This is a genomic window from Rathayibacter sp. AY1E6, assembly GCF_002931115.1.
Classification (GTDB): Bacteria; Actinomycetota; Actinomycetes; order Actinomycetales; family Microbacteriaceae; genus Rathayibacter.
This window is the reverse complement of the sequence record NZ_PSVK01000015.1, coordinates 1-56,974: the sequence shown is the minus strand read 5'-3', so window position 1 is coordinate 56,974 and position 56,974 is coordinate 1. Positions and strand designations below refer to the sequence as shown.

Genomic DNA, 56,974 nt, shown 5'->3' with positions numbered 1-56,974 from the left:
CCTCCTTCGACGTGCTCGACCAGCAGTACGACCTGGGCGCCCGCCTGTTCACGCTCGGCATCACCGGTCCGGACATCGACCTCGCGCCCGTGCGCGACCTGCTCGGCTGGCGCGACGGCCGGAACAGCACCGCGCGCTGACCCGGCGGGGCGCCGTCAGGGCGGCGCCCCGCGTCGGAGTCAGGCCGCCGGCGCGTCCGTCGCCTTCTGGCCGGTCGGCACCGCCCGGGCGAGGCCGGACTTCTCGGCCGCCACCTCGAAGGCGTCGGCCAGGGCGCGCTGGCCCTCGACGGTGGGATGCACGCCGTCCTCGCCGAGCAGCCCGTCCTCGCGGAGGGGGTCCGGGTACTCCAGCGCACCGCCGCCGGCGGCCGTCACGGCCTCGACCAGCGCCGCGTCGTACTCGTCGAGATCGGAGGGGCGCGGGTCGGGGCCCCAGACCGAGTCGAGCGCGATGAGCCGGGCCGAGGGCGAGGCGGACACGATCGCGTCCACCGCCGGCCCGATCGCGGCGTCCACGTCCTCCGGATCCCAGCCCAGGTCGTTGCTGCTGGCGATCAGCACGATCGCGTCGGGCCGAGTGTCGGCGATCTCCTCCGCGCGGTCGCCGATCGCGACGCCGCAGTCGCCCGGCTCGATGAAGCCGCCGCCGTCGCAGCCCAGGTTCGTGACCTCCCAGCCGAGGTCGTCGCCGACGAGTGCGGGCCAGGCCTGCTCCGGGTCGACCGTCAGACCGCGCACGATGCTGTCGCCGACGATCGTCACCCGGGAGCCGACGGGAAGAGAGCCGCCGATCGAGAGCGGCAGCGGATCGGCGGTGACGGTCGGGAGGGGAGTGGCGGTGCCGGCGGGGGACGCGGTCGCCGGGCCGGTCGTCGTCGAGGACGAGCAGCCGGCGAGACCGAGGGCCAGCGCGCCGATCGCGGCTGCGGCGAGGAGGGCGGGACGTGTCATGAGCGGGGATCCCGGAGCCCGTCGCGCAGCTCGCCCGCGAGCGCCCGGACCACCGCCTTGAGGTCGCCGTCGTTCGCCGCGGCCGTCCGCAGCTGGCGCTGATAGCTCGCTCCCGCGACCAGGATCAGCTCGACGTCGCCGAGCTCCTTCACGCAGTCGAGGCGCTCGGCGACCGGTGCGAGGGTGACGAGCAGGTCGCGGATGTCGTCGGTGACCAGCCGCTCCGCTCCGGCGGCGTCGAGGATGATCTCGGCGTCGAGTCCGTAACGGGCCGCGCGCCACTTGTTCTCGCGCACGTACCAGGGCTGCATCGTCGGAAGGTCCTCGCCCGCGTCCAGCCGCGACGAGAGGTGCTCGACGAGGCACTGGATCAGCGCGGCGACCGCTCCGATCTCCTCCGCGGAGGAGAGGCCGTCGCACGCGCGCATCTCGAGAGTGCCCCACTGCGGCGAGGGGCGGATGTCCCAGCGGACCTCCGTGTGATCGTCGATGACGCCGGTGCGCATCATGTCGTCGACGTACTCCTCGTAGTTCGCCCAGGCGCCGAACTGCGGAGGCAGGCCCGCCGTCGGCAGCTGCTGGAACATCAGCGCGCGGTTCGAGGCGTAGCCCGTGTCGACTCCGCCCCAGAACGGGCTCGACGCCGAGAGCGCCTGCAGGTGCGGGTAGTAGTCGAGCAGGGAGTTGAGGATCGGCAGCACCTTGTCGCGGTGCTCGATGCCGACGTGCACGTGGATGCCCCAGATCATCATGTTCCGGCCCCACCACTGGGTCCGGTCGATGAGGCGGTGGTACCGCTCCTTGTCCGTGATGGCCTGGTCGAACCACTGCGCGAACGGGTGCGTGCCCGAGCACACGAGGTCGAGTCCCATGGGGTCGGTGATCTCGCGCACCTGCCGCAGCTGGTCCTGCAGATCGGCGACCGCGTCGCGGACGGAGGTGTGCACGCCGGAGACCAGCTCGACCGTGTTGCGCAGGAGCTCGCCGGTGATGTGCGGGTGCAGGGCGCCGTCGTCGCTGCGGAGCGCCTCCAGTACCACATCGGCGACGTTGGCGAGATCGCCCGTCTGCCGGTCGACGATCGCGACCTCCCACTCGATCCCGAGCGTGGAGCGGTCTGATGCGGCGAAGCTGATCTCCATGGCGTGGTCCTCATCGGATCCGGGCGTCCGCCGATCGGGACGCGCCTCGCCATCCTGCCACCTGCGGCCGGGGCGGACGCCGAGCCCCGGCGGAGGCCTTCCCGGTCCCGCGCGGCCCGCTCCCGCGAGGGTGCCGCTGGTCGGCGGCGTGCCGGGCCCGCACCGGGGCGGTTTTTCTGGCAGAATGATCCGTCGGGTCCGAGGCGGTCGACCCTCTACTCACCGCCGACGAAACCCCCTCGAGCTTCCGCCGGGTGTGCCCCCACGCTCACGGCTCAGTTCATCCATCATCGACCGGACACCGGTCAACGACCACACAGGAGAATTGTGGCTGTCAAGATTCGTCTGAAGCGCCTCGGCAAGATCCGGGCGCCCTACTACCGCATCGTCGTCGCCGACTCGCGCACCAAGCGCGACGGCCGCGTGATCGAGGAGATCGGCAAGTACCACCCGACCGAGCAGCCCTCGTTCATCCAGGTCGACTCGGAGCGCGCGCAGTACTGGCTCGGAGTCGGCGCGCAGCCGACCGAGCAGGTCGCCGCGATCCTCAAGCTGACCGGCGACTGGGGCCGCTTCAAGGGCGACGCCGACGCCGTCAGCACCGTCCAGGTGAAGGAGCCCAAGGCTCCGTTCGTCGTCGACGCGAAGAAGAAGCCCGTCCTCAAGCCGAAGTCCGAGGCTCCGGCCAAGGCCGCCCCGGTCGAGGACACCGCCGACGAGACCTCCACCGAGGCGTAGTCAGTGCTCGCTCCCGCCGTCGAACACCTCGTCAAGGGGATCGTCGAGAACCCCGATGAGGTCAGTGTCGTGGCCACGAGCTCCCCGCGCGGAGAGGTCCTCGAGGTGCGCGTGCACCCCGAGGACCTCGGCCGCGTGATCGGACGCTCCGGTCGCACCGCCAAGGCCGTCCGCACTCTCGTCGCCGCGCTCGCCGACGGGCGCGGCGTGCGCGTCGACGTCGTCGACACCGACAAGTAGAGGTGTCGGTCACCGGACCGGGCACGACGCAGCTCCGCGTCGCCCGACTCACCAAGGCACACGGGCTCAAGGGCGCCATCAAGCTCGAGCTCTACACGGACGAGCCCGACAAGCGCTTCACCCCCGGATCCACGTTCACGCTGCAGGTCCCGCGCACCTCCGAGTGGCACGGCAAGAAGCTCGAGCTCGTCGAGCTTCGCTGGTACAACAGCCACCCCGTCGCATTCTTCCGAGGCGTCGACGACCGCAACGCCGCTGAGACCCTCCTGAAGGCGATCCTCTGGATCGACGAGGAGGTGCAGACCCAGCCGGGCGAGGACGACTCCTGGTACGACTACCAGCTGGTCGGCATGAAGGTCGTCCGCGACGGCGTCGAGGTCGGCACCGTCCGCCGCGTCGACCACTTCCCCGCGCAGGACCTGCTCATCGTCGGCACCCCCTCCGGCGAGGTGATGGTGCCGTTCGTGAACGCGATCGTCCCCTCCGTCGACGCCGCGGCCGGGATCGTCACGGTCACGCCTCCGATCGGCCTGTTCGAGGAGGCCCCCGAGGAGGAGCCCGCCGCGGTCGACCTCAGCGGTGTCGACCTCGCGGACCCGGCGCTGAGCGCGCCTGCGGACGCCGACGCGACGGACGCCTCCGATGACGCGGACTCCGCTGACGCGGACGCCGCTCTCGAGGAGCCCGCCGACGACGAGCCCCCGGCCGCCTCCGAGGAGGAGCTCCGGTCGTGAGGATCGACATCGTCACGATCTTCCCGGAGTTCTTCGGCGTGCTCGACATCAGCCTGCTCGGCCGTGCTCGGCAGAGCGGGCTGATCGAGCTCGGCGTGCACGACCTGCGGGACTTCACCCACGACCGCCACCGCACCGTCGACGACACGCCCTACGGCGGCGGCGCCGGCATGGTGATGCGACCGGAGCCGTGGGGCGAGGCGCTCGACACGATCCTCGACGGCGCGGACGACCCCGTCGTGATCTTCCCGTCGCCCGCGGGCGAGCTGTTCACCCAGGCGACCGCCCGCGAGCTCGCGGAGGAGTCCACCCTCGTCTTCGGCTGCGGCCGCTACGAGGGCATCGACCAGCGCGTCGTGGACCACACCGCCGAGCGCGCGCGGGTCCGGCTGATCAGCCTCGGCGACTACGTCCTCAACGGAGGAGAGGTCGCCGTGATGGCGATGATCGAGGCCGTCGGACGCCTGGTCCCGGGCGTGGTCGGCAATCCGGCGAGCCTGGTCGAGGAGAGCCACTCCGACGGGCTGCTCGAGTACCCGAGCTACACCAAGCCGGCCTCCTGGCGCGGCCTCGACGTCCCTCCGGTGCTCCTCAGCGGCAACCACGGGGCGATCGCCGCCTGGCGCCACGAGCAGAGCGTCGAGCGCACGCGCCGCGTCCGCCCCGAACTGCTTCCCTAGCCCCTCGCCGCACGGTCACCGGGCCGCGAGGGCCAGGTGCCGGTCGCGGAGGGCGAGGAAGAGGGGGAACGCGAACGCGAGGGCGACCAGCGGCGCGAGCAGCACCAGGATCCACACGCGGCGCATCCCGATCCGGCGGCCCTCCACCACCATGAAGGCGACGGCCGCGATCGCGACGACCAGCAGGTCGGTCGAGAACGACGACACCCACGGCCCGCCTGCGGCGAGGCCGGCGAGCAGGTCCGCGCCCTCCTGCATAGCCCTCACGTTCCAGGTCCAGGTCCCGATCAGCCCGGCGAGGGCGAGGACGAGGTAGACGATCCCGAGCGGCGTCCAGCCGCGGTGCAGCCGGCTCATGCGCGGGCCTCCGTTCGTGCGAGGGTGAGGATCGTCCCTCCGGCGAGGGCGACCACGGCCACAGTAGCGACGGCGAGGGTCAGCGCGTCCGGTGCGGTCAGCGCCTGACCGCGCAGCGCCTGCCAGCAGGTGAGGGCGACCGCGGCCGCCCAGCCCGCCGAGGCCAGTGCGACGAGCCGCAGCCGGGTGGATCCGGGGCGCAGGACGGGGATCCGGGCTGCCAGCCGTCCGAGCAGCAGCGCGAGCAGCGGGAGCCCCTGCAGAGCGTGCATCCCGACGAAGTGCGGGATGCGCAGATCGCCCCCCGTGGTGCTCCAGCCCAGGAGGGGGAGGCCGGGTCCGCCGTCCGCGACTCCGACGGCGTGCGCGCCGACGACGCCCTGGTAGTCGCTGATCTGGCCGGGCGAGGGCCCCGTCATCAGGAACGCGAGGGCCATCCCGACGAGCCCGATCACGAGTCCGGCGCGGACGGCGAGCGTCAGCGCCGGGTCGCCGAGCGGCACCCGCGCCAGGAGGGCGGCGAGGACCAGAGTCGCCAGCCAGACCACCGCGATCGAGACGGCCATCGAGGCCCAGAGCGCGGCGTGCAGGGGAGTGGAGACGTCGAAGTGGCTGCGCTCGCCGACCAGGGCGGCGCCTCCGATCACGACCATCTCGACCGCCAGGCCGACCGCCGCGACCGTGCCCAGCGCTCGGGCGGGGCGGCGCCGGCGGGGCACGAGCCCGATCAGCCAGGCGAGCGTCACGGCGTACAGCGCGATCGAGAGGCAGAACTTCAGCGGCTTGCCCCAGAGCGGCTGCCCGCCGAGCTCGCGGGGATCGACGACCAGCGCGATCGCGCAGAGGAGGGCGCCGACCGCCATCGCGGCAGCGAGCACCAGGAGCGGCCGGTGCGGAGCAGCGGAGGCTGTGGGCGCGGGCGTCTCGGTCGCGGCGCTCATCGGGGCACCTCCGTCGAGCCGAAGCGGCTCTGCGTCTCGCGCGCCTGGGCGACGCGCCGGAGCGACTGCAGCACCACGTCTCCGAGCGCGGTGCCGACGGCGGCGACGGCAGCCTGCTCGCTCACGCTCTCGCGGGCCTGCAGTTCGTCGAGGTCGGCGGAGGCGACGAGGGCGGCGGCGCGGGCGTAGGTCTCGAGCCAGCCGGCGCTCATCGGTCCGGTGGAGAGCTCGAGCGCGTCGAGCGCCCGTGCCGCCGTCGCGACGGCAGGGTGGCCGCAGTGGTCGGAGCCCGCGGCCTCGGCGATCCGCCGCGTCGACGCCTCGGTGGCGGACGCGGTCGAGTCGGCGCTCACGGAGACCACGTCCTGCGCCACCTCGAACGCCGCTGTCGGACCGACGCCCGCGTCGAGCGCGGCCGTGATCCGCTTCGCGCCGGCGATACCGACGCCGCCGCTCTCGATGAGCGCCCGGAGCAGCGTCAGGCGGGCGACATGGGCGTCCCCGTACTCCGCCCGCTGGGGGCCGGCGGCGTCGCCCGGCGGCAGCAGCCCCTCCCGGATGTAGTACTTGATCGTAGGCAGGCTGACGCCGCTGCTGCGGCTGAGCTCCGAGATTCGCACGTGGACAGTATCGCTATCCGATAGCGGTACTGTCCATCTGCAGTCAGTCCCGCGCGGAGAGGACGATGTTCCCCGTCTCGGTGATGGCGATCGTGTGCTCCATGTGGGCGCCGCGCGAGCCGTCGCGGCTGCGGAGGGTCCAGCCGTCCTTGTCCGTGTAGATCTCGTCGGTCGTCTGCAGGAACCACGGCTCGATCGCGACGACGAGGCCCGGGCGGAGCGGGTAGCCGCGGCCGGCGCGTCCGTCGTTGGGGATGTGCGGATCGCCGTGCATCGTGCGGCCGACGCCGTGGCCGCCGAAGTCGGTGTTGATGGACAGGCCCTCGGCGTGTGCGACGGCCGCGATGGCCGCGGAGATGTCGCCGATCTTCTTCCCGGGCTGCGCGGCGGCGATGCCGGCCTCGAGCGCGCGGGTGGTGGTGTCGATGAGGGCGAGGTCCTCCTCGCGCGGCGTCCCGACCACGACGCTGATGGCCGAGTCGGCGACCCAGCCGTTCACGGAGGCGGCGAAGTCGAGGGTGAGCAGGTCGCCGTCCTTCAGCCGGTAGTCGAAGGGCAGGCCGTGCAGCACCGCGTCGTTGACGGAGGTGCAGATGACCTTGCCGAAGGGACTCGCGCCGAAGGAGGGGTGGTAGTCGATGTAGCAGGACTCGGCGCCGGCCGTGCGGATCATGTCGTGGGCGAGCCGGTCGAGCTCGAGCAGGTTCACGCCGACCGCGGCAGCGGCGGAGGTGGCCTTCAGTACCTCGCCGACGAAGCGGCCGGCGGGACGCATCTCCTCGATCTCGGCGGGGGTGCGTAGCTCGATCATCCTGATCCTCTCGGGGTCCGCTGAGCCGTCGCTCAGCGGTGGTGGGTACGGTCGGTGCATGCGCACGCGACGGGCATTCGGTTCCTGGCAGTTCCCGGCGGCGATCGTGCTGCCCTTGTGGATCCTCCTCGGCTACGGGGTCTTCGGAGGATCGAGCGGCTGGACCGTGCTCGGCCTGGTGATCGCCCTCCCCATTCTGGCGGTCGCGGTGGCGGCTGTGGCCGCGATCGTCGCATTCCGGGTGACCGTTCGGCCCACGCGCACTCCCGCGTGGGGCGACGTGGCCGTGGTCGGCGCCTGGCACCTCTCCCTGATCGCCTTCGGCTTCTTCCCGCCCGGCGCCTGGGCGCTGGGCCTGCTCTCGGTGGTCCTCGGAGTGGCGGCCTTCTGGCACTCGGCGTGGCGGTTCCTCGCCGACGCGAGGGCCACTCTCCTCGCCTTCTCGGAGGCGGCGTCCGTGCAGGCCGAGGGCGCTCACCGCCCCGTCGCCGGCGAGGGCTTCGACCCGGAGCGCCCGCAGGACGGGCAGACCATCGTCCTCTGAGGGTCGGGCGTCCCGAGAGGCGCTGTCTCCTGCGAGGCCCCGCCCTGCTCCACAGCTCGGCCCTCTCGACGGACCCGCCCTCTGCGCGGCTCTGGCCTCCGGGCGACTCTGCCCTCCTGACGACTCTGCCCTCCTGACGACTCTGCCCTCCTGACGACTCTGCCCTCCTCACGACCCTGCTTTGACTCGGATCGACGCGGCATGGCAGAATGAGCGCTTGTGCCTCGCGCAGGCTCTGCCACAGGGGAGCCGCGACGACGTGGGCACGACCGACTTCCATCAACGAAACGGTGTTCGACCTGTGGCGGGCACGGAGAGCGATACAGCATGCACATCCTCGATTCCGTCGATGCGGCGTCCCTCCGCAGCGATGTCCCGGACTTCCGCGCCGGCGACACCGTCAAGGTCCACGTCAACATCGTCGAGGGCTCCCGCTCGCGCATCCAGGTCTTCCAGGGCGTCGTCATCGGCCGCTCCAACGAGGGCGTCCGCGAGACCTTCACCGTCCGCAAGGTGAGCTTCCAGGTCGGCGTCGAGCGCACGTTCCCCGTGCACTCGCCGGTCATCGACCACATCGAGGTCGTCACCCGCGGTGACGTCCGTCGCGCGAAGCTCTACTACCTGCGCAACCTGCGCGGCAAGAAGGCCAAGATCAAGGAGAAGCGCGACGCCTGAGCGGCTTCCGCACGACTTCTCGGGAACCCCGGTCCACCTATGATGGACCGGGGTTCCTCCCTTTCTCGGGGCGATCCGTCCGGGGAGTCCACCCGGTGATGCACAGTAGGGGCGACGGCGAGCGATGACAGACAGCACGGCCCCGGTCCGCCTCCCCGGAGGCGAGGACCACGCCCGCCACTCGGCGGATCCGTCCGAGAAGCGCCCGCGCAAGCGCCGGGGAGTCCTGCTCTTCCTCCGCGACGTGCTGATCATCTTCGTGGTCGCGGTGCTCGTCTCCTTCCTCGTGAAGACCTTCCTGATCCGCTCCTTCTATATCCCCTCCTCCTCGATGGAGCAGACGCTCGTCGAGAACGACCGGATCCTCGTGAACGAGCTCGTACCCGGAGTGGTGAAGATCTCGCGCGGCGACGTCGTCGTCTTCCGCGATCCCGGCGGATGGCTCTCGCCGAGCTCCGAGCCCTCCGTGCCGCCGTTCCAGGCCGCGGTCGACTCCGCCCTCGCGCTCGTCGGCCTCACCGCTCCCGACAGCAACGACCACCTCATCAAGCGCGTCATCGGCCTGCCGGGCGACCACGTGACCTGCTGCACACCGCTCGGCCAGGTCGAGATCAACGGCAACCCGATCGACGAGCCCTACGTGAAGCTGCCGGACGGGGTGCAGGCGGTCTCGGCCACCCCCTTCGACGTCGTCGTGCCCGAGGGCTCGCTCTGGGTGATGGGCGACAACCGCTACAACTCCGCCGACTCCCGCTACAACACCGACAAGCCGGGCGGCGGCTTCGTGCCGATCGACAACGTCGTGGGGCGCGCGATCCTCGTCACCTGGCCCGTGCAGCAGTGGGCGTGGCTCGACGACTACCCGTCGGTGTTCCGCGGAGTCGACACCGAGGCCTCCGAGGAGGGCTCGGACGACGCGCAGAGCGGGCAGGGCTAGGTGGTCGTCGCCGAGCCGACGCTGACGCAGGAGCGGCGCCTCTTCCGGCAGGGCTACGAGACGGTCATCGGCTGCGACGAGGTCGGCCGCGGCGCGATCGCCGGCCCGGTGTCGGTCGGCGTCGTGTCGATAGGCAGCCGTTGCGGGCGCTTCCCCGAGGGGCTCCGCGACTCCAAGATGCTCGCTCCCGCCCGCCGCGAGGCGCTCCTGCCGGGAGTCGCGAAGTGGGTCTCGGCCTGGGCGATCGGCGAGTCCTCGGCGGACGAGATCGACGAGACCGGGATCATCGCCGGCCTCGGCCGCGCCGCGTCGAGGGGCATCGAGCGCCTCGCTGACCAGGGCGTCGACCTCGCCACCGCCGTCGTCCTCCTCGACGGTGCCCACGACTGGCTGACGCCCGCGCTGGGCGAGTGGGCGGCCGAGCTGACGATCGTCACCCGCGTGAAGGCCGACCGCGACTGCGCCGCCGTCTCCGCCGCCTCCGTGCTCGCGAAGGTGGGCCGGGACGGTCAGATGGTGCGCCACCACGACGACTTCGCCGACTACGCCTGGGACAGCAACAAGGGCTACGGCAGCGCCGCGCACTGGGCGGGGATCGAGCGGGTCGGCCCGTCCCCGCTCCACCGGGTGACCTGGCTGTCGAAGTCGCGGGAGAGCGTCGAGGAGCCGCTCCCGGCGCTCGGGCCCGTCGGCTCGGCGTAGGATTGTCCAACGATGGATGAGGACGAATTCGAGGACTACGACCGCGAGGTCGAGCTGGCACTGTACCGGGAGTACCGCGACGTCGTCTCGCAGTTCTCGTACGTCGTCGAGACCGAGCGCCGGTTCTACCTGGCGAACGAGGTCGACCTGGTCCGCCGCGACACCGAGCACGACTTCTACTTCGAGCTCACCATGCGCGACGTGTGGGTCTGGGACGTCTACCGCTCCGACCGCTTCGTGAAGTCGGTGCGCGTGCTGACCTTCAAGGACGTCAACGTCGAGGAGCTCTCCCGCAAGGAGTTCGAGCTCCCCAAGGAGCTCGCGCTCGACGAGTAGGGCGCTGTCGCGGCAGGCTCCGGACCCCTTGCTGGTCGCGTAGCCGCCTCCGCCGGCGCATCGAGACCCGGTGCCCGGAGCCCCACCCCGCTCCGGAGCTCTCTCGGATGCGCGGCTCCGCGGGTCTCGTCTTGAGGCAACGCGGATTCCTCCTGCTGGTCGCATAGCCGCCCCCGGCGGCGTCCGAAGACCCCGGAGCGACGTCCCTCCCCACCCGCCTCCTCGGCCCTCTTCTCCCCGGATCCCCTCCCGGCCGTCCGACGCTCCTCTCTGCTCCTGCACGCTTCCGGCAGGAGGACGCATGGACAAGGACGAACTGGGGCGGCGCGGCGAGGAGATCGCGGCGGCGCACCTGAGAGACAACGGATTCGAGATCCTCGACCGCAACTGGCGGGTCCGCGAGGGCGAGCTCGACATCGTGGCCCGCGACGGGTCGGCACTGGTCGTGGTGGAGGTGAAGACGCGCTCGTCGACGCGCTTCGGACTGCCGGTCGAGGCCATCACGCGGGCCAAGGCGCAGCGCCTGCGCCGACTCGCCTACGCCTGGGCCGACGAGCACCACGAGCGCTCCCGGCATCTGCGGATCGACGCGGTCGGCATCGTCGCTCCCGGGGGAGTCCCGTCGCAGATCCGGCACCTGCGGGCGGTGGCCTGATGGGCCTGGGGAGGACCTCCGCGGTCGGTCTCGTCGGTTTCGCGGGAGCCGTGGTCGGGGTGGAGGCCCACTCGGCCGACGGCACCCCGGGCATGGTGATCATCGGGCTGCCCGACGCCGCGCTCGCGCAGGCGAAGGAGCGGGTGCGCTCGGCGGCGATCAACTCCGGGAGCACCATCGCCGAGTACAAGATCACCGTGAACCTCTCGCCGGCCGCGATGCCCAAGCACGGCTCCGCCTTCGATCTCGCCATCGGGCTGGCCGCGCTCGCATCGCTCCGCGAGGTCGATGCGGAGTCGGTCGCCGCGGTCGTCCACATCGGGGAGCTCGGCCTGGACGGCCGGCTGCGCTCCGTCCCGGGCGTGCTGCCCGCGGTGCTCGCGGCCGCCCGCGAGGGCAGGCGCCGCGTGATGGTCCCCGTCGAGGACCGGCTCGAGGCGGAGCTGGTCGACGGCGTCGAGGTGATCGCGGTCTCCTCGCTGGCGGCGGCCGCCGTCTGGCACGGAGCCGAGTGGGAAGTGCCGGTGCTCCCCGAGGCCGCGCCGCCGTCTGCGACGGTGTCCGAGCCGGAGGCCCGCCTCGACCTCTCCGACGTGGTGGGGAACGAGGAGGCGGCCGAGGCGATGGTCGTCGCGGCGGCGGGCGGGCACCACGTGTTCCTGCTCGGGCCTCCCGGCGCCGGGAAGACGATGCTCGCCTCGCGCTTGCCGGGCATCCTCCCCGACCTCGACGACGATGCAGCGCTCGAGGCCACCTGCATGCGCTCGCTCGTCGGAGCGCCGACCGGTGGCGCGCTGGTGCGCAGGCCGCCGTTCGAGAGTCCGCACCATTCGGCCTCGTCGGCAGCGATCGTCGGCGGGGGCAGCGGCCGCATCCGTCCCGGCGCGGTCGCCCGCGCCACCAGGGGCGTGCTGTTCCTCGACGAGGCCCCCGAGTTCTCGTCCGTCGCCCTCGACGCCTTGCGCCAGCCGCTCGAATCCGGAGTGATCCGGATCCACCGCGCGAACGCCGTCGCCGAGTTCCCCGCGCGGGTGCAGCTCGTCCTCGCGGCGAACCCGTGCCCGTGCGGCCGCTTCGGCATCCCCGGAGAGACCTGTACCTGCGCTCCCTCGGTCCGCCGCCGCTACCTCGCGCGGCTCAGCGGACCGCTGCTCGACCGCGTCGACATCCGCCTGACGGTCCGCCGCATCAGCGCGGCTCAACTGGCCGCGCGCCGAGACACGTCCGGAATGTCGACGGCTGAGGCCCGCGACCGTGTCGCCGCGGCGCGGTCCCTCGCAGCGGCTCGCCTCGCCTCCACCCCGTGGACGCTCAACTCGGAGGTCTCCGGCGCCTGGCTGCGCTCGGACGCGGTGCGCCCGACCAGTGCCGAGTCCCGCACGCTCGACCGGGCTCTGGAGCGAGGTCTGGTGACCATGCGCGGCTACGACCGGGTCCTGCGCCTGGCCTGGACGCTCGCGGACCTCGACGCAGCCGACCGGCCGAGTGCCGCCCACCTCGCGCGCGCGCTCGTCCTCCGAGGAGGTGCCGCGTGATCCGGCCCGACGCACTCTTCGACGCCGCGGAGCTCGACGCCGTTCGCCGACTGCTGCCGAGCGGTGCAGCCGAGCCCCGGTCAGCTGCCGACGGCGAGGCGACCGATGAGTCTGACGGTGGTCGGGGGTCACTCGTCGACGCTGCAGCGCGGTGCGGCTGGAACTCTCTGACCGAGCCCGGCGACTCCGTCGCAGCCCTCCTCATCGAGAGGGTCGGCGCGGCCGAGGCCTTCGCCCACGTCGTGTCCTCGTCGTCCGCGGAGGAGATCCTCGCGCCCCCGCATCGCGCTCCCTCCGACGAAGGAGGCCCGGCACCCGCGCCCCTCGACTCCGAGGTCGCCGCGCTCCAGTCGGGGCTGGCGCGCTGGCGACCGCGCCTGGACCGCAGGCTCCTGTTCCGACGTCTCGAGATCGCCGAGCGACTCGGCGCCCGGCTGCTCCTGCCCGGGGCTCCCGTGTGGCCCGAGTCGCTCGACGACCTCGGGCCGCACGCGCCACTCCTGCTCTGGCTGCGCGGTGATCCCGCCGCCTTCGATCCGCCGCACCGCCTCGCCCTCGTCGGCGCCCGCGCTGCGACCGGTTACGGCGAGCACGTGGCCGCCGAGCTCGCCGCGGGCGTCGCGGCGCGAGGCGTCTCCGTCGTCTCGGGCGGTGCCTTCGGAATCGACGCGGTCGCCCACCGCGCCGCCCTCGGTTCCGGAGGCCGGACGGTCGCCTTCCTCGCCGGGGGAGCGGACCGCCTCTATCCGACGGCTCACGCCGACCTCCTCCACCGCATCATCGCCACCCCCGGCTGCGCCGTCGCGACGGAGGTCCCGCCGGGCACCACGCCCACCCGCTGGCGATTCCTGCAGCGCAACCGCCTCATCGCCGCCTCCACCGCGGGCACCGTCGTCGTCGAGGCCGGCGCCCGCTCCGGCTCCCTCAACACCGCCGGCCACGCGGCTGCCCTGGGCCGCCCCCTCGGCGCGGTCCCGGGCCCGGTCACCAGTGCCTCCTCCGCCGGCTGCCACCGGCTCCTCCGCGAGTTCGCGGCGACCTGCGTCACGTCGCCGGCGGATGTGCTCGAACTGCTCGCCGTCGGCGACGCCGACGGATCGTGCCGAGCGCTGACCGCGGCTGAGGCGCGAGTCCTGGCCGTCGTCGAATCCGAAGGAGGCTGTGACGCCGCAACCGTCGCCCGGCTCTCCGGGGAATCGCTCGATTCGGCACTGTCGGCGCTGGGTGCGCTCCTCGCAGACGGACGCGTCCACCGTTCCGAGGACGGGGACTGGGAGCGGGCGCCCGGGTGAGCGGCCCCGCCGCCGCGGCGCTGTCGGCGGTCCGCCCTACGCTGAAGGGGCATCGGCGAGGGGAGCGGCATGGACGCCACGGCAGCAGGACACGGCGGAGAGCGCCCGCAGCTCGGGCACTTCCGCGCCGCCGACAGGGTCATCGCGCATCTGAGCGACACGCACCTGCTGGCCGACGGCGCTCCGCTCTACGGGAAGGTCGACACGGTCGCCCGCCTCGCGCAGGCGGTCGGCCGGCTGGCCGAGCGCGGCGGACGCCTGGACGCGATCGTCGTCACCGGGGACGTCGCGGACCGCGGCGAGGAGGACGCCTACCGGCGCGTGCGCGAGCAGCTCGACCCCGTGGGCGAGCGGTTCGGCTGCCCGATCGTCTGGGTGATGGGCAACCACGACGAGCGCGGAGCCTTCCGGCGGGTGCTCCTCGAGCAGGACCCGGCGGGCGCGGGACCCGTGGACCAGGTCGTCGACCTCGGCGGGCTCCGGCTCATCGCGCTCGACAGCGCGGTGCCCGGCTTCCACCACGGCGACCTCGCCGACGCCCAGCTGGCCTGGCTGAAGGACGAGCTCGCTGCACCGGCCCCGCTGGGGACGATCCTCGCCCTGCACCACCCTCCGCTGCCCACGCCGCTCGGCGCGATGACCGTGCTCGAGCTGCGGGGGATCGACCGCCTCGAGGAGGTGGTGCGCGGAACCGACGTCCGCGCGATCCTCGGCGGCCACCTGCACTACCCCACGGCTGCGACCTTCGCGGGCGTGCCCGTGCTCGTCGCCGGCGCCACCAGCTACACGATGGACCTCGGAGCGCCCGAGCGGGAGCTCGCCGGCATCGACGGAGCGCAGAGCCTCTCGCTCGTCCACGTCCACCCGGAGACGGTGGCCGCCTCGTTCGTGCCGACGGCACCGGCCCCGATCGCGACGCGGTTCGGCACCGACCTGATCGAGCGGCTCGAGGGGCTCGACGAGCAGGGGCGCATCGACCTCTGGTCGCGGATGCCGGACGGATCATGACCGGCGAGACGCTCGCCGACTCGGTCGAGCACTTCCTCCGGTACGTCCTCGACGAGCGGTCCCTCTCGCCCGCCACCGCGAAGGGCTACCGCTCCGACCTGGCGCGCCTGATCGCCCACACGGAGGAGAAGGGGCGGCTCCTCACCGCCGAGCTCGACCTCGAGCTGCTGCGCGACTGGCTCTGGCGCGAGTCGGAGTCGGGCATCGCTCGCGCGACCCTCGCCCGGCGCACCGCGGCCGTCCGCTCCTTCTCCTCCTGGGCGCATCGGACCGAGCGGCTCCCCCTCGACGTCGCCGCACGCCTCAAGACGCCCAAGTCGGGACGGACACTGCCGCGGGTCCTCACGCTCCCGCAGGCGGAACAGGTGCTCGACACGGTCGCGGCGCGAGGCGCGACCGAGGACCCGGTGGCGCTGCGGGACCTCGCGATCGTCGAGCTGCTCTACGCCTCCGGCATCCGCGTCTCCGAGCTGGTCGCCGTCGACCTGGGCGACGTCGATCTCGGCAGGCTCACCGTGCTCGTCACCGGCAAGGGCGCCAAGCAGCGGGTCGTCCCGTTCGGCGTCCCCGCGAAGGAGGCGCTCGTCGACTACCTGGAGCGCGCCCGACCCTCTCTCGCCACCGGCGACGGGAGCGGGGCCCTGCTGCTGGGACGGCGGGGCGCGCGCCTCACCCCGCGCACCGTCTACGGCGTCGTGGCGAGGCTCCTCGACGGCGGGCAGGGCTCCGGACCGTCCGGTCCGCACACCCTCCGCCACACCGCGGCGACCCATCTGCTCGACGGCGGAGCCGACCTCCGCGCCGTCCAGGAGATGCTCGGCCACGCGAGCCTGGGCACCACGCAGATCTACACCCACGTCTCGACCGAGCGGATCCGCGACGCCTACCGCCTCGCCCACCCCCGCGCCTGACCGGACGCGCGAGTCGCTGGACGCACCCTTCCGCGCCACTCGCTGAACACCCTGCGCCACGTCGTCCATCGGCAGGAGCACCGCCCGGGGGATCCCGCCGAAGAACCGCATCGGCGAGACGTAGTCGCCACCCTCGCGGACGCCGAGGTGCACGCACCTCCCGTCGCAGTGGCCGCCCGCACCCACTGCTCCGACGGGCTGGCCCGCGGTGAGGACCTGCCCGGCCGTCACCGATCCGTCGACCGGCTCGACCGTCGAGACCAGACCGTCCGCGTGCACGATGCTCACCACGGACCGGTCGACCACCCTGCCCGAGAACGACACGGTGCCCGCCGCGACGGCGACCACGGGCTGCCCGGCCGCTGCCGCGAGGTCGATCCCGCGGTGCCCGGGGGCGTAGCGGTGGGCCGGCGCGCCCCACGGCTCCACGACGGAGAAGCCCGCGACGGGGGAGATCCACCGCGGGTCGGACCGGCCGGGGGACGAGGTGGCGGCGGGCGAGGCGCCGAGAGGCGCCCCGACGAGCAGAGCGGCGAGGGCGAACACGCCCGGGCGCAGGAGTCGGGATCGGAGCATGCGGCCACCCTCCTGGAGCCGGTCCGGGACCGGTGGTCGGCCGAGCGGATCAGGGGAGGAGAGCGCGACGGGCCCGGCTGTGGAGGGAGGACATCGGCCGGGGGAGAGCGCAACCCGTCCCGGCGGTGCCGCGGCGAGGAGTAACGTGCCGGTGATCCGGCTCGGGAGCGGCACCCCGCCCCCACCGGCGGCGAGAATCGGAGACGACCATGACCAGCGGACGATCTGACACGACCAGCGGGAGAGCGGACATCCCGAACCCCTCGGCGGCGAAGCTGAAGAGGAAGGTGATCGGCCTCGCGATCGCGGCGGCGGTCGGCGGCTTCCTCTTCGGCTTCGACTCGTCGGTGGTGAACGGTGCCGTGGAGGCGGTGCAGGGCGAGTTCCAGCTCTCGGCCGCGCTGATCGGCTTCGCCGTCGCCTCCGCGCTGCTCGGCTGCGCGCTCGGCGCGTACCTCGCGGGCCGCCTCGCCGACCGCTGGGGCCGCATCAAGGTCATGCTGCTCGGCGCCGGGCTCTTCTTCATCTCCTCCATCGGCGCCGGCGCGGCGTTCGCGGTCTGGGACCTCGTGCTCTGGCGCGTGGTCGGCGGCCTCGGCATCGGCATCGCCTCCGTGATCGCTCCGACCTACATCTCGGAGATCGCGCCCAAGGCCATCCGCGGAGCCCTCGCGTCGCTGCAGCAGCTGGCGATCACGCTCGGCATCTTCGCCGCCCTGCTCTCGGACACCCTCATCGCGAACGGCGCGGACGGCGCCTCCGAGCCCTTCTGGTTCGGCGTCGCCGCCTGGCGCTGGATGTTCATCGCCTGTGCCGTGCCTGCGGTCATCTACGGCCTCCTGGCCCTGACCCTGCCGGAGTCGCCCCGCTACCTCGCGACCCGCGGCCGCTCCGAGGACGCCCGCGCGGTGCTCGCGACGGTCACGCCGCGCGACGAGGTCGACGAGGCGCTCGCGGACATCCAGAAGAAGATCGACGAGGACTCCGAGAACGCGAAGCGCTCCAGCCTCCGCGGCCCCGCCCTCGGCCTGCTCCCGGTGGTCTGGGTCGGCATCCTGCTGTCGGTGTTCCAGCAGTTCGTGGGCATCAACGTGATCTTCTACTACTCCACCTCGCTCTGGAGCGCGGTCGGATTCGACGAGTCCAACTCCTTCGCGATCTCGGTCTTCACCTCGGTCGTGAACGTCGTCGTCACCTTCGTGGCGATCTTCCTGGTCGACAAGGTCGGCCGGAAGCCGCTGCTGCTGGTCGGCTCGGCCGGCATGGCCGTCTCGCTCGCGCTGATGGCCATCGCCTTCAGCCAGTCGACGATCAGCGGAGAGGACGTCTCGCTGCCCGGCGCGTGGGGGCCGATCGCCCTCGTCTCGGCGAACGCGTTCGTCGTCTTCTTCGGTGCGACCTGGGGCCCACTGGTGTGGGTCCTCCTCGGCGAGATCTTCCCGAACCGGATCCGGGCGGCCGCCCTCGGCCTGGCGGCCTCGGCCCAGTGGATCGCGAACTTCGCCATCACGGTGACCTTCCCGATCCTCTCGCAGGACGTGTCGCTCACCCTGGCCTACGGCCTCTACGCCGCCTTCGCGGCGATCTCGTTCGTCTTCGTCTTCATGTTCGTGCCCGAGACCAAGGGCCGCTCGCTGGAGGAGATGGACACCCTGCACATCCGCACCGTGATGAAGTCGGCGCGCAAGTAGCACCGGCCTCCCGCGCCCCGACGGCCGCCCTCCCGCAGCAGCGGGGGAGGCGGCCGTCCTGGTGCTAGACTCCACGGAGCACCTCGCTCGTCGGGGTGACTACGCGCGCCCATTCGGCCTCCGCTCCCCACGGTCCCTCTCCGCTCACGCGGCCGGGGCGGGAGTGCGCCGGGCGCCAGGGCGACGTGCCGACCGGCCGTCGCAGACAACCGAACGGGAGTTCGGCGCCGTCGTGCGCCCGGGCCCCGAGACAAGGAGAACGACTCATGGCAGTCGTCACCATGCGCCAGCTGCTCGACAGCGGCGTCCACTTCGGGCACCAGACCCGTCGCTGGAACCCGAAGATGAAGCGCTTCATCCTGACCGAGCGCTCGGGCAGCTACATCATCGACCTCCAGCAGTCGCTGGCCTACATCGACAAGACCTACGACTTCGTCAAGGAGACGGTCGCCCACGGCGGCACCATCCTCTTCGTCGGCACCAAGAAGCAGGCGCAGAACGCGATCTCGGAGCAGGCGACCCGCGTCGGCCAGCCCTACGTGAACCAGCGCTGGCTCGGCGGCCTCCTGACCAACTTCCAGACGGTCTCGAAGCGCCTCGCCCGCATGAAGGAGCTGGAGGAGCTCGACTTCGACGACACGTCGAAGAGCGGCTTCACCAAGAAGGAGCTCCTCATCAAGAAGCGCGAGCTCGACAAGCTGCACAAGTCGCTCGGCGGCATCCGCAACCTCTCGAAGACGCCGTCGGCCCTCTGGGTCGTCGACACCAAGAAGGAGCACCTCGCGATCGACGAGGCCAAGAAGCTGGGCATCCCGGTCATCGGCATCCTCGACACGAACTGCGACCCGGACGAGGTCCAGTACCCGATCCCGGGCAACGACGACGCGATCCGCTCGGTGAGCCTGCTCACCCGCATCGTCGCCGACGCCGCGGCCGAGGGCCTCATCCAGCGCCACCAGAAGCCCGAGGCCGAGGGCAACGTCTCCGCCGTCGAGCCGCTGGCCGAGTGGGAGCAGGAGCTGCTCTCCACCGGTGCGCCCGCCGCCGACGTGCAGGAGCCGAACGAGCAGGCCGGCGCGGAGACCGAGAAGGTCGCCGACGCCGAGGCCGAGACCGCCGACGAGGCCGTCGTCGAGGCCGAGACCCCCGCCGCGGAGGAGGCCCCCGAGGCCGACGCCGCCGCGACCTCGACCGACGAGACCGCCACCGCCTGACACCCCGTTCCGTGACGGGGGTCGGACGCCGCACCCGCGGTCGTCCGGCCCCCGCTCGGTCGGTGCACGTTCACCACGAGTAAGAACCGCCGTCACCTCGGCGTGCTGGGCTCCTCCCGTGAGCCCGCCGCGAGTGACGGCGCCACAGGGTTTCCGAACCAAGAGGAGTTCCGAGAACATGGCAAATTTCAGCCTCGCTGACGTCAAGACGCTGCGCGAGCAGCTCGGTACCGGCATGGTCGACACGAAGAACGCGCTGGTCGAGGCCGACGGCGACCTGGACAAGGCGGTCGAGATCCTCCGCCTCAAGGGCGCCAAGGGCAACGCGAAGCGCGCCGACCGCTCGACGAGCGAGGGCCTCGTCGCCGCCGCCGAGAAGGACGGCGTCGCCACGATGATCGAGCTCGCCTGCGAGACCGACTTCGTCGCCAAGGGCACGAAGTTCATCGCCCTCGCCGACGCCGTGCTCGCCGCGGTGGTCGCCGCCGGCTCCACCACGGTCGAGGAGGCCCTCGCGGCCCCCGCCGACGGCAAGACCGTCGCCGACCTCATCAACGACGAGGCCGCGATCCTCGGCGAGAAGGTGGAGCTGCGCCGCGTGGCCTCCGTCTCGGGCGAGCACTTCGCGATCTACCTCCACAAGACGAACAAGGACCTGCCCCCGCAGGTCGGCGTGGTCGTCGGCTACGCGGGTGAGGACGCCGAGACCGCGCGCTCCGTCGCCCAGCACATCTCGTTCGCGAACCCGTCCTACCTCTCGCGCGAGGACGTGCCGCAGTCCGAGGTCGACAACGAGCGCCGCATCGTCGAGGAGATCTCGCGCGGCGAGGGCAAGCCCGAGGCCGCCCTGCCGAAGATCATCGAGGGACGCGTGAACGCGTACTTCAAGCAGGTCGCCCTGCTCGACCAGGACTACGCGAAGGACAACAAGCTGTCCGTCAGCAAGGTCCTGAGCGACGCGGGCCTGACCGTGTCGGGCTTCGCCCGTTTCAAGGTCGGCGCCTAACAGCACTGCAGGAGGGAGTCCGGGTCGTTCAGTCGACCCGGGCTCCCTTCGCTCTGCCCGGGGCGGTCCCGGGCGTGGTCGCGGGGCCCGCTCCGCGCGGGATAGGTTTGTACGGGTCTACGGGAGGAAACGTCCATGACGGAGACGGATGCGATGACGACGGGCAAGCGCCGCAGGGTGCTTCTGAAGCTGTCGGGGGAGGCGTTCGGAGCCGGCACGCTCGGCGTGAACCCGGACGTGATCAGCGCGCTGGCGCGCGAGATCGCCGATGCCGCGACCGAGGTGGAGATCTCGGTGGTCGTCGGCGGCGGCAACTTCTTCCGCGGAGCCGAGCTCTCGCAGCGCGGCATGGACCGCGGCCGGGCCGACTACATGGGCATGCTGGGCACGGTGATGAACGCCCTCGCCCTCCAGGACTTCCTCGAGCAGGCGGGCGCCGAGACGCGGGTGCAGTCCGCGATCGCGATGACGCAGGTCGCGGAGCCCTACATCCCCCGCCGGGCGATCCGGCACATGGAGAAGGGCCGCGTCGTCATCTTCGGCGCCGGCGCCGGACTCCCGTACTTCTCGACCGACACGGTCGCCGCGCAGCGCGCGCTCGAGACGCACGCCGACGTGGTCCTCGTCGCCAAGAACGGCGTGGACGGCGTGTACGACGCCGACCCGCGGACCAACCCCGACGCGAAGAAGCTCGACGCGCTGACCTACCAGGAGGCGCTCCAGCGGGGCCTCAAGGTGGTCGACTCCACCGCGTTCAGCCTCTGCATGGACAACGGCATGCCGATGCAGGTCTTCGGCATGGAGCCCTCGGGCAACGTCGCCAAGGCCATCCGCGGCGCCGAGCTCGGCACGCTCGTCTCGAACTAGACTGACCACTTCCCTCTCTTAAGGAGCTCCCTGTGATCTCGGATGTACTGGCCGACGCGAAGACCAAGATGGGCAAGGCCGTCGAGGTCGCCAAGGAGGACTTCTCCACGGTCCGCACCGGACGCGCGAACCCCGGCATGTTCCAGAAGGTGCTGGTGAGCTACTACGGCACCCCGACGCCGCTGTCGCAGCTCGCCTCGATGCAGAACCAGGAGGCCCGCACGCTCGTCCTGACGCCCTACGACAAGGGCTCGCTGCGCGACATCGAGCAGGCCATCCGGGACATGCCGAACCTCGGCGCGAACCCGACCAACGACGGCACGATCATCCGGGTGACCCTGCCGGAGCTCACCGCCGAGCGCCGCAAGGAGTTCGTCAAGATCGTCCGCACCAAGGCCGAGGACGCCAAGATCGCGGTGCGCAACATCCGCCGCAAGGGCAAGGACGACCTCGACGCGCTGAAGGGCGACATCGGCGACGACGAGCTCTCCCGCGGCGAGAAGGAGCTCGAGGCGCTCACGAAGCAGCACGTCGACGCGATCGACGAGGCGCTCAAGCGCAAGGAATCCGAACTGCTCGAGGTGTAGCGGTGCCCGAGATCCCCGAAGGACCCGAGGGCGGCGAGAAGAGACCGTCTCCGCACGTCCCGGGTGCCCGGGGATCCCGGATGGTCACCCGCGGCGCGCTGCGTGCGCGCGCCCAGCAGGGCCGGGCCGACGTCGAGCGCCAGCTCGAGGCGACCCGCGCCCAGCTCGAGGCGACGAACGACCGCCTGACCGCGCGCTCCGGCCGGAACCTCGTGTCGGCGACCGCGATCGGACTCCTCGGCGGCGGCGCGATGGTCGTCAGCCTCCTCCTGGTCAAGGAGCTCTTCATGGTGCTCGCGGGGGTGGTGGTGCTGCTCGCGGCGCTCGAGCTCTCGAACGCCCTGCGCCACGCCGGTCGCGACATCCCGCGCATCCCGACCGGGATCGTGGCGGTCGTCGCCGTGCCGGCCGCCTACTACGGCGGCCTCGGCGCCGCGTGGGCCACGGTCCTCGGCGGATCCGTCCTCGTCGGTCTCTGGCGGCTGGGGGAGCAGCTCTTCCGGCGTACCGCCTCCAGCCGGCGGGACCTCGCCCTCGACATCGGCCTCGGCGCGTTCGTCCAGGGCTACACGACCTTCCTCGGTGCCTTCGCGATCCGTCTCGTCGCCGAGCCCGGCGGCCAGCTCTGGGCGTTCGCGTTCCTGGTGCTCGTGATCGTCGTCGACACCGGCGCCTACGTGAGCGGACTCACCTGGGGCAAGCACCCGATGGCACCGCGGATCAGCCCGAAGAAGACCTGGGAGGGGTTCGCCGGTGCGGCCGTCGCGGGGGTCGTCGTCGGCGTCCTGCTCGCCCTGCTGATGCTCGGCCAGCCCTGGTGGGTCGGTGCGGTGTTCGGGGCCGTGGTGCTGCTCACCGCGACGCTCGGCGACCTCGCCGAGTCGCTGATCAAGCGCGACATCGGCATCAAGGACATGAGCTCCTGGCTGCCCGGCCACGGGGGAGTCCTCGACCGGCTGGACTCGATCCTGCCGTCGGCCGCAGCGGCCTACGTGCTGTATTTCCTCTTCGCCCACTGAGCGCACGCCTCACCGGGGCGTGCCGATTCCGCTCCCGGCGCGCGGCTTGGCATGATGTCGGGATGACCGCTCCCTTCCCCCGAGCCCGCGAGTCCCGTCCCGGCTACGACACGGCCGAGGTCGACTCCTTCCTCGCGTCGGCGCGCGAGGCCTACTCGCAGCTCTCCGGGGGACCGGCGGACCTCCGCGCCGCCGACCTGCGCCACACCGCGTTCACCCTGCGCAAGGGCGGCTACTCCGCGCCCCACGTCGATGCGGCGCTCGAGCGCCTCGAGGACGCCTTCGCCCTGCGGGAGCGCCAGTACGCGATCGCGGCCCGGGGCGAGGAGGCGTGGCTCGCGGACGCGCGGTCGACCGCCCAGGAGATCGTGAACCGGCTGGCCCGCGCTCCCCGCGAGCGGTTCACCCGGGCCGGAGCTCTCACGACGGGCTACAACATCCGCCAGGTCGACGCCTTCGCCGACCGGATCTCCGGCTACTTCCGCGACGGATCGGTGCTGACCGTGGACGACGTGCGGACCGTCTCCTTCGCCCCGCAGCGCGGCGGGTACGCCGAGGCGCAGGTCGACCTGCTGCTCGACACGGTCGTCGACGTGATGCTGGCGGTCCGCTGACCGGAGCCGGATCTGCTGGCCGATCAGGTCATCGTCCGTTATGCTTTCGTAATCGTGGCTCAGCATCCTCAGACCTCCGTCGCCCACACGCCCGCGAACCGCACCAGCGGTCGCCCGGCGGTCCCGCACCAGACCCCGGTGCGGCGCTCCTGGGCTCGGATCCCGGTGACGGTGCTGGCCTTCACGGCGTCGATCGCGTTCGCCATGGTGAACGTCGTCGATCCGTCCAGCGGCGCGGTCGCCTCCCCCTACTACCAGGCCCCGGCGCGCTTCAACGGCGACTCCGCGCAGCGGCTCGTCGTCGCGGACGCCGTCGAGCGGACCGTCCAGCGCGACTCGTTCGGCGCCGAGGCGAAGCCGACGCCCACTCCGACCCCGACGCCCACTCCGTCCGAGACTCAGACCGCCTCCGCGACCGTCGACGAGGAGGAGTCGGGCTCCGCCGAGGCCGAGACCGCCGCTCCCGTCCAGCGCGCCGCCGCTCCGGATCCCGGATCCGCGAAGGCGATCGCGTACGACATGATCGTGCAGCGCGGCTGGGCCGACAGCGAGTACGACTGCCTCGTCCTCCTCTGGAACCGCGAGTCCGGCTGGAACGTCTACGCCGAGAACAAGTCCAGCGGTGCCTACGGTATCCCGCAGGCACTCCCCGGCAGCAAGATGGCGTCGGCCGGCTCCGACTGGGCGACCAACGCGAGCACCCAGATCACCTGGGGCCTCGGCTACATCTCCGGCCGCTACGGCTCGCCCTGCGGTGCCTGGGCCCACTCCGAGTCGGTCGGCTGGTACTGATCGTTCCCCTCCGCTCGGCGCCGCGTCCGGCGGGCTGAGGCTCTCGCTACCCTGGTGCCGTGGATTACGCGCTGCTCGGGGTCGTCGGGATCATCACGGTCGTCACCGTCGCGCGGTTCTCGAGCCGCCTCGGGATCGCCGCACCGCTGCTCCTGGTCGTCATCGGTATCGGCGCGTCCTACCTCCCCGGGGTCCCGGACATCGAGGTCGAGCCTGAGCTGATCCTCGCGGGCGTGCTGCCGCCGCTGCTGTACTCGGCCGCGATCCAGGTGCCCCTCACCGACTTCCGGCGGAACCTGCGCTCGATCTTCGGGCTCTCGGTGCTGCTGGTCGTCGTGACCGCCCTCGTGGTCGGCGGCTTCCTCTACCTCGTGTTCCCCGATCTGAGCCTGCCCGCAGCGATCGCTCTGGGCGCCGTCGTGAGCCCGACCGACGCGGTGGCCGCGACCTCGATCGGCAAGAAGCTCGGACTCCCGCCCCGCCTGGTGACGGTGCTCGAGGGCGAGAGCCTCGTGAACGACGCGTCGGCGCTGGTGCTGCTGCGCGCCGCGACGGCTGCGGCGGCCGTGGTCGGCGCCTCCGTCACGACCGACGCGATCGACGTGGGCGAGGTGGGGGTCCTCTTCGTCTACTCCGTCCTGATGGCGATCGTCCTCGGACTGGTGATGGGCGTGCTCACCGTCTTCGTTCGCTCGAAGCTGCGGGACCCGGTGCTCGACACCGCCGTGTCCTTCGCCGTGCCGTTCCTGGCCTACATTCCGGCCGAGGAGCTGGGCGCGTCCGGGGTGCTCGCCGTCGTGGTCACCGGGATCTACACGGGGCACAACAGCGCGCGTTTCCTCTCGCCGCAGTCGCGGATCAGCGAGCGGGTGAACTGGCGGACGGCGCAGTTCCTGCTCGAGAACGGCGTCTTCCTGCTCATGGGCGCCGAGATCAAGGCGATCGTCTCCGGGGTCGTGGACCCGGGCGAGTTCGGAGTGGGCACCGCGGTGCTGCTGGGTCTGGCCACCGTGGTCATCCTGATCGTGCTGCGGGCCCTCTTCGTGTGGCCGCTGCTCCTGTGGCTGCGCAGCTCCGGTCGGCGGGCGGAGCGGATCAACCGGCGGCTGGCGGTGGGCCTCATGCGACTGCGCAACAGCGCCACCAGCGATGAGCGCTTCCGGCGGCGGCAGGTGCGAGCGGAGCGGCTCTACCTCCGGCGCGAGACCGACCTGGCCGCGACCACGAGCGAGGCGTTCGGCTGGCGCGGCGGAGTCGTCCTGTCCTGGTCCGGGATGCGCGGCGTGGTCACGCTCGCCGCGGCCCAGTCGCTGCCGGACGAGACTCCCTACCGCTCCCAGCTGATCCTGATCGCCTTCACCGTCGCCGTCGTGACGCTGCTCCTGCAGGGTGCGACGCTCCCGGCGCTGATCCGGCTCACCGGCATCCAGGGCACCGACGGAGAGGCCGACCGCCGCGAGCTCGCGACGCTGCTCGACGAGGTCGCGGCCACGGGCATCCAGGCCCTCCCCGAGGCGGTGGCGGAGCTGCCCGACGGCGAGGCGGGCGAGCGCGTCCTCGAGCGCGTGCGCCGCGACACTCTGACCCGCTCGCAGGTGGCGTGGGAACAGGTCGGCCGCGCGGAGGACGCGCCGCTCGGCCCGCACGCGCAGTACCTGCGGCTGCGCCGAGCGGTCCTGCTCGCCGAGCGGGAGGCACTGCTGGACGCCCGGGGGCGCGGGGTCTACTCCTCGCGGACGCTGCGGCGGGCGCAGCTGATGCTCGACGCCGAGGAGACCCGGCTCGAGATGGACGACAGCTCCCACTGACGGAAGGGGCACGGCGGCGGCCTCCTAGACTGGGGGGATGCCGCGCAGCAACAGACCCCGGGGCGGCCGCCGTGACGACGACGACGAGCAGCGCGACCTCTCGCAGATGCTCGCCGGCTTCCGGCGCACCGAGTCCCACGCCGGTCGGGAGTGGAACGTCCAGCCCGTCTCCGCAGCGCGGGCCGTGAAGAACTACCTCTGCCCGGGCTGCGGGCTCACCATCGACATCGGCCAGCCGCACCTGGTCACCTGGCGGGCCGACGGCGCGCTCGGCGACGCGGCCGACCTGGCCGGCCGCCGCCACTGGCACACGCACTGCTGGAGAATCCGAGGAGCACGATGACCCACGAGATCCGCGGAGGCGTCGTCCTCCCCGCCCGTCGCGAGGACATCGAGCTGCACACGGCCGACGGGCTGACCCTTGTCGGGGAGCTCGCGCTGCCCCTGGAGCGCGAGCCGGTCGCGACCCTGGTCACCCTGCATCCGCTGCCCACCCACGGCGGCTTCATGGACTCGCACATCCTGCGGAAGGCCGCCGCCCGCCTGCCCGCGCTCGCCGACCTGGCGGTCCTCCGCTTCAACACCCGCGGCACCGCGTCGCCGCGCGGCACGAGCGAGGGCGCGTTCGGACACGGCACCGAGGAGCGCGCCGACGTCGCCGCAGCCTTGGCGCTCGTCGCGGAGCGCGGACTGCCGCACCCCTGGCTGGTCGGCTGGTCCTTCGGCACCGAGCTCGCGCTGAAGTGGGGGAGGGAGCACCCCGTCGAGGGAGCGATCCTGCTCTCGCCGCCGCTGCACCGCACGAGCGCGGAGGAGGTCGCCGCCTGGGGCGAGGACGGCCGCCCGCTCGTGGCGCTCGTCCCGGAGTTCGACGACTACCTGCGGCCGGAGGCGGCTGCCGAGCGCTTCGCGAGCGTGCCGCAGCTGGACCTCGTCGCTGTGGAGGGCGGGAAGCACCTCTGGGTCGGCGAGGCGCAGACCCGGCGCGTCCTCGACGAGATCGTGCGCGTGGTCGCGCCCGCCTCGTCCCCGCTGCCGACGGAGTGGGCGGGCGAGCTCGGCTGAGCCCGCCCGCCCAGCGACCGCTTAGCGGCCGGACGAGCCGCCGTCGGAGCCGCTGCCGTCAGGGCTGCTGCCGTCGGAGCCGTCGCCGTCGCTGTCGTCCGCGAGTCCGTCGATGTGGCCGATGAGCCCGCGCAGTCCCGACACGTAGCCGGCGATCGCGTCGCGCTCGGTGCGGATCTCGTCGAGGCGCCGCTCGGCGGTGTCCATCAGCTCGCGGCTGCGGCGCTCCGCGTCCGCGACGAGCTTCTGCGCCTGGTCGCGCGCGTCGTCGAGGAGGGCGTCGGAGTCGTCCTGAGCCTTCCGGCGCAGTCGCGTCGTGTCGTCGAGGGCGTCGCTGCGGAGGGCGTCCGCCTCGAGGCGCTTGTCGTTCGCGCGTCGGATGGCGTCGGCGAGCTGCAGGTTCGACTCGTCGAGGTAGCGCTGGGTCTGCGCGACGGCCTCCTGGTGGCGGAGCAGGTCGTCGCGGTCGGCCTCCTCGCGGCGCGCGGCGAGCTCGACCACCAGGTCGATCCGGGCCTGCTCGACCTCGCGCGAGAGCGCAGCGGCCTCGTCGGCGGACGCGGCACGCAGGCCCGCCAGCTCGGCGTCGAGCACGGCGACGGCCTCGGCGCGCTCCTGGGTGAGCCGGGTGCGCTGGTCGGCGATCTCGCGGGCGCCCTCGGCGCGGGCGGCGGCGACCTCGGCGTCGAGCGCGGCGCGGGTCGAGAGCACCTCGGCCTCGACCGCCGCGCGAGCCTGGGCGACCTCGGCCTCGACGGCCGCCCGGAGCCGGTCGACCTCGGAGGCGACCTCGGCCCGCAGGAGCTCGTTGGCCTGGGCGAGGCGAGCGGCCTCGGCGCGGGCGACCTCGATCTCGCGGGCGGCGACGGCGCGCATCTCCGCAGCCTCGCGCTCGGCCTCGGAGCGGATCGCGGCGGCCTCGCGCTTCGCGGTGGCGCGGGTCTCGGCGGCCTCGGTCGCCACGGTGCCGCGGATCGCGGCGGCCTCGCGGACGGCGTCCTGGGTCATCACGTCGCGGTCGTCGGCGGCCTTGCCGAGCGTCGCCGCGGCCTGCGCCTCGGACTCGTCGCGGGTCCGGTCCGCACGGCGGCGCGCCTCGGTCACCAGGCGCTCGGCCTCGTCGCGCGCCTCCTGGATGATGCGGTCGCCGTCGTCGCGGGTGGAGCGGCGGAGGGCGGAGGCGTCGTTCTCGGCCTGGGCGATGATCCGCTCGGACTGCTCCTCGGCCACGCGCAGGGTGTGCTCGAGCTTGGCGCCCAGGCCGGCGTAGGTGGGAGTGCCGACCTGCTGCAGCTCCTTCTCGAGGCCCTCGATCCGGGAGGACAGGCGCTTCACCTCGCGGCCGCTCTCGGCCGCCTGGGTGTTCGAGTGGATGAGCTCGCGGCGCAGGCCCTGGACGGCCTTGTCGACCTCGTCCCGGTCGTAGCCACGGAACACCTGGGTGAATTCGGCCTCGTCGTTCGCCACGTCGTCTCCTTCAGAGCAGGACCGCGGTGGGGCTCGCGGCACTGGGAAAGTGTATTCAGCAGGGAGGCCGCGGCCGGGGCGACACCCGCACCGCGCGCCGCTCGGGCCGCACTCTCGGCTTCTCCCGGGCATCGGAGCGAGGGCATCGGCTATCGTGGACTGTCTTTGTCTGTTGCCGTCGCGCCCCGGTCCGGCTGCGTACCCCGAGCCGGCCCCGGCCGTCACCCCGATCCGGCAACGCAGGAGGAGTTCTTTCGTGCGGTTCGTCTTCGCCATCATCGCCACCGTCATCGCTGCCGCGATGATCGTGCTCGGCATCGGTCAGCGGACGGTCTGGGCTCCTCCGGAGTCCCTCACCGCCGAGACCGCACTCGACTTCTCCGCTCCCTACGCGGTGATCGACGGCAGCACCCTGGGCGCCAACCCGGGACGCCAGACGATCACGGTCGAGGGCAGCGGCGACCTCGTCGTCGCCTACGCCCGGACCTCCGACGTGCTGGGCTGGGTGGGCGGCTCGAGCTACGACGCCATCGGCTACGAGCGCGCCGACGACACCCTCACCTCCGCGGAGGAGACGGGCGAGCGCGTCCAGCTCTCCTCCGACGTCGAGACCGCCGACGCGGCGGTCGTCGATCCGCGCGGCTCCGACCTCTGGCTCGAGGAGTTCGAGGGGAGCGGCAGCGTGACCCTGGCGCTCGACGTGCCGGAGGACGTCTCCATCCTCATCGCGAGCGACGGCACCGCGCCGGCAGCCGACTCCGTGCGCGTCAGCTGGCCCGTGGACACCGCGACGCCCCTCGCCGGCCCGCTGCTGCTCGGAGGAGCCGTGTTCCTCCTCCTCGGCCTCGTCCTCTACATCTGGGCCTTCGTCCACCTGCGCCGCCAGCACGGCCCGCGCCGGAAGGGACCGCAGGGCCGGATCCCCCGCGGAGCCCGCCGCCCCCGGCCGCGTGCCGGGATCCAGGCCTCCACGGCGTCGCCGGCGCCCTCGCGCCGCCGGGCCGCCCTGGTGCTGCCCGTCGTCCTCGGGACGACGGTCCTTCTCTCCGGCTGCAGCTCCGACTACTGGCCTGATCTCGCCGCGGGCGCGAGCGAGGCGCCGACCGCGTCCGCCACGGCGACCGCGGGGGCAGAGCCGGTCTCGGCCGAGCCGACCCCCGTGGTCACCACGCAGCAGGCGGAGGCCGTCGTCGCCGAGGTCGCCGATGTCGCGTCGCGCGCCGACGCAGCCCGGGACGCCGGGATCCTGGCCGAGCGCTTCCAGGGCGAGGCGCTCACCGAGCGCACCACGAACTACGACGTCGTCGCCAAGGGCGGGACGATCGACCCGCCGCAGACGATCCCGGCCTCCCCGGTGAGCCTGGTGCTCCCGCAGGACACGGAGTCGTGGCCGCGCCTGGTCACCGCCGTCGTGCAGAACTCGACGGACACCACCCAGGCCCCGATCGCGCTGATGATGAGCCAGGCGAGCCCGCGCGTCGACTACAAGGTCGACTACGCCATCTCGCTCGAGGCCAACGCGCGCATCCCCGACGTCGCGCCCGTCACCGTCGGCACGTCGATCGTGGCGCCCGACTCGCGCCTGATGAAGCTCGCCCCGCAGTCGGTCGGCTCCGCGTACGCGGACGTGCTCGCCAACGGCGACTCGAGCCAGTACGCCGAGCTCTTCGCGGCCGACGGCGACACCCTCCGGGGGCAGGTCGGCGTCGACAAGAAGAACGCCGACCGCGAGGCGCTGCCGGACACCGCCTCGATCGAGTTCTCGAACGCCGCCGGCACGTCGCCGACGATCGCGCTCGCGACGAACGACTCGGGGGCCCTCGTCGCGGCGAGCATCGCCGAGACGTCGACCGTCCGCCCCACTGCCGAGGGCTCGACCGTCTCGACCTCCGGCGCCTCGCAGACCCTGCTGGGCACGGACAAGTCGACGACCGGCATCGAGACCACCTACGGATACCAACTGCTGTTCTACGTACCGCCCGTCGGATCGGAGGAGAAGATCGTGATGCTCGGATGGAGCCAGGGACTCGTCTCGGTGGTGCAGCTGCCGTGAGCACCGTCCCGCCCCTGCCCGGAAACCTCCGCGGCGCCGTCGACCTCTCGTCGCTGGTGAACCGCCGCACCCCGCCCGCCGCCTCCGCCGGCGCCCCGGCCGCGCCCGCCGCTCCCGGAGGCGCGCCCGGCGCGAATCCGCTGCTGCTGACCGCCGGCGACGCCGAGTTCGACCAGGTGGTCCAGCTCTCCTCGCGCGTGCCGGTGATCGTCGACCTGCGCGGCTCCTGGTCGGACCAGAGCCAGAGCATGACCGCGCTGCTCGAGAAGGTCGTCGTCTCGTACGCCGGCGCGTTCGTGCTCGTCGGGGTCGATGTGGAGTCGAGCCCGCAGCTGGCGCAGGCGTTCCAGGTGCAGTCCGTGCCGACGGTCGCCGCGATCATCGGCGGCCGCCCGGTGCCCCTGTTCAGCGGCCTCGTCGCCGAGGAGCAGCTGCGCGACCTGCTCGAGCAGGTCCTCCAGCTCGCCGCTCATAACGGTGTGACGGGCACGGTGCCGGTGGAGGGAGTCGCTCCCGCCGAGGGCGGCGAGCCCGAGCCCGAGCCGCTGCCGCCGCACCACCAGGAGGCCTACGACGCGATCGACCGGGGCGACTACGCCGCGGCGATCACCGAGTACGAGACCGCCATCGCGCAGAACCCGCGCGACGACCTCGCGGTCGCCGGTCTCGCTCAGGTGCGGCTGCTGGCCCGCCTCCAGGGCCGCACGCTCGACGACATCCGCTCGACCGCCGCGGCCGAGCCGTCGAACCTCGACGCGCAGCTCGCCGTCGCCGACCTGGACGTCTCGGGCGGCCACGTCGAGGACGCCTTCGACCGGCTGCTCTCGATGTTCCCGCGCCTCGACGCCGAGGGGAAGGCCGCCGTCCGGGCTCGTCTCCTGGAGCTCTTCGAGATCGTCGGTCAGACCGACCCGCGCGTCAACAAGGCTCGGGCCAGGCTCACCGGCCTGCTCTACTGACGCCGGCCGGAACGCCGAGAGGCCGCCCGCTCGCGACGATCGTCGCGGCGGGCGGCCTCTTCCGTGCGGGGACCGATCAGTCGGCGGGTCGCAGGTAGAGCACGGCCAGCGGGGGCAGGACCAGCTCGGCGGAAGCCGGGCGGCCGGCCCACGGCTCCTCGCGAGCCTCGACCGCTCCGAAGTTCCCGACTCCGCTGCCGCCGTAGATCTCGGCGTCCGTGTTGACGAGCTCCTCCCAGCGGCCGGCCGTGGGCAGGCTCACGCGGTAGCCGTGCACGGGCGAGCCCGAGAAGTTGGCGATGACGGCGATCGGGCGACCCTCGCTGTCCTTGCGCAGGAACGAGACGACGTTGGCCGCCGCCGCGCCGCCGTCGATCCACTCGAAGCCCGACTGCTCGTGGTCGAGCTCCCAGAGCGACGGCGAGTCGCGGTACACGCGGTTCAGCTGACCGACGAGGCTCCAGAGACCGCGGTGGCTCGGCTGATCGAGGATCCACCAGTCCAGGCCCCGCTCCTCGCTCCACTCGGAGTACTGGCCGAACTCCTGGCCCATGAAGAGCAGCTGCTTACCGGGGTGGGCCCACATGAAGGCGAGGTAGGCGCGCACGTTCGCGAGCTGCTGCCAGTGGTCGCCCGGCATCTTCTGGATCAGCGAGCCCTTGCCGTGCACGACCTCGTCGTGGCTGATCGGCAGGACGAACTTCTCGCTGAAGGCGTAGACGAACGAGAAGGTGATCTCGCCCAGGTGGTACTGGCGCCAGAGCGGGTCGTTCGCCATGTAGTCGAGCGAGTCGTGCATCCAGCCCATGTTCCACTTGAGCCCGAAGCCGAGGCCGCCGGAGCTGGTGGGCTGGGTGACGCCGGGCCAGCTCGTCGACTCCTCGGCGATCATCATGATGCCGGGGTGCAGCTTGTAGGCCGTGGCGTTGACCTCCTGGAGGAAGCTGATCGCCTCGAGGTGCTCGCGTCCGCCGTACTGGTTCGGCAGCCACTCGCCCTCCTTGCGGGAGTAGTCGAGGTAGAGCATCGAGGCGACAGCGTCCACCCGCAGGGCGTCGACGTGGAACTCCTCGAGCCAGAACAGGGCGTTCGCGACGAGGAAGTTGCGCACCTGGGTGTGCCCGAAGTCGAAGACGTAGGTGCCCCAGTCCATCTGCTCGCCGCGGCGCCAGTCCGGGTGCTCGTAGAGCGGCTCGCCGTCGAAGCGGGCGAGGGCGAAGTCGTCCTTCGGGAAGTGCCCGGGCACCCAGTCGACGATGACGCCGATGCCGGCCTGGTGCAGACGGTCGATCAGGTACTTGAGGTCGTCGGCCGTGCCGAAGCGGCTCGAGGCGGCGTAATAGCCGGTGACCTGGTAGCCCCAGGAGCCGCCGAACGGGTGCTCGGCGAGCGGCATGAACTCCACGTGCGTGAAGCCGAGCTCGGTGACGTACTCGATCAGCGGGTCCGCGAGGTCGCGGTAGCCCAGTCCCGGACGCCAGGAGCCGAGGTGCATCTCGTAGACGCTGAGCGGCTGCGTGTGCGGATCGACCGAGGCTCGCTTCTCCATCCAGCCGGAGTCGCCCCACTGGTGGTGCGAGACGGGGACCTTCGAGGCGGTCGCAGGCGGCACCTCCGTGGCGCGGGCCATCGGGTCGGCCTTGCGGACCCAGTGGCCGTCACGCGAGAGCAGGTCGAACTTGTAGGAGGCTCCGGGCTCGACGCCCGGGACGAAGATCTCCCAGACCCCGGTCGTCCCGAGGTTGCGGAGGGAGTGGCCCTCGCCGTTCCAGTCGTTGAAGTCGCCGACGACCCGAGCGGCCTGGGCGTGCGGGGCCCAGACGGCGAAGCTCGTGCCCCAGACCCCCTCGTGCTCGCGGTGGCGGGCACCGAGCGCCTCCCAGAGACGCTCGTGGCGGCCCTCGCCGATGAGGTAGAGGTCGAAGTCGCCGACCGTCTTCGAGAACCGGTAGGGGTCCTCCGCGGTCCACTCGCCGCCGCCGCCGTAGCGGGCCTCGACCGTGTACGCCTGCGGACCGAGGACGTGGAAGCCCTGCCAGATCCCGTCGCTGAGGTGGCTCAGCTCGACGCGGGCGCCGGTGGCGAGCACCACGGCGACCTTCTCGGCGAGCGGGCGGCGCACGCGGACGACCGTCACCGGGTCGGAGACGCCGGGGGCCGCGACGAGGTGCTGGCCCAGGACGTCGTGGGGGAGCGCGTTGCTGCCGGTGGCGAGCTGCTGCAGCACCCACTCCGGGATGTCGGGCAGCGCGATCGCCGCGGTGCCGTCGACGGGGCCCGAAGCGGTCGCGGGGTCCGCGGTCGTCTCGGCGGGGTCCGCGGTCGTCTCGGCGGGGCCGGCGGTCGTCTCGAAGGGCGCGGCGCTGTCGGCTGCGACGGAATCGGCGGCGTCCGTGTCGTCGGGCAGGTCGCCCTCGGCCCCGCTGCCGACCGGAGCGGACTCCGCGTCGTCGGCGTCGGGCTCGACGGTCACGGCGTCGTCGGCCGCGACCGGCTGAGGCGCCTCCGGGACCGTCTCGACCGCGTAGCTGCGCGCGTTCTCGCCGTCCGCTCCTGGGTGCTGTCGAGCGTCGGGCGCCGCGTCGGCGACGTGCGCGCCGTGGCCGGAGGTGGTCGCCGAGCTGGTGCCCGTCGTGGGGACCGTCTCGGCGTGCGCGCCGAGGCCCGCCTCCTCGGCCGGGCTCGTGCCCTCGGGGGTGGTTCCGCTCATCGCTCGTCCGCCTTCACGCTCAGGATGTGCACGGGCTCGACGAACGAGTCGAGCCGCACGTAGTCGTCGCTGCCCCAGGTCCAGACGGCACCGGTGATCAGGTCCTCGACCTCGAAGGTCGCGCTCCAGTCGAGCCCGATCGCGGGCAGGTCGAGGTGGACCGTGGTCTCGCGGGCCGAGTGCGGGTCGGTGTTGACGACGACGATGATCGTGTCGTCGGTCCCGGTGCCCGTGAACGCGGCCTGCAGGTGCTTGGAGTAGACGAGGATCGCGTCGTCGTCGCTGCCGTGCACGTGCAGGTTCCGCAGCTGCCCGAGCGCGGGGTGCGAGCGCCGGATCTCGTTGAGGCGCGTGATGTACGGCGCCAGCGAGCGGCCCGACTCCTCGGCGCCGGCCCAGTCGCGCGTCTTGTACTCGTACTTCTCGTTGTCGATGTTCTCCTCGGCGCCGGGGCGAGCGACGTTCTCGACCAGCTCGTAGCCGGCGTAGACCCCCCACAGCGGCGACGCGGTCGCGGCCAGGGCCGCCCGCACCTTGTACGCCGAGCGGCCGCCGTACTGGAGGTACTCGGTGAGGATGTCCGGAGTGTTCACGAAGAGGTTCGGCCGCATGTAGTCGGCCGTCTCGTGGGAGATGCTCGTGAAGAACTCGCCGAGCTCCTCCTTGGTGTTGCGCCAGGTGAAGTACGAGTACGACTGCTGGAAGCCGACCTTGCCGAGCGCGCGCATGATCGCGGGGCGGGTGAACGCCTCCGCGAGGAAGACGACCTCGGGGTGCTCGGCGTTGACCTCGTGGATGATCCACTCCCAGAAGTCGAGCGGCTTCGTGTGGGGGTTGTCGACGCGGAAGATCCGCACGCCCAGGTCGATCCAGTGCCGCAGGACCCGCAGCGACTCCTGACGGATGCCCTCGGGGTCGTTGTCGAAGTTGATCGGGTAGATGTCCTGGTACTTCTTCGGCGGGTTCTCGGCGTAGGCGATCGAGCCGTCGGGGAGCGTCGTGAACCACTCGGGGTGGCTGGTGACCCAGGGATGGTCGGGCGAGGCCTGCAGGGCGAAGTCGAGGGCGAGCTCGAGGCCCGCGGCCTCGACCGCGGCGTGGAAGGCGCGGAAGTCGTCCTCGGTGCCGAGGTCCGGGTGGATCGCGTCGTGGCCGCCCTCGGCCGAGCCGATCGCCCACGGCGAGCCGGGGTCGTTCTCGCCGGCGTCGAGCGTGTTGTTCGGGCCCTTGCGGAAGGAGCGGCCGATGGGGTGGATCGGCGGCAGGTAGAGCACGTCGAAGCCCATCGCGGCCACCGCGGGAAGGCGGTCGATCGCGGTGCGGAAGGATCCGCTGGTCACGGTCCCGTCCTCGTGGCGCACGGCGCCCTCGGAGCGGGGGAAGAACTCGTACCAGGCGCCGACGCCGGCGCGGGTGCGCTCGACGTGGACGGTGCGCGGCTCCGAGACGCTCGTGAGGCTCATCACCGGGCGGGCGTCGAGCGCGCCGTGGACGGCGGGACCGGTCGCCGCGGCGAGGCGCTCCTCGGCGCTCAGCGTGGTGTCGCCGACGCGGGCGGCGGTGTCGGAGAGCAGGCTGCGCTCGCCCTCGGGCCGCGCGGAGTCGTCGGCGCCGCTGCGCAGCAGGCCCTCGCCGATGGCGAAGGTGACGTCGATGTCCAGGCCGGCCGGGATCTTGACCTCGGCCGTGTGGAGCCAGGTCGCCCAGTCGTCGGCGTAGGCGCGGATGCGGTAGCTCCAGTCGCCCTCCTCGTCGAGGGCCACGAGGCGCCCGTAGCGGTCGGTGCCGGTCGCGAGGAGCGACATGCGGTGCTCCGACTCGGCCCCGGACGGCGAGCTCAGCAGGAGGTCGACGCCGATGAGGTCGTGCCCCTCGCGGAAGGCCGTGGCGGCGAAGGGAACGACCTCGCCGACGAACGCCTTCGCGGGCCAGCGGTCGTCCTCGAGCCGGGGCTGCGGGTCGATGATCGGCAGGCGCTCGGCGCGGACGCGGTAGCCGCTCCAGGTCGTCGCGGGCGCCGGCGACGCGTCGGGTGCGTCCGCGGTCACCGGGGCGGCCGGAGCACTGTCGGCCGCGGGGGGAGCAGGAGTCGCCTCGGGGGCGGCGGCGGGCGCCGGAGCGGCCGTCTCGGGAGGCGCCGACGCCTCCTGGGGTGCGCGTCCGCGACCCGCTCGCCGTGCGTCCTTGCCGTTCTGAGCCTTGCCGAAAGGTATCTGAGCCACGTCACGACAGTAGCGACCGGCGGCGGCTCGCACACGACGGTTGCGCCCGCGCTCGGGCCTGTGCAAACGGATCCGGGGAGCGCGTGCCGGAGCGTCGGGGCGGGTCCGCGTCCGGCCGATCCGCGGCGGCCGAGGGGTCCGCTAGGGTGACCGAGCGCGACCGCCCCGGTGCTCCGCGACCGGGCGCTCCGGGGTCCGCAGAGAGTCGAGGGGTGCCGTGAAGGCGATCCGCCGCTTCATCGTCCGCTCCGTCCTCCCGCCCGAGCTCTCGGCTCTGGGCGATCTGGCGGGCAATCTGCGCTGGGCCTGGCACGAGCCCGCCCGGCGCTTGTTCGAGCGGGTCGATCCTGAGCTGTGGCGGCGCGGGGGAGCGGACCCCACCGCTCTGCTCGGAGCAGTGAGCCCCGAGCGCCTCGCCGAGCTGGCGGGGGATCAGGGCTTCGTCGACGAGGCGTGGCGCCTCCGCGACGAGCTGGAGCGGTACCGCACCGAGCCGCGGTGGTACCAGTCGCTGCCGGAGTCCGCCCCGCGCTCGATCGCCTACTTCTCGCCGGAGTTCGGCATCGCGGCGGCGCTGCCCCAGTACTCCGGCGGACTCGGAATCCTCGCGGGCGACCACCTGAAGGCCTCCTCGGACCTGGGCGTGCCGCTCACCGGCGTGGGCCTCTTCTACCGGTCGGGCTACTTCTCGCAGAAGCTCTCCGCCGACGGCTGGCAGCTCGAGTCCTACCCCTCGCTCGATCCCGACGGGCTGCCGCTGCGCGTCGTCCGTCTCGCCGACGGCTCGCCCGCCCGCATCGTGCTGGCGCTCCCCGAGGGACGCGCGCTCTACGCCCGGGTCTGGCGCGCGGAGGTCGGCCGGGTGACCCTCCTCCTGCTCGACACCGACATCCCCGAGAACGAGGACTCGCTCCGCTCCGTCACCGACCGCCTCTACGGCGGCGGGGGCGAGCACCGCCTGCTGCAGGAGCTGCTGCTGGGTATCGGCGGGGTCCGCGCGCTCGAACTCTGGGCCGAGGTCTCGGGCGGCGTCCTCCCGGAGGTGTTCCACACCAACGAGGGGCACGCCGGCTTCCAGGGGCTCGAGCGCATCTCCGGCCTGATCGGCGCGGGCCTGGACTTCGACCAGGCTCTCCAGGTGGTGCGGGCGAGCACGGTCTTCACCACGCACACTCCGGTGCCGGCGGGCATCGACCGCTTCGACCGCGGGATGATCGAGGAGTACTTCTCCACGGAGCTGCTCCCGGGCGTGCAGGTCGAGGACGTGCTCGCGCTGGGCGCCGAGCCGGGGGACTCCGGGACGGCGTTCAACATGGCGTACATGGGCCTGCGGCTCGCGCAGCGCTCCAACGGCGTCTCGACGCTGCACGGCGAGGTCAGCCGATCGATGTTCTCGAGCCTCTGGCCCGGCTTCGAGACGGCGGAGGTGCCGATCGGCTCGGTGACGAACGGCGTCCACGCGGCCACCTGGACCGATCCGATCCTCCGGCGGCTCGCGGAGGAGCGGCTCGGCACCGACGACACGACGCGGGCCGACTGGGCCTCGGGTGCGCTCGGCGACACCGAGCTGTGGGCCGCGCGCCGGGCGATGCGGGAGCAGCTGGTGCGGGACGCCCGCCGCCGGGCCGCCCGCTCCTGGCGCGAGCAGAACCCGGGCGGCCTCCCGCCGGCCTGGCTCGACGAGCTGCTGGACCCGGACGTGCTCACCATCGGCTTCGCGCGGCGGGTGCCGACCTACAAGCGGCTGACCCTGATGCTCCACGACCCCGAGCGTCTGCGCGCGCTGCTCACCCACCCGCAGCACCCGATCCAGATCGTCATCGCGGGCAAGTCCCACCCGGCCGACGAGGAGGGGAAGCGCCTGATCCAGCGGCTCGTCCGCTTCGCGCAGGAGCCGGACGTGCGCCGCAGGATCGTCTTCCTGCCGGACTACGACATCGCGATGGCGCAGCTGCTCTACCCGGGCACCGACGTCTGGCTCAACAACCCGCTGCGCCCGCTCGAGGCGTGCGGCACCTCGGGGATGAAGGCGGCGCTCAACGGCTCGCTCAACCTCTCGATCCTCGACGGCTGGTGGAACGAGTACTTCGACGGCGAGAACGGCTGGGCGATCCCCTCCTCCGACCGCGCGCTCGACCCGGAGGCCCGCGACACGCTCGAGGCCGAGGCGCTCTACGAGCTGCTCGAGACCGAGGTCGTGCCGCGCTACTACGAGCGCGATCACGACGGCGTGCCCCGGCGGTGGGTGCGGTCGATCCGGCACACCCTCGCGACCCTCTCGCCCGAGCTCTCCGCCGAGCGGATGGTGCGCCAGTACGTCGAGGCGCTCTACTCGCCGGCCGCCGAGGCCGGGCGCGCCGTCGCCGCCGACCACTTCGAGCCGGCCAAGGAGCTGGCGACCTGGAAGCGGCGGGTCCGCGCCGGCTGGCCCGGGGTCGCGGTCGCGTCCGTCGAGTCCGGCGGGATCGACGCGGTGCCCCAGCGCGGGGACCGGCTCGCCGTGCGGGCGGGCGTGCGCCTGGGCGAGCTCTCGCCGGCGGACGTCTCGGTCGAGGTCGTGTACGGGACGACGTCCGCTGACGGCTCGCTCACCGAGGTCCGCCACCACGAGCTCGAGGTGGTCGAGGAGTCGGGTGCCGTAGTGCCGGCCGACGCGGTCGGGCGCGTGCCCTACGCCGGAGTGGTCACCCTCGACCGCAGCGGCTCCTTCGGCTACACCGTCCGCGTCGTGCCGCGGCATCCCCTCCTGGCCCGCTCCGCCGAGCTGGGACTGGCCGCCGCCGCCGGCTGACCCCGCCCGGTCGCTCTCCGCGAGATGCCGCTCCGGTGCGCCTTCCTCGGCGTCTCGCGGACCGGAGTGGGATCTCGCGGGAGGAGGACGGCGCACGGAGCGAAACGGCGCCCGGAGGAGGACGGCGGGGGAGCAGGGGTCAGCGCGCGATGTCGGCGAGGAGGGCGGCCGTCGCGGCGACGAGGTCGGCGGGGGCGAGCTCGATGTCGAAGCCCCGGCGCCCGCCCGAGACGAGCACCGTGTCGTGGAGCTCGACGGTCTCGTCGATCACGGTGCGGTGCCGCGTCCTCTGCCCGAGCGGCGAGATGCCGCCGAGCACGTAGCCGGTCCGGCGCTGGGCCAGCACGGGGTCGGCCATCGCCGCCCGCCTGCCTCCGACCGCGGCCGCGAGCTCCTTCAGCCCGAGCGAGCCGGTGACGGGCACGACGCCCACCACGAGCTCGCCGTCGACGTCGACCATCAGGGTCTTGAACACGCGCTCCGGCTCGACGCCGAGCGCCTCGGCCGCCTCGAGCCCGTAGCGCGTCGTGGCCGGGTCGTGCCGGTACTGGCGGGGAGTGAAGGGGACGCCCGCCGCCGTCAGCGCGACGGTCGCCGGGGTCCCCGGCCCGCTCCTCGCCATCAGGCGTCCTGCTCGGCCGCCGGCCCGTGCGCGGCGAAGAGCTGCATCGAGGTTCCGGCCACGCGGATGACCTGCCCCGGCTCGAACGATTCGCCGTGCTCCAGCGGCTCCGGCTCCTCGCTGTTCCACAGGCGCGTGTAGCCGGTGACCCCCTCGCCGTCGGCGAGCACGACCGTGGTGTCCTGCTCGACGCCGTGCACCACCAGCAGGACGCGGTCCGGCTCGCCCTCGACCGGCGTCGAGGCGGCGAGGTACTGCAGCGTCCGGTTGGCGGCGGAGGTCCAGTCGTGCTCGCTCATCCCGCGCCCGTGGGCGTCGAACCACGTCATGGTCGTGGCGCCCGGCTCGCTCGCGTCGCCGCTGCCGTAGCGGGAGGGACGCAGCGCCGGGTGCTCACGCCGCAGGCGCAGCAGGGTGCGCGTGTGCGCGCGGAGCGCGAGCTGCCAGTCGGCCAGGCCCTCCCAGCGCACCCAGGTCAGGTCCGAGTCCTGGCAGTAGGCGTTGTTGTTGCCGCGCTGGCTGCGCCCGGTCTCGTCGCCCGCCGTGATCATCGGCACGCCGGCCGACAGCAGCAGGGTGCCGAGGAGGTTCCGCATCGCCTTGCGCCGCGCCAGCGTGATCCGCTCGTCGGTGGTGGGGCCCTCGAAGCCGTGGTTGAAGGAGCGGTTGGTGTCGGCTCCGTCGCGGTTCGACTCGCCGTTGCCGATGTTGTGCTTGACGTTGTACGAGACCAGGTCCGCCAGCGTGAAGCCGTCGTGCGCGGTGACGAAGTTGACCGACGCGAGGGGGCCCCGCTCCGCCGAGAAGGTGTTGGAGGAGCCCGAGAGCCGGGTCGCGAAGCCGCCGATGCCGACGGGGGCCGTGCCGGCGCGGCGGGCGTAGTCGATGTCCGAGAGCCAGAAGTTGCGGGCGCGGTCGCGGTAGCGGTCGTTCCACTCCGACCACCCGGCCGGGAAGTTCCCGGTCTGCCAGCCGCCCATTCCCACGTCCCAGGGCTCGGCGATCATCTTCACGCCGGCCAGCGCCGGATCCTCGACCGCGGCCCGCAGCAGCGGGTGGTCGCTCCGGAAGTGCGCGATCTCGTCCCGGCCGAGGGTCGCGGCCAGGTCGAGCCGGAAGCCGTCGATCCCGACCTCGCCCGACCAGTAGCGCATCGAGTCCAACGCGAGGCGCTGCGCCGCGGGCCGGCCGAAGTCGATCGTGTTCCCGCAGCCGGTGACGTCCACGTAGTGGCCCTCGGGCGTCTGGCGGTACCAGCCGGCGTCGTCGATCCCGCGCAGGCTCGACATCGGCCCGCCCGGCCCCTCCTCGGCGGTGTGGTTGTAGACCACGTCCAGGATCACCTCGAGGCCGGCCTCGTGCAGGAGCTTCACCATCCCCTTGAACTCGCGGAGCACCGCGGTCGGTCCGCCGCGCTGCGCGGTGGAGGAGGCGTACGAGGCGTGCGGGGCGAAGAAGTTCAGCGTGTTGTAGCCCCAGTAGTTGGTCAGCCCCTGCCGCAGCAGGCGCTGCTCCGACACGAACGCGTGCACGGGCAGCAGCTCGACCGCCGTCACGCCCAGATCGAGCAGCGCCGAGACCGTCGACTCGTGCGCCAGGCCGGCGTAGGTGCCGCGCAGCTCCACGGGCAGCGCCGGGTTCAGCCGGGTCAGCCCCTTCACATGCGCCTCGTAGATCACGGTGCGGTCCATCGGGGTGCCGGGCCGGGAGGAGAAGCCCCAGTCGAACGCGTCGTCCACGACGACCGAGCGCCACTCGTTCTCCGCCACCCGGTGCAGGCCGCGGGAGTACGGCTCCAGCAGGGCCCGGCGGGGGTCGAAGCGGTGCCGGGGGCCCGTCGGCCCGTCGACGCGCAGGGCGTAGCGGCGGCCGGGGGCCAGCAGATCGGAGCGCGCGGACCAGACCGCGGCGTCGTCGCGCGCCAGCGGGACCGTGCGGGTCACCCAGGTCGGGTCCTTCTCGTCGTACAGCAGCAGATCGACGGCGCTCGCGCTCTCGGACCAGACCCGCAGCTCACCGCCCTGATCGTCCACGGTCACGCCGAGCCGGGCCAGGGGATCGTGAGAGGTCATGCGACTTACAGTAGTGACGGGCACCGGCTCCCTCCGTGCCCCCGACGCGGGACGAAGGGCTGCTGTGATCTACCTCGACCACGCCGCGACCACCCCGCTGCGCGCCTCGGCGCTCGCCGCGTTCGCGGAGGCGTCCGCCCACGGCGGCAATCCCTCCTCCGTCCACGGCTCCGGCCAGGAGGCGCGCCGCCGGCTGGAGGACGCCCGGTCGGCGCTCGCCGGGGTGCTCGGCTGCGAGCCGATCGAGGTGATCCTCACCGCCGGCGGCACCGAGGCGGTCAACCTCGGGATCAAGGGCCTCTACTGGCAGCGCCGGAGCGAGGATCCGGCCCGCGTCCGGGTCCTGGTCGCCGAGGGGGAGCACCACGCGACGCTCGACTCCGCCGCCTGGCTCGCCGAGCACGAGGGCGCCGTCCTCGAGTGGCTGCCGCTCGACGACGAGGGCACCCTGCGGCCGGAGGCGCTCGCCGCGGCGCTGGAGGAGGACCCCGGATCGGTCGCCCTGGTCACGGTGCTCTGGGTCAACAACGAGATCGGGACGATCAATCCGATCGCCGAGCTGGCGGCGGTGTGCGCCCGCGCCGGCGTCCCCCTCCACGTCGACGCGGTCGCCGCCCTCGGACACGTGCCGCTGCGGATCGCCGAGATCCGCCGCGCCTCCGGCTCCGGGCGCGGCGCGGGACTGGCCGCCGTCAGCGTCTCGGGTCACAAGGTCGGCGGGCCGATCGCGACCGGTGCGCTCGTGCTCGCCCGCGACGCCCGCGTGGTCCCGGTGCTGCACGGAGGCGGACAGCAGCGGGGCGTCCGCTCCGGCACCCAGGACGTGCCCGGCGCCGCGGCCTTCGCCGCCGCCGCGGTCGAGGCGGACGCCGAGCTGTCGGCGGAGGCGCAGCGCCTGGCCGCCCTGCGCGACCGGCTCGTCGCGGGCGTCCTCGCCGCCGTGCCGGGGGCGACCCTGACCGGGCCCGCCCTCGACTCCGGACGCCGGGTCGCCAACAACGCGCACCTCGCCTTCCCCGGTGCGCAGGGCGACTCCCTCCTCTTCCTCCTCGACACCGCGGGCGTCTCCGTCTCGACCGGATCCGCCTGCACGGCGGGGATCCCGGAGCCCTCGCACGTGGTCCTCGCGCTCGGCCGCAGCGAGGACGAGGCCCGCGGAGTGCTCCGGATGACGCTCGGCCACACCTCGACCGACGCGGACGTCGACGCCCTCCTGGCCGCGCTGCCCGGCGCCTACGCCCGCGCCGCCCGAGCCGGACTGTCGAGCCGCGCGGTGCTGCCCGCCTGACCCCATGCCGGCCGCGCCCGCGGGAAACGTAGACTCGCACGGTGAAGGTTCTGGCGGCGATGAGCGGTGGAGTGGACTCGGCGGTGGCCGCGGCCCGCGCGGTGGAGGCGGGGCACGACGTGGTGGGCGTGCACCTCGCCCTGAGCAGGATGCCCGGCACGCTGCGCACCGGCAGCCGGGGGTGCTGCACGATCGAGGACTCGATGGACGCGCAGCGTGCCGCGAACGTCCTCGGCATCCCGTACTACGTGTGGGACTTCTCCGAGCGGTTCAAGCTGGACGTCGTCGACGACTTCGTCGCCGAGTACTCGGCGGGCCGCACCCCGAACCCCTGCATGCGCTGCAACGAGCGGATCAAGTTCGCCGCCCTGCTCGAGAAGGCTCTCGACCTCGGCTTCGACGCGGTCTGCACCGGCCACTACGCCTCCCTCCGCACCGCTGCCGACGGCTCCCCGGAGCTCCACCGCGCGAGCGACGAGGCGAAGGACCAGTCCTACGTCCTCGGCGTGCTGACGGAGCAGCAGCTGCGGCACTCGATGTTCCCGCTCGGCTCCACGCCGTCCAAGGCGATCGTGCGCGCGGAGGCGGCCGAGCGGGGCCTCAGCGTCGCGAGCAAGCCCGACAGCTACGACATCTGCTTCATCCCCGACGGCGATACCCGCGGCTGGCTCGCCGAGCGCGTCGCCCCCGAGACCGGAGCGGTCGTCGATCGCGACGGCGCGGTGGTCGGCTCCCACGAGGGCGCCCACGGGTACACGGTGGGCCAGCGCCGGGGCCTGCACCTCGGCGTCCCCGCGCCCGACGGACGGCCCCGCTTCGTCCTGGAGGTGCGGCCGGTGAGCAACGAGGTCGTCGTCGGTCCGCGCGAGGCTCTTCGCATCGGCGAGATCGCCGGCGAGCGGTTCACCTGGGCGGGCGCCGCTCCCGAGGACGCGGACGCGCCCTTCCGCTGCGACGTCCAGATCCGCGCGCACGCCGACCCGGTCCCCGCCTCCGCGGTGGTGTCGCACGTCGATGGCAGGGTGGGGCTCGTGATCACTCCGGACTCGCCGCTCGACGGCGTCGCCCCCGGCCAGACGGCCGTCGTCTACCTCGGCACCCGCGTGCTGGGCCAGTGCACGATCGACCGCACGGTCGCGGCCGACGCCGCGGTGCTCCAGTGAGCGCCGTCGAGCCCGCCGCTCGCGTCGAGGAGCTGCGGGCGCGGATCCGGTCGGCGAGCGACGACTACTACGCGGCCGACTCCTCGCCGCTGTCCGACGCCGAGTACGACGCCCTGGTGCGCGAGCTCGCCGCGCTCGAGGCCGAGCACCCCGAGCTCGCCGCCGAGGACTCGCCGACGCGGACCGTCGGCGGGATCGTCGGAGCGGGCCTCGCCCCGATCGACCACGCCGAGCGGATGCTCTCCCTCGACAACGTGTTCTCGCCCGAGGAGCTGCGCGAGTGGTGCGAGAAGACGGTGGCCTCGGCCGACCGCCCCGTCGCCTGGCTCACGGAGCTCAAGATCGACGGGCTCGCGATCTCCCTCCACTACGAGAACGGCCGCCTCGTCACGGCGGCGACCCGCGGCGACGGCCGCACCGGCGAGGACGTCACCGTCAACGCCCTCCGCGTCTCGGGCATCCCCGAGCGCCTCTCCGGCGAGGGCCACCCGGCACTCGTCGAGGTCCGCGGCGAGGTCTTCATCCCCGTGGCCGCCTTCGCCGAGCTGAACGCCCTTCAGGAGACGCTGCGCGACGAGGCGGTCGAGGAGGCGCGGACCCGCTGGTCGACCCGCCCGGCCGCCACCCGCGGCGTCTTCGAGGAGGAGAAGGCGCGCACGAGCGCGCTGCGGCGCTTCCCGACCTTCGCCAACCCGCGGAACGCGGCGAGCGGCGGCCTCCGCCAGCAGCTCGACAAGAAGTCGGGTCTCGACCTGCGCGCCGGCGAGGCGCGCGTCGGCTCCCTCGCGCTCTACGTGCACGGCATCGGCGCCTGGCCGGACCAGCCGGTCGCGACCCAGTCCGAGGTCTACGGGCTCCTCTCCTCCTGGGGGCTGCCGGTGAGCGGCCACAACCGCGTCTCGGCCTCGGTGGAGGAGGTGCTCGCCTTCGTCGAGCGCTACGGCCGCGAGCGGCACTCGGTCGAGCACGAGATCGACGGCGTGGTCGTGAAGGTGGACGAGCTCGAGCTGCACGACGAGCTCGGCGCCACCAGCCGGGCGCCGCGCTGGGCGATCGCCTACAAGTACCCGCCCGAGGAGGTCCACACGAAGCTCCTCGACATCGTCGTGAGCGTCGGGCGCACCGGCCGCGCGACGCCGTTCGCCCAGATGACCAAGGTGAAGGTCGCGGGGTCCGAGGTGCGCCAGGCCACGCTGCACAACGCCGACGTGGTCAAGGCCAAGGGCGTGCTCATCGGCGACACGGTCGTGCTGCGGAAGGCCGGGGACGTCATCCCCGAGGTGCTCGGCCCGGTGGTGGAGCTCCGCGACGGCTCCGAGCGCGAGTTCGTGATGCCGACGCAGTGCCCCGAGTGCGGCACCACGCTCGCTCCGGCCAAGGAGGGCGACGTCGACCTGCGCTGCCCCAACGCGGAGTCCTGCCCCGCGCAGGTCCGCGGGCGCGTCGAGCACATCGGCAGCCGCGGCGCGCTCGACATCGAGGCGCTCGGCGAGGTCAGCGCCGCCGCCCTGACCCAGCCCCTGGTGCCCGCCGAGCCGCCGCTGCGGACCGAGGCCGGCCTGTTCGAGCTCACGGTCGCCGATCTCTTCCCGATCGAGGTCGTCGTCCGCGACTCCGAGACGGGTCTGCAGAAGCTCGACGCGAAGGGCGATCCGAAGGTCGTCACGCCCTTCAAGCGCAAGCGGCAGCTCGCCAAGGACGGCGCCTTCGACCCGGAGGCGGGAGCCTTCGCGGGGGACGCCGCCTCCGTGCCCTCCACCAACGCCCTGCGGCTGATCGAGAACATCGAGCGGGCGAAGACCAAGGAGCTGTGGCGCCTGCTGGTCTCGCTCAGCATCCGGCACGTCGGCCCGGTCGCGGCGCGCGCGCTGGCGGGCTACTTCGGCTCGCTCGACGCGATCCGCGGGGCGAGCCGCGACGAGCTCGCCGCGGTCGACGGGGTGGGCGGGATCATCGCCGACGCCCTGATCGCCTGGTTCGAGGTCGACTGGCACGTCGAGATCGTCGACCGCTGGGCTGCGGCCGGAGTGCGCTTCGCCACGCCCGGCCACCCCGGTCCCGGTGCCGCGGACGCCGCCGGCGGGGTGCTCGCGGGTCTCACGGTCGTGGCGACCGGCAGCCTGGAGGGGTACTCCCGCGAGGGGGCGCAGGAGGCCATCCTCGCGGCCGGCGGCAAGGCCGGCTCGAGCGTCTCCAAGAAGACCGACTACGTCGCCGCCGGTCCCGGCGCCGGCAGCAAGCTCGGCAAGGCCGAGGCCCTGGGGCTCCGGATCATCACCGCGGCCGAGTTCCACCTGCTGGTGACGGAGGGACCGGACGCGATCGCGCTGCCGGAGGAGGCGTCCGCCGATGCTCCGGAGGAGGCCGACGCCGTCCCGGACGCGGCCGCCCCGAGCACGGAGGAGCCGACCGGGCCCGATGCCTGACGCGGGCGGCGGGGAGCGGCGTGCGTTCCTGCGCCGCTCCCTCGCCGACGCAGCGTCGCTCGCGCTCGACGCCGCGGCTCGGCCCACCACCGCCGAGCGTCGGACCGCCGAGGTGCTCGGGCGGATCGACCACGTGGTCGTGCTCTCCTTCGCCGGCCGCAGCCGCGACCAGGTCCTCGGCGCGCTCGACGACACGGACGGCCCGGTGTTCACCGGCGGCACGGACGCCGTGATGACCGCGCCCGGCCCGGACGATCCTCCGGGCGCGCGCTTCGCCCCCGAGATGCTGCCGGTGCACGCGCTCCTCGCCACGGCCTTCGCCCGGGCCGACCACTGGCGCGCCGACGGCCGCGATCCGCTGCCGGCGGCCCTGCGCGCGGCCCGGGAGACCGGCACCGGCTGGGCTCTCGCGGTCGACGAGCGGCAGGGCGTCTCGACCACGCTCCTCGCCGATCCGGAGTGGCCCCACCGCGACCCGGGCGCCGCCGGCTCCCGCGGCGGGCGCCTCCTTCCCATCGACGCGCTGGCCGCCGAGGCCGCAGCCGGCACCCTGCCTCCGCTCGTCCTGGTCGAGCCGCGGTCCCTCGTCGATCCGGCCGACTTCGCCGACGCCGCAGCCGCCGGCACCGATCGATCCGCCGATGCGCGCCTCGCGGAGCAGCTGCTGCACGTCGTGTTCGACGCCGTCCGCGACGGGGAGCGGGCGGGGCGGCGGATGCTGCTCCTCGTCACCGCGCGGGGGAGCGCGGAGCGGCCCGGCACGGTGCCGGCGCTCGTGCTCGCCTCGGCCGTCCCCTCGGGTGCACGGATCGGCGTGCCGCTCGGTCCGGAGACTCCCGCGCAGCTCGTCCGCGCCCGGGCGGGCGTGCGCCGGGCCCTCGTCGATCCGCAGGTCCGTGAGCTGGCCGCACTCCTCAGCGGTCCCGACCGGTCCCTCGCGCGCTGGCCCCGCACGGCGCCGGCGTTCGCGCCGCCCGCGCCGGTCGGGCGCCGCCTCCGCGACGCGGCCCGCCGCGCGCACGTCGACCCCGAGCCGGAGTCGGGACTGCTCGCCCGCGTTCGAGCCGCCGTCCCGGGCGCGTCGCTACACTCCGAGCAGGCGCAGGCGGCGCAGGAGAGGCGGCGGAGATGACCAGCGAGCGGACTCCCTCGGAGCACGACGACGGAGCTCCCCGCTCCCGCTCGCGCCGCCGCTTCCTGGCCGGCACCGCCGCCGCCGGAGTCGGAGCCGGAGCCCTCGCCGGTGGCGCGATCGGCGCGGCCGTCGCCTCCGGCCCCCGCCGCGAGGAGGAGCCGCGACTGCCCGCCCGCACGGAGCCGGGATTCGACCACGTCGTCGTGATCATGTTCGAGAACCGCTCCTTCGACAACGTCCTCGGCCGCCTCTACGAACCGGACGACCTGCCCGCGGGCGAGAGCTTCGAGGGCCTCCTCCCCGACGAGCGGACGAACACCAGCGCCGGGGGACTGACCGTCGGCACGCACGTCTACGAGGGCGCCACCGACTCCGTGATGCGCCAGCCCGATCCGGACCCGGGCGAGGAGTACCCGCACGTCAACACCCAGCTCTTCGGCACGGTGGATCCGCCCGAGAACGCCGGCCGCACCGTCGGCGCCATGACCGCGCCCTTCAACGCGCCCGCCGACGCCTCCGCCCCGACGATGAGCGGCTTCCTCGAGGACTACGTCCAGCACCTGAGGGTGATGAAGAAGGGGCAGGAGCCCACGGCGGAGGAGGTGCGGACGATCATGGGCGGCTTCTCGCCGGAGATGCTGCCCGTCTTCTCCACCCTCGCCCGCGAGTTCGCCGTCTTCGACCAGTGGTTCTGCGCCGTCCCCTCCCAGACCTTCTGCAACCGGTCCTTCCTGCACGCGTCGACCTCGCACGGCTTCGTCACCAACAAGCAGGGCGGCGGCTACGAGAAGTGGCTCGCGGACGACCTGGCCGACGCGCCGACGGTGTTCAACCGCCTCGAGGAGGCGGGGAGGACCTGGCGCGTCTACTTCGACGCGCTGCAGGTGGTCTCGTACACCGGGTTCCTGCACGCGCCGGTGCTCGAGAAGTACTGGAAGACCCACTTCTCGACGATGGACCGGTTCTACGCCGACGTGGAGAACGGCGAGCTGCCCGACTACGCCTTCCTCGAGCCGCGGCTCGTCTTCGACCACAACGACATGCACCCGCCGACCGGGGTCCTGCACGAGGACGAGGTCGACGGCACGCCCGTCTACGACAGCGCGCTGTCCGACGTCCGCGCCGGCGAGCTGCTGCTGCACCAGGTGTACTCGGCGATCCGGGAGAGCGCGAGCACGACCGGCTCGAACGCGGTGAACACGCTGCTGCTGGCGACCTTCGACGAGCACGGCGGCCTCTACGACCACGTCCCCCCGCCGTCGGCGACTCCGCCGGGCGACGGCCGCGAGGGCGAGATGGGCTTCGCCTTCGACCGGCTCGGCTGCCGCGTGCCGGCGATCGCCGTCTCGGCGTACACGAGGGCCGGCACGATCGTGCACGACGAGCTGCACCACGGCGCCGTGATCCGGACCCTCAGCGCCCTGCACGGCCTCGAGCCGCTGACCGCTCGCGACGCCTCCGCCCCCGACCTCTTCGGGGTGCTGACGCTTGACGAGCCGCGGCAGATCGGCGACTGGCCGACCACGGTGCCGCAGTACCTGCCCCCGAACCCCGAGGCGGCACCGGCGCATCCGGCGCACGTGAACCGCGACAAGCCGCTGAGCCCGCCCGCCGTCGGCCTGATGGGCCTGCTGCTGGCCCGGTACGGCGAGCCCGGCGAGGACCTGCCGACCACCTACGAGGGGGCGTACAACGCACTCCTGAAGCACGGCTCCAGCCTCTTCAGCGGCTCCTGACGGGCGGGCGGCGCGGGCGGAGGCGGTGCGGGCGCGCCGAGTAGACTGGCGGCCGGAAATCCCCCCGAACCACCAGACGGAGACGCATGTCCGAGATCACGGCCGACACGGTCGCCCATCTGGCCCAGCTGGCCAGGATCGACCTCACTTCCGACGAGATCGGGAGCCTCACCAGGGAGCTCGGCCAGATCGTCGACTCCGTGCGCGCGGTCCAGGCCGTCGCCACGCCCGAGGTGCCGGCGACCAGCCACCCGATCCCGCTCGAGAACGTCTTCCGGCCCGACGTGGTCGGCGAGACCCTCACGCTCGAGCAGGCGCTCTCCGGCGCGCCCGAGCACGACGGCAGCCGCTTCCAGGTCTCCGCGATCCTGGGGGAGGAGCAGTGAGCGCGCACGGCGACGAGCTCGTCCGCCTCAGCGCGTCCGCCCTCTCCGAGAAGCTGGCCGACGGCTCGGTCTCCTCGGTCGAGGCCACCCGCGCCCACCTCGAGCGCATCGACGCGGTCGACGGAGCGGTCCACGCCTTCCTCCACGTCGCGCGCGAGGGCGCGGTCGCGTCCGCCGAGGCGATCGACCGCCGGCGGGCCGACGGCGAGTCGCTGCACCCCCTCGCCGGAGTGCCTCTCGCGGTCAAGGACGTCATCGTCACGAACGACATGCCGACCACGAGCGGCTCCCGCATCCTCGAGGGCTGGCGCCCGCCCTACGACGCGACCGTCATGCGCAAGGTCCGCGAGGCCGGGCTGGTCCCGATCGGCAAGACCAACATGGACGAGTTCGCGATGGGCTCGACCACCGAGCGCAGCGCCTACGGCCCCACCCACAACCCGTGGGACCTCGACCGCATCCCCGGCGGCTCCGGCGGCGGGTCCGCCGCGGCCGTCGCGAGCTACGAGGCGCCCCTGGCCCTCGGCTCCGACACCGGGGGATCGATCCGTCAGCCCGCGCACGTGACCGGCACCGTCGGCGTGAAGCCGACCTACGGCGGCGTGTCCCGCTACGGAGCGATCGCGCTCGCCTCGAGCCTCGACCAGATCGGCCCCGTCTCCCGGACGGTCCTCGACTCCGCGCTGCTGCACGACGTCATCGCGGGCCACGACCCGCGCGACTCGACGTCGCTGCGCGACTCCTGGCCCTCCTTCGCCGACGCGGTGCGCCGCGCCGACGTGACGGGCCTCCGGATCGGCGTGGTCAAGGAGCTCGACGGCGGCGAGGGCTTCCAGCCCGGCGTGCTGGCGCGCTTCCACGAGGCGCTCGAGATCCTTCAGGGCGCCGGAGCCGAGGTCGTCGAGGTGAGCCTCCCGAGCGTCGAGCACGCGGTCGCCGCCTACTACCTGATCCTCCCCGCGGAGGCCTCCAGCAACCTCGCCAAGTTCGACTCGGTCCGGTTCGGCCTCCGGGTCACGCCGGAGGGCGGCGGCACGGTCGAGCAGGTCATGTCCGCGACCCGCGAGCAGGGCTTCGGCCCCGAGGTCAAGCGCCGGATCATCCTCGGCACCTACGCCCTCTCGGCCGGCTACTACGACGCCTACTACGGCAGCGCGCAGAAGGTCCGGACCCTGGTGCAGCGGGACTTCGACGCGGCCTTCGCGGACGTCGACGTGCTCGCCTCGCCGACAGCGCCGACGACCGCCTACCGCCTCGGCGAGAAGCTCGACGACCCGCTGGCGATGTACCGAGGCGACGTCGCGACCATCCCGGCGAACCTGGCCGGCATCCCCGGCATCTCCGTCCCCGCCGGCCTCGCCGACGAGGACGGGCTGCCTGTCGGCATCCAGTTCCTCGCTCCCGCCCGGGAGGACGTGCGCCTCTACACCGTGGGCGCCGCGCTCGAGGCGCTGCTCGAGGAGAAGTGGGGCCGCCCGCTCCTCGCGCAGGCCCCCGACCTGACCCACTCCGTGCTCTCCGCGACCGAGGAAGGTGCCGTCTGATGGCCTCCGCGCACACGTCCGCTCCCGAGCTGATGGACTACGACGAGGTCTTCGAGACGTTCGAGCCGGTGCTCGGCTTCGAGGTGCACGTCGAGCTCAACACGAAGACCAAGATGTTCTCGGACGCGCCGAACGAGTTCGGGTCCGAGCCCAACACGAACGTGACCCCGGTCGACCTCGGCCTCCCGGGCTCGCTGCCGGTCGTGAACGAGCAGGCCGTCCGCTACTCGATCAGCCTCGGCCTCGCCCTGGGCTGCTCGATCGCCCCGTCCAGCCGCTTCGCGCGCAAGAACTACTTCTACCCGGACCTGGCGAAGAACTACCAGATCTCGCAGTTCGACGAGCCGATCGCCTTCGAGGGCTCGGTCGAGATCGAGCTGGCCGACGGCTCGCTCGTGCAGATCCCGATCGAGCGCGCGCACATGGAGGAGGACGCCGGCAAGCTCACGCACGTCGGCGGCGCCACCGGCCGCATCCAGGGCGCCGAGTACTCGCTCGTGGACTACAACCGCGCGGGGGTCCCGCTCGTGGAGATCGTCACGAAGCCCATCTACGGCGCGGGGAAGAGCGCGCCCGAGTACGCGAAGGCCTACGTCGCGACGATCCGCGACATCGTGCTGGCGCTCGGCATCTCGGACGCCAAGATGGAGCGCGGCAACCTGCGCTGCGACGCGAACGTCTCGCTCCGCCCGATCGGCCAGGAGAAGCTCGGAACCCGCACCGAGACCAAGAACGTCAACTCGCTCCGCTCGGTCGAGCGCGCCGTCCGCTACGAGATCCAGCGCCAGGCGGCGATCCTCGCCGCGGGCGGCACGATCACGCAGGAGACGCGCCACTGGCACGAGGACACCGGCCGCACCTCCGCGGGCCGGCCCAAGAGCGACGCCGACGACTACCGCTACTTCCCGGAACCCGACCTGCTCCCGGTCGTGCCGAGCCCCGAGCTGATCGAGGAGCTGCGCGCCGCGCTCCCCGAGAAGCCCGCCGACCGCCGTCGCCGCCTCAAGCAGGAGTGGGGCTTCACCGACCTCGAGTTCCAGGACGTCGCCAACAGCGGCCTGCTGGTCGAGATCACCGAGACCGTCTCCGCGGGAGCCGCTCCGCAGGCGGCCCGCAAGTGGTGGACCGGGGAGATCGCGCGCCTCGCGAACGCGGCGGGCGAGGACCCGGCCTCCCTGGTCACCCCGGCCCAGGTCGCCGAGCTCGCCGGTCTGATCGAGAGCGGCACGCTGACCGACCGCCTCGCCCGCGAGGTCCTCCAGGGCGTCATCGCCGGAGAGGGCACCCCGCAGGAGGTCGTCGACGCCCGTGGACTCGCGGTCGTCTCGGACGACGGAGCGCTCATCGAGGCGATCGACGCGGCACTGGCCTCGCAGCCCGACGTGCTCGCGAAGATCCGCGACGGCAAGGTGCAGGCCGCCGGTGCCGTGATCGGTGCCGTGATGAAGGCCATGAAGGGGCAGGCCGACGCCGCCCGCGTCCGCGAGCTCGTCCTGGACCGCGCGGCCGGCTGAGCCGGTGCGCGGGGAGGTGCGGTCATGAGCGGTGGAACCGGCGACGCGCCCCTTCCCGCGCGGCTCGAGCTGCCGGCGGGCGCCCTCCTGCGTCCTCTCGTCTCGAGCGACGCGGACCTCCTGCACGCGGTGATCGGCGAGCAGCGACCGTGGCTCGCGGCTCTCCTCCGCGGGGACGATCCGGCCGCCTTGCCGTCGGCGTCCCTCGGCGACGACGTGCGCGGTCTCCTGCGCCTCGAGGAGGAGTCGCATGCGGGCAGAGCGCACGCGTTCCTGCTCGTCGGCCCGGACCGCACCGAGGCGCTGGGCGCTCTGAGCGTCCGGCCCGGCGGCGGCGACTCCGCCGAGGCCTCCTGGTGGGTCGTCTCCGCCGTCCGGGGCTCGCGGCTCGAGGAGGAGCTCGACGCCTACGCGCGCCGCTGGCTCCAGCAGCACTGGCCCTTCGACACAATCACCACGCCCGACAACCACCCCGACGATCCCGCCTCCCTGGCCGGGGCGAACATCGTGGCGCTCGTGCCCGTCGCGCCGGAGCGCACGGCCCTCCCCGACGCCGACGCCGCCTCGGCGGCGCTCCTCTGGGCGGAGTACCGCTCCACGCATCCGGGAGTCGACGAAGCGCTCCCGCCGGTCGAGTCGTTCGGCGACAGCACGGCGATGGCGGACGAGCTGCTGGGCCTCGTGCGGCGCGGAGTGAAGACGGCCACGGCGTCCCTCGCCGAGGAGGGGGCGCCCGTCGCGGGCGACCACTGGATCGTCTGCGACGGCGCGGGAGCGGCGCGTGTCGTCCTCGTGACGGACGAGGTGCGGACCGGTCCGCTCGACTCCGTCGACGACGCGTTCGCCTGGGCCGAGGGCGAGGGGGACCGCACGCGCGCCTCCTGGCTCGACGGCCACCGCCGCTACTTCGCCCGCGTCTCACCGGGCGGCATCGGCGACGTGGTCTTCGAGCGCTTCCACGTGGTCTGGCCGGAGGCCGACGCCGAGCGCGCCGCCGCCTTCGCCCGCTCGGTCGGAGCGTTCCGGCCCGAGGAGCTCGACGGGACTCCCGCGCAGACCTAGGGGGTTTCCCGGATGCCCCGCTCAGGCGCCCTGCGCCAGAGTGGAGTCATGGCTACTCTCGTGCGCCCCCGTCGGGGCAGGATCATCGCCGGCGTCTGTGCCGGTCTCGCCCGCCGATTCGGCTGGAGCCCCTTCGTGGTGCGTCTCCTGTTCGTGCTCTCGTGCCTCCTCCCGGGGCCGCAGATCATCGCCTACCTCGTGATGTGGGTGGTCATCCCGAAGCAGAAGTGACCGAGGCCTCCGCTCCGAGCAGCCTCTGAGAGAACGCTCAGCACCCGGAGCGGTGAGAGGCCTACCGTGGCGGTGTGCGTCCGTCGGGCGCCGAGGAGGAGATCATGGGATTCCTGGACCGACTGCTGGGCCGCGACGAGCAGCCCGAGAGCGCACGCCGCTCGACGTACGCGCCGCCGCAGGCCGCGGACCGCAGGCCCGAGTACGGCTCCCATCCGGCGACGTCTCCGCGCACCGACGATGAGCGTGCCATCGAGCGCTACCGCTACCTCCTCCGCACCGCGCCGCCCGAGGCGATCGAGCAGGTGCACCGCGAGGCCTTCGAGCAGCTGACCCCGGAGCAGCGCCAGCAGGTCTTCCGAGAGCTCAGCGAGGGGGCCCCTGTCGGCGACGCGCCGAAGGACGACGATCCCCGCACGCTCGCCCAGTCCGCCACGAGGAGCGAGCTGCGCCAGCCCGGATTCATGGAGCGGCGCTTCTCCGGCGGCGGAGGCATGGGCTTCGGCGGCGTCCTCGCCTCCTCGATGCTCGGCACGATCGCCGGGTTCGCGATCGGCTCGGCCATCGCGGGCGCGTTCCTCCCCGACGCGGGAGGCGACTACGCCGGCGGTGACGGCGGGGGAGACGCCTCGGCCGACGGCGGAGCGGATGCGGGAGGTGCGGACGCCTCCGGTGCGGACGCCGGAGACGGCGGCGGCTGGGGCGACTCCGGCGGCGGCGACTTCGGTGGCGGAGGCGACTTCGGCGGGGGCGACTTCGGTGGCGGAGGCGACTTCGGCGGGGGCGGCGACTTCGGAGGCGGCGACTTCGGCTTCTAGCCTCGTTGCAGAGGGCCCCCGATCACGGTCAGTGGTCGGGGGCCCTCGCTCGTTCCGGGCTAGTCCTCGTCGGTCAGCATCGCCTTCACCTGGCGGCGGAGGACCTTGCCGATCATGCTCCGCGGCAGCTCGTCGACGACGGTGATCCGCTTGGGCACCTTGTAGGGCGTCAGCGCCTCCCGGACGGCCTTGCGGGCGGCTGCGACGTCGAGCTGCGCGCCCGGCTCCAGGACGACCGCCGCCGCCACGGACTCGCCGCTGCGCGGATCGGGCAGGCCGACCACCGCCACCTCCTTGATCTCGGGCAGGCGGAGCAGCACCTCCTCCACCTCGGACGGCGAGACGTTGAAGCCGCCCGTGATCACGAGCTCCTTGATCCGGTCGACGATGCGCACGAAGCCGTCCTCGTCGATCGTCGCGATGTCGCCGGTGCGGAACCAGCCGTCACCGGTGAAGGTCGCCGCCGTCTCGTCGGGCTTGCGGTGGTAGCCCCGGAACACCTGCGGACCGCGCACGACCAGCTCGCCCTGCTCGCCGGTCGCCACCTCCGTGTCGGGATCCTCGGGGTCGACGATCCGCACGTCGGTGCCGGGCAGCGGGAGCCCGACCGTCCCGGCGCGTCGCGTCGGACCGACCGGGTTGGCCATCAGGACCGGAGAGGTCTCCGAGAGGCCGTAGCCCTCGACGAGCGTGCCTCCGGTCAGCGCCTCGAACGAGTCGACCAGCGCCGGGTCGAGCGGCATCGCACCTGAGATGGCGATCTCGATGCCGCGGAGGGAGACGCCCCGCTGCTGCGCGCTGCGCGCCAGGCGCTCCGCGATCGGCGGAACGGCCGGGAGGAAGGTGGCGGGGTGCTTCTTGACGACCTTCAGCACCAGCTCCGGGTCGAACTTCGGGAACAGCACCAGGCGCGCGCCCATGCTCATCGCGAAGGTGAGGCAGAGCGTCAGCCCGTAGGCGTGGAACATGGGGAGCACCGCGTAGACCACGCAGTCGCCGCGGCGGACCGTCGGCACCCAGGCGCGCGACTGGGCGGCGTTCGCCGTCAGGTTCGCGTGGGTCAGCTCGCCGCCCTTGGGCGTGCCGGTCGTGCCGCTCGTGTACTGGATGACCGCGAGGTCCTCCGCGACCGGGCGCGGGTGCGCCGGGTCGATCCGCCGCCTCAGCAGCGACTCCCACTCGATCGCACCGCGGACCGGCCCGGTCAGCGCGGCGCGCGACTCCCGGGCCTTCTTCAGCGGCAGGCGGAGGGCTGCGCGCATCGAGGCGGGCATCGCGCGGGTGAGGTCGACGGCGACGACGGTCTCGACGCCGAGATCGGCCGGGAGGTCCTGCACCGTCGGCACGACGCGGTTCCAGGCGATCGCGACACGAGCGCCGTGGTCCTCGAACTGGTGGCGCAGCTCGCGCGGGGTGTAGAGCGGGTTGTGCTCGACCACCACGGCGCCGAGCCGGAGGACGGCGTAGAAGGCGACGACGTGCTGCGGGCAGTTCGGGAGGACGAGGGCGACAGGATCGCCCGCGCGGACGCCCAGGCGGCGGAGGCCCTCGGCGGCCCGCTCCACCTCGTCGGCGAGCTGGGAGTAGCTGGTCGAACGGCCGAAGAACTCGAGCGCGACCTGGTGGGGATAGCGCTCGGCCGACTCGGTGACGATGTCGACGAGCGAGCCGGTCGGGAGCTCGAGCTCCGTCGGCACGCCGGGCGCGTAGCTGCGGATCCAGGGG

The 56,974-nt window shown here is 73.0% G+C and carries 52 protein-coding genes and 1 pseudogene (1 of these 53 cut by a window edge); 40 read left to right on the top strand and 13 right to left on the bottom strand.

Annotated elements, in window-relative coordinates:
- A protein-coding gene (locus C5C46_RS12280) for an LLM class F420-dependent oxidoreductase (protein WP_104226880.1) crosses the window boundary here: on the top strand, window positions 1–140 show its final stretch. The gene continues 688 nt to the left of window position 1, outside the view; 140 of the gene's 828 nt are visible here — the last part of the coding sequence; its start codon lies off the left edge, out of view; its stop codon occupies window positions 138–140.
- Between the two features lie 39 nt (window positions 141–179).
- On the opposite strand, the gene C5C46_RS12275 is transcribed toward C5C46_RS12280, so the two are convergent.
- Window positions 180–953: an SGNH/GDSL hydrolase family protein gene (locus tag C5C46_RS12275; RefSeq protein WP_104226879.1), complete on the bottom strand. Its 774-nt coding sequence runs from the start codon at window positions 951–953 to the stop codon at window positions 180–182.
- Window positions 950–2,095, bottom strand: coding sequence for a glutamate--cysteine ligase (locus C5C46_RS12270; RefSeq protein ID WP_104226878.1), 1,146 nt, complete (start codon window positions 2,093–2,095; stop codon window positions 950–952). The genes C5C46_RS12275 and C5C46_RS12270 overlap by 4 nt, the downstream gene beginning before the upstream one ends.
- 327 nt (window positions 2,096–2,422) lie before the next feature.
- Between C5C46_RS12270 and rpsP the strand changes: the two genes are divergently transcribed.
- The 4 genes from rpsP to trmD are packed head-to-tail and all read left to right on the top strand — an operon-like array spanning window position 2,423 to window position 4,487.
- The gene (rpsP, locus tag C5C46_RS12265) at window positions 2,423–2,833 is read left to right on the top strand and encodes a 30S ribosomal protein S16 (protein WP_104223912.1); all 411 of its coding nucleotides are present in this window, start codon (window positions 2,423–2,425) and stop codon (window positions 2,831–2,833) included.
- 3 nt (window positions 2,834–2,836) lie between these two features.
- Complete coding sequence (locus C5C46_RS12260; RefSeq protein ID WP_104226877.1) at window positions 2,837–3,073, top strand: RNA-binding protein; 237 nt, start codon at window positions 2,837–2,839, stop codon at window positions 3,071–3,073.
- A 2-nt stretch (window positions 3,074–3,075) separates the two neighbouring features.
- On the top strand, window positions 3,076–3,807 hold the full coding sequence (gene rimM, locus C5C46_RS12255) for a ribosome maturation factor RimM (RefSeq protein ID WP_104226876.1): 732 nt from the start codon (window positions 3,076–3,078) through the stop codon (window positions 3,805–3,807).
- Window positions 3,804–4,487, top strand: a complete 684-nt coding sequence (gene trmD / locus C5C46_RS12250; RefSeq protein ID WP_104226875.1) for a tRNA (guanosine(37)-N1)-methyltransferase TrmD — start codon at window positions 3,804–3,806, stop codon at window positions 4,485–4,487. The genes rimM and trmD overlap by 4 nt, the downstream gene beginning before the upstream one ends.
- Before the next feature lie 15 nt (window positions 4,488–4,502).
- Here trmD and C5C46_RS12245 read toward each other — a convergent pair whose 3' ends face one another.
- Genes C5C46_RS12245 through map form a run of 4 tightly spaced genes read right to left on the bottom strand, consistent with a single transcriptional unit; the run spans window position 4,503 to window position 7,216 of the window.
- A complete protein-coding gene (locus tag C5C46_RS12245) occupies window positions 4,503–4,844 on the bottom strand; it encodes a DUF2834 domain-containing protein (protein WP_104223909.1) in 342 nt (113 codons plus the stop codon).
- Window positions 4,841–5,785: a hypothetical protein gene (locus C5C46_RS12240; protein ID WP_104226874.1), complete on the bottom strand. Its 945-nt coding sequence runs from the start codon at window positions 5,783–5,785 to the stop codon at window positions 4,841–4,843. The genes C5C46_RS12245 and C5C46_RS12240 overlap by 4 nt, the downstream gene beginning before the upstream one ends.
- Window positions 5,782–6,405, bottom strand: coding sequence for a MerR family transcriptional regulator (locus tag C5C46_RS12235; protein WP_104226873.1), 624 nt, complete (start codon window positions 6,403–6,405; stop codon window positions 5,782–5,784). Before C5C46_RS12235 ends, C5C46_RS12240 begins: the two co-directional genes overlap by 4 nt.
- A 43-nt stretch (window positions 6,406–6,448) precedes the next feature.
- The gene (gene map / locus C5C46_RS12230; RefSeq protein ID WP_104223906.1) at window positions 6,449–7,216 is read right to left on the bottom strand and encodes a type I methionyl aminopeptidase; all 768 of its coding nucleotides are present in this window, start codon (window positions 7,214–7,216) and stop codon (window positions 6,449–6,451) included.
- A gap of 58 nt (window positions 7,217–7,274) precedes the next feature.
- Here map and C5C46_RS12225 point away from each other — a divergent pair, with 58 nt between their 5' ends.
- From C5C46_RS12225 to C5C46_RS12180, 10 genes are all read left to right on the top strand, one after another.
- Complete coding sequence (locus C5C46_RS12225; RefSeq protein WP_104226872.1) at window positions 7,275–7,760, top strand: hypothetical protein; 486 nt, start codon at window positions 7,275–7,277, stop codon at window positions 7,758–7,760.
- A 327-nt stretch (window positions 7,761–8,087) separates the two neighbouring features.
- Window positions 8,088–8,435 carry a 50S ribosomal protein L19 gene (gene rplS, locus C5C46_RS12220; RefSeq protein ID WP_104223904.1) on the top strand — a complete coding sequence of 116 codons (348 nt, stop codon included), beginning with the start codon at window positions 8,088–8,090 and terminating at the stop codon, window positions 8,433–8,435.
- 124 nt (window positions 8,436–8,559) lie between these two features.
- A complete protein-coding gene (lepB, locus tag C5C46_RS12215) occupies window positions 8,560–9,372 on the top strand; it encodes a signal peptidase I (RefSeq protein WP_104226871.1) in 813 nt (270 codons plus the stop codon).
- Entirely contained in the window at window positions 9,373–10,074 is a 702-nt protein-coding gene (locus tag C5C46_RS12210) for a ribonuclease HII (protein ID WP_104226870.1), read from the top strand.
- A gap of 12 nt (window positions 10,075–10,086) precedes the next feature.
- Complete coding sequence (locus tag C5C46_RS12205) at window positions 10,087–10,410, top strand: DUF2469 domain-containing protein (protein WP_055792576.1); 324 nt, start codon at window positions 10,087–10,089, stop codon at window positions 10,408–10,410.
- 301 nt (window positions 10,411–10,711) lie between these two features.
- Entirely contained in the window at window positions 10,712–11,065 is a 354-nt protein-coding gene (locus tag C5C46_RS12200; protein WP_104223901.1) for a YraN family protein, read from the top strand.
- Window positions 11,065–12,600: a YifB family Mg chelatase-like AAA ATPase gene (locus C5C46_RS12195; protein WP_104226869.1), complete on the top strand. Its 1,536-nt coding sequence runs from the start codon at window positions 11,065–11,067 to the stop codon at window positions 12,598–12,600. The genes C5C46_RS12200 and C5C46_RS12195 overlap by 1 nt, the downstream gene beginning before the upstream one ends.
- Window positions 12,597–13,892: a DNA-processing protein DprA gene (dprA, locus tag C5C46_RS12190; protein ID WP_258059469.1), complete on the top strand. Its 1,296-nt coding sequence runs from the start codon at window positions 12,597–12,599 to the stop codon at window positions 13,890–13,892. Before C5C46_RS12195 ends, dprA begins: the two co-directional genes overlap by 4 nt.
- A gap of 69 nt (window positions 13,893–13,961) precedes the next feature.
- A complete protein-coding gene (locus C5C46_RS12185; RefSeq protein ID WP_104226868.1) occupies window positions 13,962–14,900 on the top strand; it encodes a phosphodiesterase in 939 nt (312 codons plus the stop codon).
- On the top strand, window positions 14,897–15,811 hold the full coding sequence (locus tag C5C46_RS12180) for a tyrosine recombinase XerC (RefSeq protein WP_104226867.1): 915 nt from the start codon (window positions 14,897–14,899) through the stop codon (window positions 15,809–15,811). The genes C5C46_RS12185 and C5C46_RS12180 overlap by 4 nt, the downstream gene beginning before the upstream one ends.
- A gap of 123 nt (window positions 15,812–15,934) precedes the next feature.
- Here the strand turns inward: C5C46_RS12180 and C5C46_RS12175 are convergent.
- Window positions 15,935–16,387: pseudogene (locus C5C46_RS12175) on the bottom strand (murein hydrolase activator EnvC family protein); the annotation flags it as partial.
- 209 nt (window positions 16,388–16,596) lie between these two features.
- On the opposite strand from C5C46_RS12175, the gene C5C46_RS12170 reads away from it, so the two are divergent.
- The 11 genes from C5C46_RS12170 (at window position 16,597) to C5C46_RS12120 (ending at window position 27,050) form a co-directional block, all read left to right on the top strand.
- Window positions 16,597–18,078 (top strand): sugar porter family MFS transporter, encoded by a 1,482-nt coding sequence (locus tag C5C46_RS12170; protein ID WP_104223897.1) that lies wholly within the window; start codon window positions 16,597–16,599, stop codon window positions 18,076–18,078.
- 266 nt (window positions 18,079–18,344) lie between these two features.
- Window positions 18,345–19,292 (top strand): 30S ribosomal protein S2, encoded by a 948-nt coding sequence (rpsB, locus tag C5C46_RS12165; RefSeq protein WP_104223896.1) that lies wholly within the window; start codon window positions 18,345–18,347, stop codon window positions 19,290–19,292.
- Between the two features lie 178 nt (window positions 19,293–19,470).
- Window positions 19,471–20,298 (top strand): translation elongation factor Ts, encoded by an 828-nt coding sequence (tsf, locus tag C5C46_RS12160; RefSeq protein WP_104223895.1) that lies wholly within the window; start codon window positions 19,471–19,473, stop codon window positions 20,296–20,298.
- Between the two features lie 153 nt (window positions 20,299–20,451).
- Window positions 20,452–21,165 carry a UMP kinase gene (gene pyrH / locus C5C46_RS12155; RefSeq protein WP_374952923.1) on the top strand — a complete coding sequence of 238 codons (714 nt, stop codon included), beginning with the start codon at window positions 20,452–20,454 and terminating at the stop codon, window positions 21,163–21,165.
- Window positions 21,166–21,197: 32 nt separating this feature from the next.
- Entirely contained in the window at window positions 21,198–21,752 is a 555-nt protein-coding gene (gene frr, locus C5C46_RS12150; protein WP_104223893.1) for a ribosome recycling factor, read from the top strand.
- Window positions 21,753–21,832: 80 nt separating this feature from the next.
- Complete coding sequence (locus C5C46_RS12145; RefSeq protein ID WP_104226866.1) at window positions 21,833–22,771, top strand: phosphatidate cytidylyltransferase; 939 nt, start codon at window positions 21,833–21,835, stop codon at window positions 22,769–22,771.
- Between the two features lie 62 nt (window positions 22,772–22,833).
- Window positions 22,834–23,385 (top strand): DivIVA domain-containing protein, encoded by a 552-nt coding sequence (locus C5C46_RS12140; RefSeq protein WP_104226865.1) that lies wholly within the window; start codon window positions 22,834–22,836, stop codon window positions 23,383–23,385.
- Window positions 23,386–23,439: 54 nt separating this feature from the next.
- Window positions 23,440–24,177, top strand: a complete 738-nt coding sequence (locus tag C5C46_RS12135) for a lytic transglycosylase domain-containing protein (RefSeq protein ID WP_258059467.1) — start codon at window positions 23,440–23,442, stop codon at window positions 24,175–24,177.
- Window positions 24,178–24,236: 59 nt separating this feature from the next.
- A complete protein-coding gene (locus C5C46_RS12130; protein ID WP_104226863.1) occupies window positions 24,237–25,985 on the top strand; it encodes a sodium:proton antiporter in 1,749 nt (582 codons plus the stop codon).
- A gap of 37 nt (window positions 25,986–26,022) precedes the next feature.
- Window positions 26,023–26,328, top strand: coding sequence for a hypothetical protein (locus C5C46_RS12125; RefSeq protein WP_181027199.1), 306 nt, complete (start codon window positions 26,023–26,025; stop codon window positions 26,326–26,328).
- Window positions 26,325–27,050, top strand: coding sequence for an alpha/beta hydrolase (locus tag C5C46_RS12120; protein ID WP_104226862.1), 726 nt, complete (start codon window positions 26,325–26,327; stop codon window positions 27,048–27,050). Before C5C46_RS12125 ends, C5C46_RS12120 begins: the two co-directional genes overlap by 4 nt.
- 21 nt (window positions 27,051–27,071) lie before the next feature.
- Here the strand turns inward: C5C46_RS12120 and C5C46_RS12115 are convergent, their stop codons facing one another.
- Window positions 27,072–28,517 (bottom strand): DivIVA domain-containing protein, encoded by a 1,446-nt coding sequence (locus C5C46_RS12115; protein ID WP_104226861.1) that lies wholly within the window; start codon window positions 28,515–28,517, stop codon window positions 27,072–27,074.
- A gap of 256 nt (window positions 28,518–28,773) precedes the next feature.
- Between C5C46_RS12115 and C5C46_RS12110 the strand changes: the two genes are divergently transcribed.
- Together C5C46_RS12110 and C5C46_RS12105 are read left to right on the top strand one after the other, a co-directional pair.
- Window positions 28,774–30,570, top strand: a complete 1,797-nt coding sequence (locus tag C5C46_RS12110; RefSeq protein WP_104226860.1) for a hypothetical protein — start codon at window positions 28,774–28,776, stop codon at window positions 30,568–30,570.
- Window positions 30,567–31,529 (top strand): tetratricopeptide repeat protein, encoded by a 963-nt coding sequence (locus C5C46_RS12105; protein ID WP_104226859.1) that lies wholly within the window; start codon window positions 30,567–30,569, stop codon window positions 31,527–31,529. The genes C5C46_RS12110 and C5C46_RS12105 overlap by 4 nt, the downstream gene beginning before the upstream one ends.
- A gap of 76 nt (window positions 31,530–31,605) precedes the next feature.
- On the opposite strand, the gene glgB is transcribed toward C5C46_RS12105, so the two are convergent.
- Both glgB and C5C46_RS12095 read right to left on the bottom strand, forming a co-directional pair.
- The gene (glgB, locus tag C5C46_RS12100) at window positions 31,606–34,239 is read right to left on the bottom strand and encodes a 1,4-alpha-glucan branching protein GlgB (protein WP_104226858.1); all 2,634 of its coding nucleotides are present in this window, start codon (window positions 34,237–34,239) and stop codon (window positions 31,606–31,608) included.
- Window positions 34,236–36,206: an alpha-1,4-glucan--maltose-1-phosphate maltosyltransferase gene (locus tag C5C46_RS12095; protein ID WP_308471132.1), complete on the bottom strand. Its 1,971-nt coding sequence runs from the start codon at window positions 36,204–36,206 to the stop codon at window positions 34,236–34,238. The genes glgB and C5C46_RS12095 overlap by 4 nt, the downstream gene beginning before the upstream one ends.
- A gap of 472 nt (window positions 36,207–36,678) precedes the next feature.
- Between C5C46_RS12095 and glgP the strand changes: the two genes are divergently transcribed.
- Window positions 36,679–39,252 (top strand): alpha-glucan family phosphorylase, encoded by a 2,574-nt coding sequence (gene glgP, locus C5C46_RS12090; RefSeq protein ID WP_104226856.1) that lies wholly within the window; start codon window positions 36,679–36,681, stop codon window positions 39,250–39,252.
- Between the two features lie 139 nt (window positions 39,253–39,391).
- Here glgP and ybaK read toward each other — a convergent pair whose 3' ends face one another.
- Window positions 39,392–39,874, bottom strand: coding sequence for a Cys-tRNA(Pro) deacylase (gene ybaK, locus C5C46_RS12085; protein WP_104226855.1), 483 nt, complete (start codon window positions 39,872–39,874; stop codon window positions 39,392–39,394).
- Window positions 39,874–41,946: a glycogen debranching protein GlgX gene (gene glgX / locus C5C46_RS12080; RefSeq protein WP_104226854.1), complete on the bottom strand. Its 2,073-nt coding sequence runs from the start codon at window positions 41,944–41,946 to the stop codon at window positions 39,874–39,876. The genes ybaK and glgX overlap by 1 nt, the downstream gene beginning before the upstream one ends.
- 64 nt (window positions 41,947–42,010) lie before the next feature.
- On the opposite strand from glgX, the gene C5C46_RS12075 reads away from it, so the two are divergent.
- The 11 genes from C5C46_RS12075 (at window position 42,011) to C5C46_RS12025 (ending at window position 55,249) form a co-directional block, all read left to right on the top strand.
- Window positions 42,011–43,234, top strand: coding sequence for a cysteine desulfurase family protein (locus C5C46_RS12075; RefSeq protein WP_308470980.1), 1,224 nt, complete (start codon window positions 42,011–42,013; stop codon window positions 43,232–43,234).
- 41 nt (window positions 43,235–43,275) lie between these two features.
- Window positions 43,276–44,397, top strand: coding sequence for a tRNA 2-thiouridine(34) synthase MnmA (gene mnmA, locus C5C46_RS12070; protein WP_181136522.1), 1,122 nt, complete (start codon window positions 43,276–43,278; stop codon window positions 44,395–44,397).
- Window positions 44,394–46,823, top strand: coding sequence for an NAD-dependent DNA ligase LigA (gene ligA, locus C5C46_RS12065; protein WP_104226851.1), 2,430 nt, complete (start codon window positions 44,394–44,396; stop codon window positions 46,821–46,823). The genes mnmA and ligA overlap by 4 nt, the downstream gene beginning before the upstream one ends.
- Window positions 46,816–47,955, top strand: coding sequence for a hypothetical protein (locus C5C46_RS12060; RefSeq protein WP_104226850.1), 1,140 nt, complete (start codon window positions 46,816–46,818; stop codon window positions 47,953–47,955). The genes ligA and C5C46_RS12060 overlap by 8 nt, the downstream gene beginning before the upstream one ends.
- Window positions 47,952–49,694: an alkaline phosphatase family protein gene (locus C5C46_RS12055; protein ID WP_104226849.1), complete on the top strand. Its 1,743-nt coding sequence runs from the start codon at window positions 47,952–47,954 to the stop codon at window positions 49,692–49,694. The genes C5C46_RS12060 and C5C46_RS12055 overlap by 4 nt, the downstream gene beginning before the upstream one ends.
- Window positions 49,695–49,780: 86 nt before the next feature.
- Entirely contained in the window at window positions 49,781–50,080 is a 300-nt protein-coding gene (gene gatC / locus C5C46_RS12050) for an Asp-tRNA(Asn)/Glu-tRNA(Gln) amidotransferase subunit GatC (protein WP_104226848.1), read from the top strand.
- Window positions 50,077–51,624: an Asp-tRNA(Asn)/Glu-tRNA(Gln) amidotransferase subunit GatA gene (gene gatA / locus C5C46_RS12045; protein WP_104226847.1), complete on the top strand. Its 1,548-nt coding sequence runs from the start codon at window positions 50,077–50,079 to the stop codon at window positions 51,622–51,624. The genes gatC and gatA overlap by 4 nt, the downstream gene beginning before the upstream one ends.
- Window positions 51,624–53,138, top strand: coding sequence for an Asp-tRNA(Asn)/Glu-tRNA(Gln) amidotransferase subunit GatB (gatB, locus tag C5C46_RS12040; RefSeq protein WP_104223875.1), 1,515 nt, complete (start codon window positions 51,624–51,626; stop codon window positions 53,136–53,138). The genes gatA and gatB overlap by 1 nt, the downstream gene beginning before the upstream one ends.
- 24 nt (window positions 53,139–53,162) lie before the next feature.
- The gene (locus C5C46_RS12035) at window positions 53,163–54,200 is read left to right on the top strand and encodes an ASCH domain-containing protein (RefSeq protein WP_104226846.1); all 1,038 of its coding nucleotides are present in this window, start codon (window positions 53,163–53,165) and stop codon (window positions 54,198–54,200) included.
- Window positions 54,201–54,248: 48 nt separating this feature from the next.
- Window positions 54,249–54,431 (top strand): PspC domain-containing protein, encoded by a 183-nt coding sequence (locus C5C46_RS12030; protein WP_104223873.1) that lies wholly within the window; start codon window positions 54,249–54,251, stop codon window positions 54,429–54,431.
- A 104-nt stretch (window positions 54,432–54,535) separates the two neighbouring features.
- Window positions 54,536–55,249, top strand: a complete 714-nt coding sequence (locus C5C46_RS12025; protein ID WP_104226892.1) for a hypothetical protein — start codon at window positions 54,536–54,538, stop codon at window positions 55,247–55,249.
- A 59-nt stretch (window positions 55,250–55,308) separates the two neighbouring features.
- Here the strand turns inward: C5C46_RS12025 and C5C46_RS12020 are convergent.
- The coding region (locus C5C46_RS12020; RefSeq protein ID WP_104226845.1) for a long-chain-fatty-acid--CoA ligase at window positions 55,309–56,974 on the bottom strand (1,666 nt) is incomplete at its 5' end.

Bases quoted from the DNA above. Each gene is read 5' to 3' on its own strand.
- C5C46_RS12185 (WP_104226868.1), top strand. From the start codon at position 13,962: ATGGACGCCACGGCAGCAGGACACGGCGGAGAGCGCCCGCAGCTCGGG.
- ybaK (WP_104226855.1), bottom strand. From the start codon at position 39,874: ATGGCGAGGAGCGGGCCGGGGACCCCGGCGACCGTCGCGCTGACGGCG.
- C5C46_RS12140 (WP_104226865.1), top strand. From the start codon at position 22,834: ATGACCGCTCCCTTCCCCCGAGCCCGCGAGTCCCGTCCCGGCTACGAC.
- C5C46_RS12125 (WP_181027199.1), top strand. From the start codon at position 26,023: ATGCCGCGCAGCAACAGACCCCGGGGCGGCCGCCGTGACGACGACGAC.
- C5C46_RS12275 (WP_104226879.1), bottom strand. From the start codon at position 953: ATGACACGTCCCGCCCTCCTCGCCGCAGCCGCGATCGGCGCGCTGGCC.
- rplS (WP_104223904.1), top strand. From the start codon at position 8,088: ATGCACATCCTCGATTCCGTCGATGCGGCGTCCCTCCGCAGCGATGTC.
- C5C46_RS12205 (WP_055792576.1), top strand. From the start codon at position 10,087: ATGGATGAGGACGAATTCGAGGACTACGACCGCGAGGTCGAGCTGGCA.
- C5C46_RS12225 (WP_104226872.1), top strand. From the start codon at position 7,275: ATGCGCACGCGACGGGCATTCGGTTCCTGGCAGTTCCCGGCGGCGATC.
- C5C46_RS12240 (WP_104226874.1), bottom strand. From the start codon at position 5,785: ATGAGCGCCGCGACCGAGACGCCCGCGCCCACAGCCTCCGCTGCTCCG.
- gatC (WP_104226848.1), top strand. From the start codon at position 49,781: ATGTCCGAGATCACGGCCGACACGGTCGCCCATCTGGCCCAGCTGGCC.
- C5C46_RS12180 (WP_104226867.1), top strand. From the start codon at position 14,897: ATGACCGGCGAGACGCTCGCCGACTCGGTCGAGCACTTCCTCCGGTAC.
- C5C46_RS12170 (WP_104223897.1), top strand. From the start codon at position 16,597: ATGACCAGCGGACGATCTGACACGACCAGCGGGAGAGCGGACATCCCG.
- C5C46_RS12245 (WP_104223909.1), bottom strand. From the start codon at position 4,844: ATGAGCCGGCTGCACCGCGGCTGGACGCCGCTCGGGATCGTCTACCTC.
- glgB (WP_104226858.1), bottom strand. From the start codon at position 34,239: ATGAGCGGAACCACCCCCGAGGGCACGAGCCCGGCCGAGGAGGCGGGC.
- gatB (WP_104223875.1), top strand. From the start codon at position 51,624: ATGGCCTCCGCGCACACGTCCGCTCCCGAGCTGATGGACTACGACGAG.
- C5C46_RS12055 (WP_104226849.1), top strand. From the start codon at position 47,952: ATGACCAGCGAGCGGACTCCCTCGGAGCACGACGACGGAGCTCCCCGC.
- C5C46_RS12060 (WP_104226850.1), top strand. From the start codon at position 46,816: ATGCCTGACGCGGGCGGCGGGGAGCGGCGTGCGTTCCTGCGCCGCTCC.
- C5C46_RS12120 (WP_104226862.1), top strand. From the start codon at position 26,325: ATGACCCACGAGATCCGCGGAGGCGTCGTCCTCCCCGCCCGTCGCGAG.
- C5C46_RS12195 (WP_104226869.1), top strand. From the start codon at position 11,065: ATGGGCCTGGGGAGGACCTCCGCGGTCGGTCTCGTCGGTTTCGCGGGA.
- glgX (WP_104226854.1), bottom strand. From the start codon at position 41,946: ATGACCTCTCACGATCCCCTGGCCCGGCTCGGCGTGACCGTGGACGAT.
- tsf (WP_104223895.1), top strand. From the start codon at position 19,471: ATGGCAAATTTCAGCCTCGCTGACGTCAAGACGCTGCGCGAGCAGCTC.
- C5C46_RS12145 (WP_104226866.1), top strand. From the start codon at position 21,833: ATGGTCACCCGCGGCGCGCTGCGTGCGCGCGCCCAGCAGGGCCGGGCC.
- C5C46_RS12030 (WP_104223873.1), top strand. From the start codon at position 54,249: ATGGCTACTCTCGTGCGCCCCCGTCGGGGCAGGATCATCGCCGGCGTC.
- lepB (WP_104226871.1), top strand. From the start codon at position 8,560: ATGACAGACAGCACGGCCCCGGTCCGCCTCCCCGGAGGCGAGGACCAC.
- C5C46_RS12270 (WP_104226878.1), bottom strand. From the start codon at position 2,095: ATGGAGATCAGCTTCGCCGCATCAGACCGCTCCACGCTCGGGATCGAG.
- rpsB (WP_104223896.1), top strand. From the start codon at position 18,345: ATGGCAGTCGTCACCATGCGCCAGCTGCTCGACAGCGGCGTCCACTTC.
- C5C46_RS12035 (WP_104226846.1), top strand. From the start codon at position 53,163: ATGAGCGGTGGAACCGGCGACGCGCCCCTTCCCGCGCGGCTCGAGCTG.
- map (WP_104223906.1), bottom strand. From the start codon at position 7,216: ATGATCGAGCTACGCACCCCCGCCGAGATCGAGGAGATGCGTCCCGCC.
- pyrH (WP_374952923.1), top strand. From the start codon at position 20,452: ATGACGACGGGCAAGCGCCGCAGGGTGCTTCTGAAGCTGTCGGGGGAG.
- C5C46_RS12025 (WP_104226892.1), top strand. From the start codon at position 54,536: ATGGGATTCCTGGACCGACTGCTGGGCCGCGACGAGCAGCCCGAGAGC.
- C5C46_RS12200 (WP_104223901.1), top strand. From the start codon at position 10,712: ATGGACAAGGACGAACTGGGGCGGCGCGGCGAGGAGATCGCGGCGGCG.